Origin of the sequence: Mesorhizobium sp. M1329 (assembly GCF_040318035.1) — a bacterium.
Taxonomy (GTDB): Bacteria; Pseudomonadota; Alphaproteobacteria; order Rhizobiales; family Rhizobiaceae; genus Mesorhizobium.
In genome coordinates, this window is the sequence record NZ_JAMYLN010000042.1 from 1 (window position 1) to 49,091 (window position 49,091).

Consider the following 49,091-nt stretch of genomic DNA (forward strand, 5'->3'; position numbering starts at 1 on the left):
CTCACGGACGCCGCGCTGCATAACCTCTAGCTCCGCTCGTGCTGCGGCCAATTCGCGGCGTAAAGCCTCCTCATGCTCGCCGAGCGGCGTTTGCGCGCCCTCCTTGAGTGCCTGTGTTTCGCTGAGCACCAGCTCTCTAGATGTATGGGATCCGAGCGCGCTCGGTTGTGACTTGCCCGGTTCTTTGCCGACCTCGGTGTGTTCGGAAACCACGACCGACGAGCTGTCGTTAGCCGTGGCAACCGCTGGCGCTTCGGGCGCCAACTGACCATTTGCCGGAAATGCCAACAGCAGAACGAGGCATAACGGAATGAGGGACGGCATGGCGTTACACCCCCTGCCGCGTATCTCATGAAGTAAAATCAAGGGCCGTCGTTTAATAAAGGTGAAGTCACAGCGGAGGGATTTTGACCTGGTACTCTGCGCATGATTCATCACTGAACCTCACCGATCGCGGCCCTCACCGCTATTGTATTCTCCACTTACTGCACGCCGCGGCACCGTGGATGCCGCATCAAAGATCAATGCTAGTGAAGCACCCTCGGCAACGCCAAAGCACGGAATTGCGCGCAAAGGCTGTTTCCTATTTCCTTAGTTGTCATCATTCGAACAAACGGAACTTTCGGCTTTCGGGATGACCATCTTCCCTACCCAACGGCGCAAAGCAGCCATTCGGGTCTGCGAAGGTCGACTTCGGGTCAACACCAAACTTCCGCTGGATGGTACGGCGTACCTCACCCAGCCAGTACCGCCGCCTCCAACTCGCGGATGATCTTCGCCGGCTCGATACATTCATCGTGCCGGACCTTGGTGTGGAGCCGCATGGCGGCTTGCTCGCAGCCCGGAGCAAGGATTCAAGGATTAAAGCCGTTCCTTTCGAAGGGGCTTGCGGGTTGGCTTGGGGCTAAAACCGCATCCTTGACCCGCAGCTCACGCTGCCAGCACCGCCGCATCCAGCCCGCGGATGATCTTGGCCAGCTCGACGCATTCGTCGTGGCGCACCTTGTTGCGCCGCCAGGCGAGGCAGATCGTGCGTTGCGGCATCGGCTCCTGGAACGGCACGATCTTCAAGTCGGGGATAGTGCTGGCCGGCCCTGCCGCCATTTCCGGGATGAGCGTGACGCCGAGCCCGTGCGCCACCATCTGTAAGAGCGTCGTCAGGCTGGTCGCGCCGTAGCTTGCCATCGCCACCGGCCGCACGCTGCCGCAGACGGCGAGCGCCTGTTCGCGCAGGCAGTGGCCTTCCTCCAGCAGCATCAGCCGCTCCAGCGCCGGGCTTTCCGGCGGCACCGGCGGCGAGGCGAAGGCGGGATCGCCGGCCGGCACGGCCAGGAAGAACCGGTCGGAGAAAAGTTCCTCGGTGACAAGGCCCGGGTAGTCGAGCGGCAGTGCGGCGACGAAGGCGTCGAGCTTTCCCGAGCTGGTGTCGTCGACCAGCGACGCGGTCACCGCCTCGCGCAATTCGAGTTGCAAGGCCGGGAAATGTCGTTTCAGCTCCGGCAGCACATGCGGCAAGAGATAGGGCGCCACCGTCGGGATGATGCCGAGCCGGAAGCGGCCTTCCAGCGCCGGGCGGCCGCGCCGGGCGGTCGCCTCGACGTCGCGGACGTCAGCAAGAATGCGCTCGATGCGCGGCAGCAGCGCCTGCGCCTCGTCGGTCATGCGCACCGCCTTGCCGCCGCGCTCGAACAACCGGCAATTGAGCCGCAGCTCCATCTCGGCGATCTGCGCGGACAGCGCCGGCTGGCTGACGCCGGCGAGTTTTGCGGCGCGGCCGAAATGCAGCGTCTGCGCCAGCGCTTCAAAATAATGCATCTGCCGGACGGTCAAACCGATCATAAGGAAAACCTATCAGAATAAACAGCAAAGGCAATTTGTCTTTATCGGCCGGGCAGGCTAGTCTGGAACCATTCCAGAATGGCGCGGCCGCTGGCCCTGCCCGGAAAATCAACAAAATCCCGGAAAATCAACTAAATCGGAGGCAAAGATGGACGCCAAAACCGACGACAACAGCGCCGGCAAATGCCCGGTCCCACATGGATCGGCCAGGAGGGGCAACCGTGACTGGTGGCCGAACCAGCTCGATCTTGGCGTCCTCCACCAGCAGTCCAGCCTCTCGGACCCAATGGACGAGGACTTCGACTACGCCAAGGAATTCAAGAGCCTCGATCTCGATGCTGTGATCAGGGACTTGCACCAGGTGATGACCGATTCGCAGGATTGGTGGCCGGCCGATTTCGGCCATTACGGCCCGCTCTTCATCCGCATGGCCTGGCACAGCGCCGGCACCTATCGCATCGGCGACGGCCGTGGCGGCGCCGGCGCCGGCCAGCAGCGTTTCGCGCCGCTCAACAGCTGGCCGGACAACGCCAATCTCGACAAGGCGCGCCGGCTGCTGTGGCCGGTCAAGCAGAAATACGGCAGGAAAATCTCCTGGGCCGACCTGTTGATCCTCACCGGCAACGTCGCGCTGGAATCGATGGGCTTCAAGACCTTCGGCTTCGCCGGCGGCCGCGCCGATGTCTGGGAGCCCGAGCAGGACGTCGACTGGGGGTCGGAAACCAAGTGGCTCGCCGACGAGCGCTATTCCGGCGACCGCGAACTTCACGGCCATCTCGGCGCCGTGCAGATGGGGCTGATCTACGTCAACCCGGAAGGGCCGAACGGCAAGCCCGATCCACTGGCCGCGGCACGCGACATCCGCGAAACCTTCGCCCGCATGGCCATGAACGACGAGGAAACCGTGGCGCTGATCGCCGGCGGCCACACTTTCGGCAAGACCCACGGCGCCGGTGATGCATCGCTGGTCGGCGCGGAGCCGGAAGGCGCAGGCATCGAGGCGCAGGGCCTCGGCTGGTCGAGCAAACATGCCACCGGCATTGCCGGAGACGCCATCACCTCGGGCCTCGAGGTGACCTGGACCACGACGCCGACCAAATGGAGCAACAACTTCTTCGACAATCTGTTCAACTACGAATGGGAGCTGACCAAGAGCCCGGCCGGCGCCCATCAGTGGACGCCGAAGGGCGGCGCCGGTGCAGGCACCGTGCCCGACGCGCACGATGCCTCGAAGCGCCGCGCGCCGGCGATGCTAACGACCGACCTCGCGCTGCGCGTCGACCCGGCCTATGAGAAGATTTCGCGGCGTTTCCACCAGAATCCGGATCAGTTCGCCGATGCCTTCGCCCGCGCTTGGTTCAAGCTGACCCATCGCGACATGGGCCCGGCCGTCCGCTATCTCGGCCCACTCGTGCCGAAGGAAGAGCTGATCTGGCAGGATCCGATACCGGCAGTCGATCACGAGCTGGTCAACGACCAGGACACCGCCTCGCTGAAGGCGAAGATCCTGGCCTCCGGCCTGTCCGTTTCCGAACTGGTCTCGACCGCCTGGGCCTCGGCCTCGACGTTCCGCGGCTCCGACAAGCGCGGCGGCGCCAACGGCGCCCGCATCCGCCTGGCGCCGCAGAAGGACTGGGAGGTCAACCAGCCGGCGCAGCTGGCCAAGGTGCTCGAGACGCTCGAAGGCATCCAGAAGGGCTTTAACGCTTCGCAGTCCGGCGGCAAGAAGATCTCGCTTGCCGACCTGATCGTTCTCGGCGGCGTCGCCGCCGTCGGGAAGGCGGCCAAAGACGGCGGCCATGACGTCAAGGTGCCGTTCACGCCGGGCCGCATGGACGCCTCCCAGGAACAGACGGACGTCCAGTCCTTCGCCGCGCTCGAGCCGAAAGTCGATGGCTTCCGCAATTATGTCAGGGGCAAGCCGCCGATGTCGGTCGAAGCGATGCTGGTCGACCGGGCGCAGCTGCTGACCTTGACGGCGCCGGAGATGACGGTGCTCGTCGGCGGGTTGCGGGTGCTCGGCGCCAACACCGGCCAGTCGAAGCACGGCGTGTTCACCGACAGGCCGGGCACGTTGACCAATGATTTCTTCGTCAACCTGCTCTCTATGAACACGGTCTGGGATCCGGCCGGCGGTTCCGATGAAGTCTACGAAGCGCGCGACCGCAAGACCCGGGCGGTCAAGTGGACCGGCACCCGCGCAGACCTCATCTTCGGCTCGCACGCGCAATTGCGTGCGCTTGCCGAGGTCTACGGATCGGCGGACGCCGGGCAGAAATTCGCCCGGGATTTCGCCGCTGCCTGGACCAAGGTGATGAACGCCGACCGTTTTGACCTCGCGGCCTGATCCGGGCACGCGAAGTTCTCGACGCAACAAAAAAGGCGCGGGCCTCGACCCGCGCCTTTTTCGTTGGGCTTGCGAAAAGTCAGTCCTTCTCGAAGATGCCGGCCTTGGCGACGACGCCGGCAACGGCGCCGCCGATCAGCGGCGCGACGATGAACAGCCACAGCTGGCCGATCGCCGCAGTTCCCGAAAACAGCGCCGGTCCGATCGAACGGGCCGGGTTGAGCGATGTGCCGGTCACTGGAATGATGGCGAAGTGCAGGCCCGCCAGCGTCAGGCCGATTACGAGGCCGGCGAAGGCCGTGGTGTGCTTGGCGTTGGTGACGCCGAGGATCACCGTGACGAAGGTGAAGGTGCCGATCAGCTCCCACAGGAAGGCCGAGCTGACGCCCCATTTCGTCACGTCCCAGCCATTGGCGCCGAAGCCGCCGGTGTGGCCGCCGACCTGTCCGGAGACGATGATCCACAGTGCCAGCGACGCGATGATGGCGCCGATGACCTGCGCGATCCAATAGGGAATGACGTCCCTGGCCGGCATCCGCCCGGCGAGGAAAACGCCGAGCGTCACCGCCGGATTGAGATGCGCGCCCGAAATCGGGCCGATCGCATAGGCCGCCGCGATCAGGCCGATGCCGAACGCCAGACCGATACCTTCCTGGCCAAGCGGCAGCGCGCCGCCGAAGCCGCCCGTTACAACCGAAGCCGTGCCGATGAACACCAATAGAAACGTGCCTAGAACTTCCGCCAGATAAGTTTTCATTGCCCTCTCCTCGTATCGACCCGCGGCATCGCATTTTTCTGCGACGCGAATCACCGCGCAAAGAGTATTCGCAACCGCAAAAGTTGCAAAGCAGAGCGGTTGCACCTGCCGTCGTGCTTGTGCGTGTCAGTTGCGCGCTTTAGAGCGGCATGCGTTCACTTGAGCGCACAATGCACGCTCTAGCCACTTTGGAACCCACGTATCGTGCTTTCCGAAAATCGGTTTCCGATTGTCGGGCCGATGCGATAGAGCAGGGCCGCAATTAGTTTGCTGAGTAATGGAAGACGACAATGAGACTGGGCGGGCGGCTGGCGGCAGCCATCGAAGTGCTTGACGACATTGGCCGGCGCCACCGGCCGGTGGCCGATGCGCTGAAGGACTGGGGCCTGTCGCACCGCTTCGCCGGTGGCGGCGACCGCGCCGCGATCGGCAACATCGTCTATGACGCGCTGCGCCGCAAGCGCTCGGCCGGCTGGCTCTTGGGCGAAGACACGCCGCGCGCCATCGGCTTCGGCGCGCTGCTGCTCGAATGGGGCCAGACGGCGCAGTCGCTGAACGAGGCGCTCGAGGGCGACAAGTTCGCGCCGCCGCTGCTTACCGCCGACGAACTGACAACGCTTGCAGCTCGCCGGCTTGCCGACGCGGCGCCGGCTGTCAGGGCAGACATCCCCGACTGGTGCATACCGCTGTTCGAACGGGCGTTCGGCACGGCCTGGGTGGAAGAGGGTGCCGCGCTTGGCACTCGCCCGCCGCTCGACCTCAGGGTCAACACGCTGAAGGCCGATCGCGCAAAAGTGCTGACGGAATTGGCGGAGACCGGCGCCAAGCCTGCGCGGATCGCGCCGCACGGCATCCGCATCCCGCCGATCGAAGGCGACGGGAGGCACCCGAACGTACAGGCCGAGCCGGCCTTCCAGAAAGGCTGGTTCGAGGTTCAGGACGAGGGTTCCCAGATTGCGGCCGAACTGGCCGGCGCCGAGCCTGGCATGCAGCTGCTCGACTTTTGCGCCGGCGCCGGCGGCAAGACGCTGGCGCTGTCCGCGGCGATGGACAATCGCGGCCAGATCTTCGCCCACGACGCCGAGAAGGCCAGGCTGGCGCCGATCTTCGACCGCATACGCCGTTCGGAAAACCGCAATGTGCAGATCGTCACCAAGCCGGCCGAACTCGCGCCGCTCGGCAAGCATATGGATATCGTGCTGATCGATGCGCCTTGCACCGGTAGCGGCACCTGGCGGCGCCGGCCGGATGCCAAATGGCGGCTGACTCAGAGGCAGCTCGACGCCCGCAAGGGCGAGCAGGAGACGATCCTCGACGCCGCCAGGGACTTCGTCAAACCCGGCGGCCTGCTGGTCTACATCACCTGTTCGGTGTTCGACGAGGAAAATGGCGACCAGGTTTCGGCCTTCCGCGACCGCCATCCCGGTTTTGTCCCGGTCGATCACCGCCAGCTTTGGGACAGCCGTTTTGCGGGCCACGAAGCGGCAGTGCGGATTGGCGCTGCGGGCGGCATTTCGCTGTCGCCTTTGCTGAGCGGCACCGACGGCTTTTACTTCTGCGCGCTGCGCCGCGTCGGCTGAACGGTTGCCGGATGTCGCCGATCTCGCTTCTTATCAGCAGGTTTAGCCAATTGCTGCAGTGCAGCATTTGCGATTGCCTGCCGCCCACCCCTCTGCGATAAATGCCTTTGCAATAAGATTTGCCGAGAAACGAAGGGCGACGGCCATGGCAGCAAAGATCGTTCCTGCTCCCGATTACGAGGACCGCGTCAGGACGTCCTTCGCGCGCCAGAACGCGATGATGACGATTGGCGCCGAGCTGACGCTGGTGACGCCCGGCATTATCGAGATCGAAATGCCCTATTCGACGGCACTGACGCAGCAGCACGGCTTTCTCCATGCCGGCGTCATTTCGACGGCTCTCGACTCGGCCTGCGGCTATGCGGCATTCTCGCTGATGCCGGAAAATTCCGGCGTGCTGACCATCGAGTTCAAGGTCAATCTGCTGGCGCCCGGCCGGGGCGAGCGCTTCCTGTTCCGCGGCTCGGTAACCAAGCCCGGCCGCACCATCATCGTCGCCGACGGACAAGCCTATGCGTTCGCCACCGACGGCGAGGCCAAGCTGATCGCCACAATGACCGGAACGATGATGACAGTGCTCGGCCGCGACGGTATCGAGGGGTGAGGAGCGGTCCGCGCAGCGGACGAAAAGCCCCTAAATGGGCTTTTCGAGCGACGAACGCCCGGAGCCATAGCGAAGGGCCGGGGACCGGTGAGGGCACGTCGCCCTTCTTACCTTCCGGCTCCGGTGGTAGGGCCAGAAAAAGGAGTAGATCGTCGTGACCGGTAAAGTGTCTCGCCTGTCCGGCAAGTCCGTTCTCTTCGTCATGGCGGCCGAAGCCGAATACGGCCCACATCTGCAGCGGCTGTTCACACCGCTGATGACCGGCGTCGGGCCGGTCGAGGCCGGCGTCAGGCTCGGCGCGGAACTGTCCCGGCTGAGCGTCGAAAAGGCGCTGCCCGATCTCGTCGTGTCGCTCGGTTCGGCGGGCAGCCGGACGCTGGAGCAGACCGAAATCTACCAGGCCGTGTCAGTTGGCTACCGCGACATGGACGCCTCGCCATTGGGGTTCGAGAGGGGCGCCACGCCGTTCCTCGACCTGCCCGTCAGCGTGCCGCTGCCGTTCAGGATACCAGGCATCAGGCCGGCGACGCTGTCGACCGGCGCGGCAATCGTCACCGGCGCCGCTTACGACGCGGTCGCCGCCGACATGGTCGATATGGAGACCTTCGCCTGCCTGCGCGCCTGCCAGCTGTTCGACGTGCCGTTGATTGGCCTGCGCGGCATTTCCGACGGCGCGGCCGATCTGAGACACGTCGGCGACTGGACCGAATATCTGCACGTCATCGACGAGAAGCTGGCCGCGGCCGTGCAACTGCTGGAACGGGCGATCGCCTCCGGCGCGATCGACTTCAAGCTTGTTGGGGCGGCAGGTTCTTAGCGTTGCCGAACAGCACGCCGATCATCCTGAAGCGAACGGCGTTGTCGCGATTGACGTAAGTGACTGACCCGGGCTCGTGATCGAGGGTCCAGCGTCCGGTCGCGCCGGTGTCCCAGTCGGCGACATAACCGTTATCGAGCATCCACCAGCGCCCGCTTCGCGCCTCGCCATCGTCGAGCAGCATGTGCGCGTCACCCTCGCTTTCAAAATAGACGTAAGCCTCCTTGCCGTTTCGTTCCAAGACATGGGTCATGCCCGGAATGAGCATCGCAAGGGTTTCCTTCTGAAGTGCTGCCATGATTTCCTCCTGAATTGAAGTCGCCGATTGCCTTGACCGGCATCGCCACTTAGAGTGAACTAGTAGTCAAGATGCTTGACTATCTATCGGGCGAGAAGAATTTGGTCAAGAGCCTTGACGAAAAATCCGAAAAGCTGCCGGATCACATAGGTTGGCGGCTGTGGCAGGCGAGCCGCGCCTGGCAGACCGAATTCGCCGCGGCGATGCGCGCTGCCGGCCATCACTGGTTCACCGAAGCGCGTGCCGGCCTGCTTGGACACATCCCGCGCGGCGGCATGCGCCAGTCGGCGCTGATCGAGCGCTCGGCGATCTCAAAGCAGGCGGTTCAGCAATTGCTCGACGGCTTGGAGACGGAAGGTGTGTTGCAGCGTCTGCCCGATCCGCAAGACGGTCGCGGCAAGCTTGTTCGCTACACGCGCAAGGGCCTGGACGCCCTGCGCGATGGCGACCGCATCAAGCTGAAGATCGAACGGAGCTATGTTGCCCGGCTTGGCCATGAGCGCTTCGCGGCGCTGATGGGCGCCTTGCGGTCACTCGATAAAACGCAAACTGATGCATTGGACAAAGCCTCTGGCGTTCAGGACGACGCGCCGGAATCGAAGTGACCGCGCGACCTCACAACCCATTGCGCCGACTCGTTTCTTTCTCTAAACGCTCGCCATGAAAACAGCCAATCATCCCGACACCGTCCTGATTGTCGATTTCGGCAGCCAGTTCACCCAGCTGATCGCCCGGCGCATCCGCGAGGCTGGCGTCTTTTCCGAGATCGTGCCCTTCCAGTCGGCCGAGGCGGCGTTCAAGCGCATCAATCCGAAGGCGGTGATCCTGTCCGGCGGTCCGGCCTCGACCGGCGACATTGGCAGTCCGCGCGCGCCGCAGATCGTCTTCGATGCCGGCGTGCCGGTACTCGGCATCTGCTATGGCCAGATGGCGATGTGCGTGCAGATGGGCGGCGTCGCCGAAAGCTCCGATCATCGCGAATTCGGCCGCGCCTTCGTCGAGATCGCCAAGGACAGCCCGCTGTTCGAGGGCCTGTGGGCGCCTGGCCAGCGCCACCAGGTGTGGATGAGCCATGGCGACCGCGTCATCACCCTGCCGAAGGGATTCGAGGTGCTGGGAAAATCGGAGGGCTCGCCCTTCGCCATCTTCGGTAATGTCGAACGCAAGATGTACGGTCTCATGTTCCACCCCGAAGTGGTGCACACGCCGGACGGCGCCAGGCTGCTCCAAAACTTCGTCCACAACATCGCCGGCATCGAAGGCGACTGGACGATGCGCGCCTACCGCGAGCACGCGGTCGAGACGATCCGCAAACAGGTCGGCAAGGGCAAGGTGATCTGCGCGCTGTCGGGCGGCGTCGATTCCTCGGTCGCGGCCCTGCTGATCCACGAGGCGGTCGGCGACCAGCTCACCTGCATCCTTGTCGACCACGGGCTGATGCGCAAGGACGAGGCGGCCGGCGTGGTTGAGATGTTTCGCCAGCATTACAATCTGCCGCTGATCCTGGTCGACGCTTCGGACCGTTTCATCGGCGCGCTCGAGGGCGAGTCGGACCCCGAGAAGAAACGCAAGACCATAGGGCGGCTGTTCATCGAAGTGTTCGAGGAGGAGGCCGAGAAGCTCGGCGGCGCCGATTTCCTGGCACAAGGCACGCTCTATCCCGACGTCATCGAAAGCGTCTCCTTCAGCGGCGGTCCGTCGGTGACGATCAAGTCGCACCACAATGTCGGCGGCTTGCCCGAACGCATGAACATGCAGCTGGTCGAGCCGCTGCGCGAATTGTTCAAGGACGAGGTGAGGGCGCTCGGCAAGGAGCTCGGCCTGCCCGACAGCTTCATCGGCCGGCATCCGTTCCCCGGTCCCGGTCTCGCCATCCGCTGCCCGGGCGGCATCACCCGCGAAAAGCTGGAGATCCTGCGCGAGGCCGACGCCATCTATCTCGACGAGATCCGCAAGGCCGGCCTCTACGATGCCATCTGGCAAGCCTTCGCCGTGCTGCTGCCGGTGCAGACAGTCGGCGTGATGGGCGACGGCCGCACCTACGAATTCGTCTGCGCGCTGCGCGCCGTCACCTCGGTCGATGGCATGACCGCGGATTTCTACCACTACGACATGGCATTCCTGGGCGCCGCCGCCACCCGCATCATCAACGAGGTGCGCGGCATCAACCGCGTCGTCTACGACGTGACGAGCAAACCACCGGGCACCATCGAGTGGGAGTAGGGGGAGAACGGCGGCAATAGCGTAGTTTCGGCGGCGATTTGCGTTGCCGTTTTGATGCCTTTCACTCCGTCCCGACGCCCGTTGAGCCGCATTGGGTTCCATCTCGAATTTGCAGGTCCGATCTGAGTCCGATCCTCGGGCGATGTAAAGCAGCTTCAGAGAGTGAGAGGGCAGTAGCGTAGAATGGCGCACACATAGGCGGGTCTGCTTCTCGACCCTGAGAGAGCTACTACCCGCTCCGAGCAATCTTCCTCGCCAGCACCACACTGACCAAACAACCGATGCCAGCCAGCGCCATGACGCTGCCCATTGGAACTGGCGTTCCGTTGGCAAGAACCCCGACTAGCGCTGAGCCTACCATTCCGCTCCCGTACTGGATCGCGCCGACAACTGCAGACGCTGCTCCGGCGCGTCGCTGTACACTCGACAAAGCGCCGGCGACTGCGTTGGCCAGGATGAGTCCGTTCATCGCTGTGAACAAAAACTGCGTGACGATCAGGCTGACAACGCCGCCGATGCCAGTGGCGGTAACCAGCGCAAGAGCAGCACCAAACGCCGCAGCCCCCACGGCACCTGCCAAAAGCATGCGATCGCTGCCAAAGCGAACGACGAGGCGCGAATTGATGAAGTTTGTCGCCATCAAGCCCAGCACACCGGACGAGAATACAAGTCCGTAAAGCTCGGGGCTGAGGCCATGGTAGGCGATATAGGCAAAGGCGCCGCCGGCGATGTTGGCGAATACGCCCACGTAGTAGAAGCCCACCGCCGCTGCATAGCCAACCAGCACGCGGTTGCGCAGCACCTCGCCATAGCCGGCGACGGCCTGCACTATGGTGTCGGAGTGACGCTCCGCGCGCGGCAGCGTCTCGGGGACGGTGAGGATGGCAAGGGCCGTGGCGGTACCGATTGCCACGAGCGTCCAGAAGATGGCCTGCCAAGAGGACACCGCGAGAATCTGTGCACCGACGCTCGGTCCAAGAAGTGGCGCGACCACCATCACCGTCATGAGTGTCGAGAGCACCTTGGCGGCGCGATCCCGCTCATAGAGATCCCGAACCATCGCGCGAGCCAGGGCGACGCCGGCACTGGCGCCCAGCGCCTGGACGATACGCCAGCCGATGAGTTGCCAAGCGTCGGTCGACAGTGCGCAGCCTGCCGAGCCTATGACGAAAATGACGATACCCAGCGCTACCGGTCCGCGACGGCCAAAACGATCACTGACCGGGCCCCAAAATAGCTGCCCGAAACCAAAACCGAGCAGGTACCCGGAGATCGCGAACTGCAAGGTTCCCTCGCTTGTTCCGAGGGCCACCTGCATGGTGGGCAGCGCAGGAAGAAAGAGGTCAGTCGAGATCGAGGCGAAACCGAGTAGTACCGCCAGAATGAACAGCAGCCGGAACCCGCCAGGTTCGGCCGGCCCGGCAATCGACTGTGATCTCCCATCGGCTTGAGCGCCGCTCACAGCCCGGATCGCTTCAGCATTGCTTCCGGGTAGCGGTCGCCTTCGATCTTGATCGAGGCAGAGGCAGTTTCGATCTCGGCGAGGTCCTCAGCCGAGAGCCGCACCTCGAGCGCGCCGATGTTCTCTTCGAACCGCTCGAGCCTGCGTGTACCAAACAGCGGTACGATCCATGGCTTCCTGGCGAGAAGCCACGCCAGCGCTACCTGTGCCGGGGTGGCTCCAACGCGCTCGCCGACAGTGCGGATCAGGTCTACCAGCGCCTGGTTGGCCTGAAGTGCTTCCGGCGAGAAGCGCGGAATCTTGCTGCGGAAGTCCGCTTCGCTGAGCTGGGTGTTGACGTTGATCGTCCCGGTCAGAAAGCCTTTGCCGAGCGGGCTGAACGGGACGAGGCCGATGCCAAGCTCCTCTATCGTAGGAAGGATTTCCTTCTCCGGATCTCGCGTCCACAACGAGTACTCGCTCTGCAGTGCCGTCACCGGCTGAACGGCATGAGCTTTCCGGATCGACTGGGCGCCTGCCTCCGACAGGCCAAAATGCAGCACCTTGCCCTCGGCAATCAGGTCCTTCACGACGCCCGCAACGTCCTCCATCGCCACGTCGGGATCGACCCGGTGTTGGTAGTAGAGATCGATGTAGTCGGTCCGAAGCCGCTTGAGGCTGCCCTCGACCGCACGCCGGATCTGCGTCGGTTTGCTGTTGACGCCGCCATAATGCTCCCCGGTATCCTGATTGATGTCCCAACCGAACTTGGTCGCGATCTTCACCGTGTCGCGCATGCCGGCAAAGGCCTCGCCGACCATGATCTCATTGGTCCAGGGCCCGTAGGACTCGGCCGTATCGAAGAAATCCATGCCTCGGTCATAGGCGGCGCGAAGCAGCGCGATCATTTCCGGTCGATCGGGAATGTCACGCGACTTGCCGTAACCCATCGCGCCCAGTGAAAGGGCCGAGACCTCGAAATCTTGTCCGAGTTTACGCTTCTGCATTTTGATCCTCCGTCGTCTCTAGGCTAGAGCGAGTTCCAGTCAGGAAAGTGGGGCAATACGGACTGTCGCAGCTCGGGCGCGCGGTCCGATCATGTGTGCGAGGTAGCTGCTCCAGCCGTACTTGGCGCGGTAAGCATCGTCGATGCGGTCGTTGACCACACCGTCGACGGTTACGAAGGCGACATCCTTGATGAGGCCGGCAGAGGTGATGCGTCCGGCCTTCTGTTTGACCGCCGCTTTGTACCAACGCGAGGCCGTGCCGTTGTAGGCGCGCACGTAGAGTTCACCATCGACAACCACCGACCAGATCCAGGTCAGGGTGCCATACGTTTTTCCATCGTCGCGAAACGGTGCGATATGCAGGTCGTCTGCATCAGCGATGCGGTCCAGCTCTTGTTCATTCCACATGCTTGTCACACCTCCCGCTCACGTGCGCAGGAGCGTCTTGATGGCGCGGCGTTCATCCATGGCGCGGTAGCCTTGGGCCGCGTCCGCCAGTGGGAGTTCGAGATCGAACACCTTGCCGGGGTTGATCTTGCGGGTGAGGATCAGGTCCATCAGGTGCGGCAGGAAACGGCGCACCGGGGCAGGACCGCCGATCATGCCGGTCTGCGAGAAGAACAGCGACTGGCCGTCGAACTGCACGCCGTGCGGTACGCCGACATAGCCGATTATTGAACCAGGCCGCGCGCAGTTGATCGCCGTCTGCATCGATTCCTGGGTGCCGACGCATTCGAGCACAGCATCGGCGCCGATGCGCTTGGTCAATTCCTTGACGCGGACGACACCGGCATCGCCACGCTCGGCAATGATGTCGGTGGCACCGTATTCGAGCGCCAGGTCCTGACGCGTCTTGTGCCGGCTCATGGCGATGATCCGCCCGGCGCCAAGTTGCTTGGCGGCCAGAACGCCCATCAAGCCTACGGCGCCATCGCCGACGACGACCACGGTCGAGCCCGACTGCACGCGTGCTGCATCGGCCGCATACCAGCCCGTGCCGAGGACATCGGAAGCCGCAAGCAGGCTGGGGATCAGGTCGTCCGACGGCATTTCAGACGTTGCGATCAATGTGCCATCAGCGAGCGGGACCCGCGCCAGTTCGGCCTGGCCGCCGGTCATGAATTCGCGCTGCTCGCACGACGACTGGAAGCCATGGCGGCAATGCGGGCAGGTGTTGTCGGAAAGGACGAACGAGCCGACGACGAACTGGCCCGGCTTGACCGTCTTCACCTCGCTGCCCACCTCGACAACGACACCGCAATATTCATGGCCCATCGCCATTGGAGCCTTGACGTCGTTGAGGCCACGGAATGGCCACAGGTCCGAGCCGCAGATGCAAGTCGCCGACAGCCGGATGATGGCATCGGTTGGGTTCAGGATTTTCGGTTCGTCGCGCTCTTCCACGCGCACGTCACCGGGGGCATAGAGCATTGTTCCAAGCATGTTCAGTTCCTCAAGAGTTCGATGGTCACGTCCGCGCTGCCGGGCTTGAGCAACGCCTCGAAGCCCTCCTCAATCCGGCCCAGTCTCACCAGGCCCGCCGAGTAGCGGAAATCTTTCTGGAAGAGGGCCAGGTTGCCCCAGGGCGCGTAGTACGTGACATCGCCTGCCTTGGGCGTGATCCCTTCGGGCGCACCTTCGGTACTCAGCTTCTCGGGCAGACCTGCGATCTTTTCCGTAGACGCGTAATCCTCAAGCGTCAGCGTGAGCGGCAACTGGGCGACGAGGCCACGCGTTGCGGCGCTATCTTCAAGCGTCGCGCTGACAAGCGTTCCGTCGAGCGTGAACTTGATCTTCATGGGACCGCCTTCCTCTTGCGCGGAGGCCGAACCCGCCATTGTCAGCAACCCAGCGGTCAGCACGACGCCCAGAGGTGCTCGCATGCCGCGAATGGTTGGGTGGCCTTGTTTCATGTCGTCGTCCGCTACACGCCAGCTTCTTCGAACACGCGGCGGGCAATGCCCAGCGCGGTGCTCGCAGGCGGCCAGCCCGCGTAAAATGCGAGATGTGTTATGGTCTCGACGATCTCATCGCGCGTCACGCCGTTCTCGAGCGCGCGCTTCAGATGGAACGGCAACTCGTTCTGCCGGTAGTTCGAGATCAAACAGGTGATGGTGACGAGGCTGCGGTCGCGCGGCGAAAGCCCCTCACGCTTCCACACATCGCCGAAAAGGACTTCATCGGTGTATCGCCCCAGCGCGGGTGCGATGTCGCTAAAAGGGTTCTTTGCTGGTGCGGGTGTGTCGGCCATAACTACCTCCTTTCGTTTTTGGCTACTTGCTTGACGCGGCGTACTGCCCGTCGGTGACCTTCTCGAGCCAGTCGACGGCCTTACCGTCCAGGATTTCGTGGACCGCGAGATGGGTCATGGCGACGTCTGGGGCAGCACCGTGCCAGTGCTTCTCGCCCGGCGGAAACCAGACGACATCGCCAGGCCGGATTTCCTCGATGTCCCCGCCCCAGCGTTGCACGCGCCCGAGGCCGCCGGTGACGACCAGGGTTTGGCCGAGCGGATGGGTATGCCAGGCGGTCCGAGCGCCAGGCTCGAACGTTACGCTGGCGCCTTGGACACGTTCCGCGGCGTTGGGGTTGAACATGGGGTCGACACGGACTGTGCCGGTGAACCAGTCTGTCGGACCTTTTCCTGAAGGCCGCGAGCCTGCTCGCATGATGTCCATTTCGCTCTCCTTGGGAGAATTCCCACAATCGAGTTCGTCGAGGCCACGTTTCGCGCAGGGACAATCTAGGCGAACTGCTTACCGTGGATTAGTACGAGTAATCTGCATGTGGCTGTGAACAGGATTCAGCAATGGCGCGGAACAACATCAACGAAATGATCGGATTTCTTGCGGTCGCTCGGGAGCGGAGTTTCACCAAGGCAGCGGCGCAGATGGGGGTTACTCCGTCAGCCCTCAGCCACTCCATCCGTGGCCTAGAGGAGCGCCTCGACATCCGCCTACTGTCGAGAACGACCCGCGACGTCTCTCCGACCGAAGCAGGCGAGCGACTAATGCGGTCGATCGGACCGCACTTCGAGCAGATCGAGGCGGAGATCGAAGCCCTCAGCGAATTGCGTGACAAGCCGGCGGGCAACATCCGCATTGCCTGCAGCGACTATGTGATCGACACGATCTTCCGCCCGATGCTCAATCAGTTCCTGCGGACATATCCCGACATCAGCGTTGAACTTGCCATCGACAATGGCCTCACCAACATCGTGGAGCAGCGGTTTGATGCCGGGGTGCGTTTAGGGGAGGCACTCAGCAAGAACATGATCGCCGTCAGAATTGGGCCCGACTGGCGATTCACCGTGGTCGCGACGCCTGCCTACTTTGAACGACGCTCCAAACCCGAAGTCCCCCAAGACCTCACCAACCACCGCTGCATAAACATGCGCCTCACCACGGCCGGCGGAATCTATGCGTGGGAGTTCAAAAAGGACGGACGGGAACTAAACGTGCGAGTCGAGGGCCAGTTGGTGTTCAATAGCGTGGTGCCGGTGCTGAGGGCCGCGCTGGATGGTCACGGCCTCGCCTACGTGCCCGAGGATCTGACAAAACCCTACCTCGACAGCGGAGAGCTGGTTGAAGTGCTCGCCGACTGGTCGCCCAACTGGCAGGGGTACCACCTCTACTACCCGAGCCGCCGCCAGGCCTCTCCCGCTTTCACCGCCTTCGTAGACGCGCTCAGGTATCGCGGCTAAGCCTTAGCTGCCATCAAGCCCGGAGCCGACGATCTTGTCCGATCTCATCATTGACGCCCATCACCATCTCTGGCGCCTCGCTGATGGCGACTATCGGTGGCTGCAGGGCATGCCGGAACTCGTGCATGACTTCACCGTCGAGGACTATCTGCCGTTGCTCCGCGAGGCGGGCGTGAATCGCTCGATCATCGTTCAGGCGATCGAAGACGAAACAGAAACCGCCGGCATGGTGGCGTTGGCCCGGGGAGCATGAATGGATCGCGGGCGTCATTGGCTGGGTAGACCTCGTAAGACCTGACGCGACGGAGCGTTTGGGCTGGCTGACATCGCAGCCTGAAGTTGTCGGGATGCGAAACTGGGCAATGACGCGCTCTGATCCGCTTTGGTTGGCGAGCGCAGATTTAGATGATGGCTTTGCCGCATTGGCAGCCAGCCGCCTGACCTATGATGCATTGGTCAATTCGAGCAATCTACGAGCGTTGCGCGACCGGCTCGCGAGGACACCTGGACTGCGCGTCTGCATTGATCACTTCGCATACCCCCGCCCGGATTGGCCGCATGGTGGCCGCGAGGAGCAGGACTGGATCGGGCACCTGTCAGCGCTCGCTGCGGAAGGCTGTACCATCAAGCTCTCCGGTTTCGGCCACAAGGTAGACGGCCGGTGGCAACCCCACCTCTTCAGCCGCTATGTCGACATTGTGCTGGACGTGTTCGGCCCTGAGCAAACCATGTGGGCATCGAACTGGCCCACAGTGCTCACAGAGTGCAGTTTTCGCGATTGGTACGACGCCTCTCGCGACTGGACGGCAGGATTGAGTGTAGATGAACATGGGCAGCTCTTCGGCGGAACGGCGCGCAGTTTCTATGGCGTGTGACTAGACGCGCTGCCGTCGCCGAGCCCGCTTAGCTAGCGGAATCGGCCAGTAACTCCTCGAGCCCACCCACAAAGTGGACGTTTGCCGACATCGGCCTGCCCCAAACAAATCTTTGCGGTCCGTTCCGGATGGGCTCTCGGGTCTGAGGACGCTCTCACCACAGCTAGCGTTGGAAGCGCGTTAACACTGCGGTAGCCTCCAATTGCTCCGACTAGACGTCTGCCTCCTGCGCTTTCATCGGTCGCGTCTTCCGCTGACGGACATCCGGGCCAAGAGCAACCTTCGCGCGTCCGGCGAGAGAGGTCTGTCGGCGCTGTTCGAGCCACGCCTCCACCTCTTCCAGATCCCACACCACGCAACGGGGCGTAAGATTGAAGCGGCGTGGGAATTCGCCTCGTTTCTCCATCTCATAGATATTGCTGTCGGCGAGCGGGACTATCAATCTGAGTTCATGCCGCCTGATGGTTCGCGGCAGGCCGGTTAACACCGTTGCGGGACCGGCGTAGTCCACGGGACCGCTGTCCTCATCCTCTTGATATGGCATCATCAGGATGCGCACCCGCCTTGGTTTCTTCGAAGTCATGTCTATCCTCGTTCTGTAGTAGGAAGGAGGACAGGTACCGGGCTCGCGTTGGCGGGGTCGCAAAGAAGCTTTCACGGGGTAGGGCATCGTTCCAAGGGGCGGGCAGGGTGATACAAAGTCTCGAAGAATAGACTTCAGGATCCGAGCTTTCATTATCGTGCCCCGAACCCGCCTCGCAGCGGTCAGGGTCTGTGCCGTGGGCGACCCGGTGGCAGCCGTCCCGAGATCGTGATGAGCTTGGGTGACGGTACTTTCGGAGGCGGGTTATGCTGCCCGCAGGGCGACGTGAGGGGCATAAATCGTCCGACCGGTCCCGATAGTTGGTGAAAGGTCAGAAATATTTTTGTGGTGATTTTCCCTTTAATATCAATACCGTAGCTTTTTAGCGGCCCCTGTGTCGGTTTTTCAGGCCGAAAACAAGAAAAAACCCAGCTAGATCAATCGTCGTAGCCCGAATGCGGTTCTGGGTGCGGCCCTGACGGCCGAGGCGCTCGCGAAACGTTTCGGACTTGATCCGAAAATGATCGGACGTCCCTCGCCCCTGTTTTTACTCCGCCACACTGGCCTGCTTTTGCTCCGCCGTTGACGACAAATGTTTTGCTCATGGGAATTTTCTTGTCAGTTGGATAGTCAATCATGACATTCAACACGCTGCGATCGTTACTGATGGTCATTCACGGTGCCGCATGGTGGCGTTTGAACTTACGGTAGGTTGTCTCGACGAGACCGATCGTCCAGCAGATGGGGCAACCGCGAAAAGCCACCATCGATACGCCAGCCAGGGCCAGCGAATAAAATGGATGTGGCCCAGAGATCGATATCGCGTAACTCAGAGCGCTGATGCCGACAATACCGCGGACCAGATGTTCGACAAGACCATTGCTGGCGAACATTGTCTTGGGCGAGGCGGTAGATGACAGGTTCATGGGTTCACAGAAATTTATCTCTCCAATTCATAGTGGTTCAATCAATCCAAGAGGTATTCACGTAGCAGGGCCCGGCTACGGTGCAGTCGACCCTTGATGCTCTCGCGGGTGAGGTTCAGTGAAGCGGCGACCTCGTCGATCGTCATCTCTTCGATATCGCGCAGTATGATCACCTCGCGGTAGTGTTCGGGCAGGGATTGGATCGCGCGTGAAAGGTCAAGCCGGAGTTCGTCCTGCGACAAACGTGCCAGGCGGTCCTCGTTGGCCGGATTCAGCAACGCGTCGTCCAGATTGTCCGGCTTTCCCATCGCGCGCATTGCCATGCGCAAACATTCGCGGCGTACCACGGCCAGCAGCCAGCCCGATATCGAGCCCAGTGCGCGCAGCGTTCCGACGCGGCGGTACAGTAGCCACAATGTCTCCTGCACCACGTCGTCAACGTCGTCGGAAGCGCTGCAGCTGCGCCGCGCATAGCGCCGAATGTCTCGCTGTGCGAGGTCCAGCAAAGCCAAGATGGCTTGCTTGTCGCCATTGCGCGCGTCGTCAACCAGAGCCAGGTCATACTTCGGCGTGTGCATGCGGCTGTCCTACTTCGCAGTGTCGAGGCAGCGGTTCGCGGCATCCAAGCGGCGGCCCGCCATGGCACACATGGGACAAAAACCGATGAAGCCGGTGAGCAGTGTGCTGGCGCCGACGCCAGCAATCGCATAGCCGATCATAAGCTCACTTAAGCCCAGCAAGCCGCAGGCGATCATAGCCAAACCGGCAACGACACGAACCGCGCGTTCCCATCCAGGTACATTCTTGACATAAAGCACGGTAAACCCTCCAAAGTTGCAAGCGCAACGGCACGCTCGAAAGGTAAGAGGGCTGGGAATGCAGTTTCGGTTCGCGTCGTTCTAAAAACATTTCAACTTAGCTGGAGCCACTTGCAATCAAAACGGGCCGCGAATTGCCGAATGCCAGCTAGTCATTTGCCTGCCGAGCGACATAGTGCAAGAATCCGGCGAATTTACCGTCCACGCCTTGCTCGAAGGCTGGTACAGCCACGTTGCCCCCATGATCACGGAGCAAAATACGCTGCGAGGCAATGCGGCCTTCGAGTCCGTACGACACAGCTCACCGACTATGCTGCCTTCGACAGGTTCAGTCGCGCGGTCGTAGCCATGGTTCGCGCTGGCCCGGAGGCATTGCGCGGAAAAAATTTGCGCTGCTAGATCAATACGTTACCATGACCGGAAATCATAGAGTGGGAGTGAGCTCAAATTCGGTCCGACGAACGTTAGGGTGTCGGTTGTGATCAGGCGGGAACGTACGCCAACCTGATCGCGTCCTCGCCAACCCGGTCGCTGGCCACCAGACGCAGCGGTGGCCGGGGGCCGGCGAAGAATGGCTTACCGCGACCAAGCACGATGGGACGGAAGTAGAGCCGGTACTCATCGATAAGGCCAAGCTCGGTCAGACTACCCGCCAGCTCCGGTCCGGCGACATCGATCTCGCCCTCGTGTTCGGCTTTAAGCGCCCTAACGAACCCTTTGAGATCGTCGTCCACCAGCGTCGCGTTCGGCCCGACCGACTTCAGGGTGCGAGAGACGACCCATTTCGGCTGCGCCCGCCAGGCCGCCGCAAAATCGCGCCCGACCTGGTCCTGTCCCGGCTGATCCTCGTCCCAATAGCGCATTACCTCGTACATGCGCCGGCCGTAGAGGCTGCCGGCGATCCCGCGCACATGGGCGTTGAAGTGGCGATGGAGCGCCTCGCCCGGCATCGGCAGCCCGGGCCCGCCCTCGGCGCCAGCGACATAGCCGTCGAGCGACTGCATCATTCCGAACACGAGCTTCGCCATGCACAGCCTCCTATCGGTCGACGACGATCCGAAGGGATCGCATTCATTCATACGTTGCCCATTACTTCGTCGGTTCGTTGGTTGCACACATTCTCTGACGTGTTCACGTTGGCCGGTAAATCTGCGCCACCGCGCCCCCCGGGAAGGCTTTCGAGCTCACCAGCTTGAGAGACATCGGCGCGGCGAGGTCGGAGAACAGTGGCAGGCCTTTGCCCAGCGCCACGGGGGCCACCAACAGGGCGAGCTGGTCGACCAATCCCTGGGCGACGAGACTGCGGGCGAAGCTCACTCCGCCGTGCGCGATGATCGGCTTGCCCTCCTGGGCTTTCAGCTTCGCGACTTCCTCCGCCAGGTCACCGCTCGCCACATAGGCCTCCGCCCAACTTTCACCACCGGGCTGCAACTTCGCCGGCTGTCCGGTTCCCGCGTTGACGGCGCGCGCCTCATCCAGCGCCGCCGTCGTGTTCCCGTTCTTCAGGAACTCCGGTCCCTGTCGTGAGAAGACGGCTTTGGGGATCTGGTTCATCGGCGCCGCGAACTGGTCGGTGGAGGTTCGGCCACCAGGCGGCCATGTCACGGAAGCTGCGGCTGCCCATGATGTGCAGGCTCGAGTTCCATATGAATTCTACGCCCCAGGCCTTCGCCTCTTGATCGGCGCCGAACATCCATGTGTTTCGGCCATCCAGGTCACTCACGAAGCCGTCGATCGAGATGGACATCTTCAAGATCAGGTCTCTCATCGCTTCTTCCTTGCGCGGGTGAGACCCAAGGACGGGCCAGATCGGTCAGATCCGACAATTCGTTGCGGGATAGTCCTACAATGCTTGCGCGCCGCCGAAGAAGGGATACCGAGCTTGCCTCGCCGGCGAGGGTGTCGTTGATGCCGCGCCAAATTCTGGTTCAGCGCCGTTCGTCAAAGCAGCGCACATGAAGGTTGCGGCTGAGGTCTTTCTGTAACGGCACCAATCAGCTTACTGATTTTCTCGGCCGGGTTCTCCTTTCGTAGCGCCGAGGCGGTTAAGCAGATTGAGCGTGATCCTGCCGACGTCGTTCATGGCGCCTGTAGATGGCAGCGCGCCGCACCAGGCAACCGAGCTTGCCGAAAAGATCAAGCCGCCTGCTGCGAGCTTTCGCAGGGTCATTTCGGCGCAGCGGCGGGCGATGCGTTGGGTATCCCCACCCTCATACCAGCGCGTCGGATCCTGGAAGAAGCTGTCGGGAAATCCGGTCGCACGCGCGATCACGACGGTGTCAGCGGACGTGCCGAGAGCTGGATCCGTCGCATCCACTTCGTAGCCCGCGGCACCGCCCAGCACGATGCCGTCGGTGCCGAAGGTTGCATTTTCAACGCCTTCGAACAGCCATGCGCATCCTGCTTCATGGCTTTCCTCAGTGCGCGTGAAGGGGTGCGCGCCTTCGAAGCCCATCAGTGAGATCGCGCCGCCGATCAGCGAGAATTCGCCTCGGCCGCGGGAGCGGAGATAGCCGCCTGGTTCGTTGGTGATCGACAGCGCCTGTTCGGCGACCGGGCCATCCCAGGTACGGCCTGCCTCCAGCGGCGAGCGCCGCAGCTCCATCAGGTCATCCTTGAAAGCCACAGTGGCAGCGAAGCCGTTTCCGCCGAGATAGGCGAGGCTGCCGCCTTCGGCCACAAACTGCCGCAGTGCCTGCTCCATCTCGATCGACATATATTCGGGGTGACTGCCGGTGACGACGGCCTGATGTCGACGCAGACCGTCTATGCCGCATTCGTGCAAATCGTGATCTGTCATGACGTCAAACACGATTCCATTGTCGTGGCAGAATCGGAGGAAGTGCAGATCGACCGGCAAATTGTGTGGGCAGCCGCAGAGCGGATAATCGTAATCGTCCCTGAGCGTCACTTTCGGCTTTTTGTAGGAGCAGATGGAAACACCGCTGAGGTCGGAATGGTAGTCGTAAAGAGATTTCAGATTGTTGGCGATCGCGAAGCGATGTCCCCGGTCGTCGCCTTTCCATTCATAAAGATGGTCGGGGAGATATTCGTCCGCATAGGCGAGATAGGTGGCCGTCGGCACGAGATACAACAGCGGCGACGAAACCTGTGAAGAGGTGACGAAGAACACCACGCGTTCGTAGCCTCCCTCCCATTCGATCTGGAACGCGTAGACGCCTGGGTGTGCGTTTTCAGGGATCGTCACGCGGTGCGATGCCGGCCACTCAAGCGGGCCGATGTCGTCGTCGTGGCAATGGATAGCGTCGTAGTGCGACGGCACCAAGCGAGGCTCGAAGCTCGATCCGTCCCAGCGTGCCGAAGTCACGCAGAAGGCTGGCTGATTGATCACATCTAGGAGCAGCGGATCTGCTCCGCCCGACGACAGGATCGGCGGCGTTCGCAACAGCGTCGGGAAATCCCAGGCAACAGTCCCCTGTGGGGTGTCGAGCCGGATCGCGGCAAATTTCGCGTTGAGGGTAGGTTCGTGGTGGGTGGCACTTGCGCCGAAATGGATGCCGCGCGCCTGGAGGTTCCGTAGAGGGCCGCCAAAACCTTCATGGAGTTCGTAAGGCGCGAGAAGATCATGGGATTTGATGCGCAGACGCGATTGTTCCTGCCGCAGATCCAACTCGACAGTGAGCCACACACCAGTTGGCGCCTTCCTCTCGACAAAGGTTTCGCCGCCGATTTCCACGACAAGTGCGCCGTCGCGGAGGCGCAGCCCGAGGGCGCCTGCCTCCAAGATTGTGCGCGCACTTTCGTTGCGCGTGAGGAACAGGTCAAAACATATGCCGTGGAGGGCTTGTACTTTGGCCAGTTCGCCGGCTCGCACGAACAGGAACGACCCCTGGTCGAAATGCCGACGCTGTGCTTCACCTATCGTTTCGATGGGCCAGGCGAGAAATTCCGGAGCCGGCTTGTCGAGCCGGCAAATTCGTGCGGCCTTTATCGGCCGATCGCATGACAGGCTGAGGCTGATCCGCTGGCCTGCTTTGGCACTCCAGGGGCTTGTATAGCCAACCACGCTCATCGCGTCGTGGTCTACTGCGCGCTTCATCTATCCCTCCCGATGAACTCCAGATGGGCTGTGGCGAACCACATAGACCGGTCGATGTCGGCCAGTGCGCTGCCGTGCCGACAAGCAAAGTTCCGCATGGCGCACTACAGCCATGATGTACATGCTTGTATAGATAAGCTGCATTCGGATAGTCTCGACGCGATCGGTTCAGGCGCGACATTAGCAAGGAGGATGACATGCGCAACGCATCTCTCTTCGATCTGTCAGGCAGGAAGGCGCTTGTAACCGGCGCAAGCCGCGGCATCGGGCGCAGCATCGCCGAGGCGATCAGCGCGGCTGGCGCCGACGTCGCGGTCACGGCGCGCAGCGTCGCCTCGCTCGAGGAGACGATGGCCGCAATCCGCACTGCCGGCGGGGTCGCGCATGCCATCGCCCTGGACGTCACCGATGTCGGCCGCTGCCGGGCGGCGACAGCCGAGGCCGGCAGCCTGCTCGGAGGTCTCGATATTCTCGTCAACAATGCAGGTACGGAAGAGGTCCGGCCTTCGCTCGATGTCGACGAGGCCTTGTGGGACAGGATTGTCGATACGAATCTCAAAGGCGCCTTCTTCTGCGCCCAAGCCGCCGCGCGGCAGATGAGAGACGCCGGACGGCCCGGCGTCATTATCAATCTCTGCTCGCTGACCTCCGAGGTCGGGGTTCCCACAGCGGTGCCGTACGGCTCGTCGAAATCAGGCCTCCTCGGCATGACGCGGGCGCTTGCGGCGGAGTGGGCCGATCTTGGGATCCGGGTCAACGCCATTGCGCCTGGCTATTTCAGGACAGCGATGACAGACGTGTTCTACAGCAACGAGGCATGGCAGCAATCGATGCTCGCCAAGATTCCCCAGCGCCGCTTTGGTGATCTCTCGGACCTGCACGGAATCGCGGTGTTCCTCGCTTCGGATGCGGCAGCCTACATAACCGGCCAGTCCATTCCCGTGGATGGAGGCTTTCTCGCATCGATTTGAAAGCTTCAGGGGCTGGAGACGTGTCCCAGAAGTGATCGACAAGCGCTAATCGTAATTGCGTTCTAAGAAAAGGAGCCGCCATGTCTGACGTCAGCTTCCACCGCCTGTCATCCCTCGGTGTCGATCAGCGGGCCAGTTTACTGAAACGCGCCGAAGGAGACCTGTCTTCCTTCATCGAAAAGGTCCGTCCAATCATCCAGGCCGTCAAGGATGAAGGTGACGCGGCGCTGCTCCGGTTTGCACGCGAACTCGACAAAGCCGATGTTGCCGACGGTGGACTGAAAGTTTCGGAAGCGGAGTTCGACGCGGCATTCGACAAGGTCGACAAGGATGTCGTGGAGAGTATCCGGTTCGGCATCGAGAATATCCGGCATTTCCACGAGGAGCAGCGCCCGGAAACGATGTGGCTCAAGGAAGTTCGGCCAGGCGCCTATGCGGGCGACCGATACACACCGATCGCTTCGGTCGCGCTTTATGTTCCGCGCGGCAAAGGCGCGTTCCCTTCGGTGACGATGATGACGTCGGTTCCGGCGGTGATTGCCGGGGTTCCCCAGATCGCGATCGTGACGCCTGCGACTTCGGACGGTTCCGTCGACGCGGCAACGCTGGTTGCTGCCCGCCTCGCCGGCGTGGAGACCGTGTACAAGTGCGGCGGCGCCCATGCGGTCGCCGCTGTTGCTTATGGAACCGAGACCGTGAAGCCTGCCGTCAAGATCGTCGGGCCGGGGAGCCCGTGGGTGGTGGCGGCAAAGAGCGTGTTGTCCCCGATCATCAACACAGGTCTCCCCGCCGGTCCGTCCGAAGCGATCATTTTTGCCGATGACAGCGTCGACGGCGGCCTGGCTGCTCTTGACCTGTTGATCGAGGCCGAGCACGGGCCGGATTCCTCGGCCTATCTGGTGACGCACAGCCGCAAGGTCGCCGAAGCCGCGTTGATTGCGATACCGGAACACTGGTCCCGGATGAGCGAACAGCGTGTGGAGTTCTCACGCGCGGTGCTGACTGGAAAGCGCGGCGGCATCGTGCTGACCGAGTCGCTGGAGGACAGCTACCGCTTCATCAACGACTATGCGCCGGAGCACCTCGAGATTCTGTCAACCGAGCCATTTGCGCATCTCGGACGTATCACAGAGGCCGCCGAGATCCTCATGGGACCGCACACGCCGGTGACCCTCGCCAACTTCGTCCTCGGACCCAATGCGGTGCTGCCGACCAGTCGGTGGGCGCGAACCTTTGGGCCGCTTTCCGTGACGGATTTCGTCAAGAGATCGTCGGTCGGCTATGTGACCTCGGCGGCCTATCCGGAACTCGCCCTGCATGCCCGCAGGCTCGCCCGCTACGAAGGGTTCAGCTCGCATGAGAACGCGGTTTCGGAGATCCGCGATCGCTATCTCGCCGGCTGAGCGGAAACGATGACGATGAGGGCGGCGCGACTCCATGGACCCGGCGACCTGCGCGTCGAGGATATCGCCGCGCCGGGCGCTCCCGAGCCAGGCTGGGTGAAGCTGAGGGTCGATGCCGCAGGCATTTGCGGTTCCGATCTCCACAACTTCCGCACTGGCCAATGGATAAGCCGGTCGCCTTCGACGGCTGGCCATGAGCTGACAGGCACGCTGATCGCCATCGGCGAGGGCGTGGACACCGTCGCTCTTGGCGACCGAGTGGTCGCCGATTCCCGTTTCTGGTGTGGAGAGTGCGCGCAATGCCATGCAGGCAGGCGGCATCTCTGCACGTCGCTGGGCTTCGTCGGCGAGATATGCGACGGCGGATTTGCCGAACAGGCGGTCCTGCCCGCGCGCCTCTTGCATACCATCGATGCCGCGCTTGACGAACGGGTCGCGGCGATGGCCGAGCCGCTGGCTGTAGCGTTGCACGCAGTGCGGCGTCTGCCGAAAACGGCCGGCTCCGTTCTTGTCGTCGGCTGCGGGACTATCGGCGGGCTTGCCGCACTGCTGCTTTCCAGGACATTCGCAGGTACCGTGCTCGTCGCCGATCGCAACCCCGGCCGATGCGCCCGCGTGGCACGGGTGACCGGCGCCAGCATCGTCGACTTGAATCGGGACGCCATTGCCGCCGCCACCGCGGATGCCCCCTTGCTCGCTGCCGTCGAAGCGACCGGCAGCGTCGCAGCACTCAGCCAGTTGCTCGGCGTTCTCGATGCCGGCGGCAGCGTTGCGATGGTCGGCATATTCCATGGCCGCCTCGATATCGATCCCAACATCCTGGTTGAACGCGAAATAGCGTTGCTGGGATGCCACGCATTTGCCGATGAGCTTCCCGACGCCATTCGGATGCTCGGCGAATTGACCGAGCCCATGGTCGAACTGATCGACCGCGAGATCGGCCTGGATGATGTCCCCGCAGCCTATGAGCGGCTGTTGGCGGGGCAGGGCGATGGCTTGAAAACAATCATCCGGATGCGGTCTGCCGGGCGCGTGTGATTTCCGAACCTTGCCGGAAAGGATTTTTGAAATGATCACTTTGCCCGACACCGCCAGCCCTCTTTACGAGAAGGTCAAGGACTATATCCTGACGAACATCGGATCGGGGCGATGGAGCAAGGACCGCAAGCTGCCGTCCGAAAATGAATTCGTGGCGACACTCGGCGTGTCTCGGATGACGGTCCATCGTGCCTTGCGGGAGTTGACCTCTGCGGGTTTTCTGATCCGGCTCCAGGGCGTCGGCACATTCATCGCGCCACCTCGACCGCAATCCGCACTGATCGAGATCAACAACATCGCGGCGGAAATTGTCGCGCGGGGAAACAGGCATCGTTCCGAGGTTATCGTGCTCGAAAAGATCACGCCGACAAAGGAGCTCGCGCTTTCGTTCGAGTTCGCAAAGCGCGTGTCGGTCTATCATTCCATCGTCGTCAACTTCGAGAACGACCTGCCTGTGCAACTGGAAGAGCGCTTCGTCAACCCGGGCCTGATACCCGACTATGACAAGCAGGACTTTTCCAGGACAGCGACCTACGACTACCTCATGCAGAAAACCCCGGTGACGGAGGTCGAGCACATCATCTCGGCGACTCCTGCCGATGCCGAGACGGCACGGTATCTGGGCATCGATGTCGGCAGCTGCTGCCTGTTTCTGCATCGCCGGACATGGACGGGCGCCGTCGTTGCCACGATCAGCAAGCTGACTTACGTTGGCAGCCGCTACTCGCTTGGCAGTCGATATTCTCCATCCAAAAAAACCTGATCGCAGTGAAGCGAATCAGAGTCGCAAGGAGGGGTCTAACTTGTATATGCATGTATGTATTTAGCCTTGACATCCGCTGTTGCTGACGTTGAAGTGTCGTCGCACTTTCGTTGAACGGACAGCTAAGATGCCGAGGCACGGTGCCGCAAGAGCAGAAGCCCGCATTCTCACCAGGCCGGATGTTTGGTTCAAAAAAGCGGCCTGATCATCAAGGGGAACAAGATGATACGTAACCTAGCAGGACAATTTCGGGCACTCGTCATGGCTGCTGCCGTCGGGTTTGCCCCGGCCGCCTACGCGGCCGACGCGACAATTCCGGCGACGCCTGAGGCAGGAACATTCAAGATCGGCATCGAGCCATGGCTTGGCTACGGCCAGTGGCACGTCGCCGAAGCCAAGGGCCTGTTCAAGGCAAGCGGGCTGTCCGACGTACAGATCGTGAACTTCGCCGAGGACAAGGACATCAACGCCGCCCTGGCCAGCGGCCAGCTCGATGCCGCCAACATCGCGACCCACACGGCTATGGGCATGGTTGCGGCCGGCCTGCCGGTGAAGATCGTACTTCTGCTCGACGTCAGCATGACGGCAGACGCCATGATCGCCGGCAAGGACGTCGCCTCCGTCGCCGACCTCAAGGGCAAACAGGTCGCTTTCGAGGAAGGCACGACGAGCGACATCCTGCTCAAATACGCGCTCGCCAAGAACGGCATGTCCATCGCCGATGTCCAGCCGGTTCCAATGCCGGCGGCGGATGCCGGCAGTGCGTTGATCGCCGGCCAGGTCCCGGTCGCGGTGACCTATGAGCCCTATCTCACCGCGGCCAGGGCACAGAACAAGGACGTCAAGCTGCTCTTCACCGCAGGCGAAGATCCCGGCCTGATCAGCGACGTGTTCGTGGTGCGCGATGAGGTGATCAAGTCGCGTCCCGGCCAGGTGCTTGCCATGATCAAGACCTGGGATGCGGCCCTGAAGGCATACAATGCCGACACGCCCGACGGCCGGGCGATCATCTCCAAGGCGGTCGGTTCGAGCGTCGAAGACCTCAACACCGCCTTTGATGGCGTGCGTTACTATACTCTCGCCGAAAACAAGGATGCGCTGACGGGCGAGTTTTCCACCAAGACATTCGCCGATGTCGAGGCAGCCGCCAAGAACGCCGGGCTGCTTCAGGCGGACGTGACGCCGGAGCAGATGATCGACCCGTCATTCGTCAAGGCCGCGAAATGACGAGGGCCGGCTCGCGGTGGTGACGCAAATGTCCGAGCAGCGTGCGACCAAGCCACGCCCGTCCCACGCCGCGCGGGGGCGGGTGATCAAACCGCCTATCCGCGGTCCCCGACCCTCCGGGATCGGCGCGCCCATCGCACGCTCGCGCTTCCTGATGATAGCGGTGGCCGTCTTTGCCGGCCTCGGCCTCGCCTGGTGGGCGGCAACGGGGCTGGGGCTGGTAAAGCCGATTTTCCTGCCCTCGCCGGGAAGCGTGGTGACCCAGCTCGGCAAGCTCTCAGGTGACGGCACGCTGTGGCTGGATCTCAGGACCTCGATATACCGTATTTCTGTTGGCTTCCTCATCGCCTCGGCATTGGCGATTCCGATTGGCGTGCTGATCGGCAGCTTCAGGACCTGGGAAGCGGCGATCGAGCCGCTTGTGGATTTCATCCGCTACATGCCGGTGGTCGCTTTCGTGCCCCTCTCCATCCTGTGGTCGGGGACCGGCGATGCCCAGAAGTTCCTCATCATCTTCATCGGCACCTTCTTCCAGCAGGTGCTGATGATCATGGACAATGTAAAACGGGTTCCCGCTGATTTCATCGGCCTTGGCAGGACGCTCGGCCTGCCGGATCGCAAGATCCTGACGCGCATCGTGGTTCCCAGCGCCTTGCCAGGCATCTGGGACACGTTGCGCATCAGTCTCGGCTGGGCATGGACCTGGCTGGTGTTGGCGGAACTTGTCGCGGCGACATCAGGCCTCGGCTACCGCATCACCGTGTCCCAGCGTTATTTCCAGACAAACACCATCATCGGCTACATCCTGCTGCTGGGCGTGCTTGGCCTCATCACCGACCAGGTCATGAAGGCACTGGGAAAAGTGCTGTTCCGGCAGGAGGGCCACGTGGAATGAGGCCGGGCCGATGAGTTTGCCCAAACTGCGGATCGGGGGTCTCCACAAGAGCTTCGGCACGGGCGCGCGGCGCACGGAAGTGCTGCGCGATATCAATCTCGATCTTGCCGACAACGAGTTCGTCTCGCTGGTGGGCACGTCGGGCTGCGGCAAGAGCACGCTGCTGTCGATCGTTGCCGGACTGCAGGATTTCGACGCGGGAGATCTTGCCATCGATGGTGCGCCGATCCTGCAGCCGGGCCTCGACCGCGGCGTCGTCTTCCAGTCCTACACCCTGCTTCCCTGGCTGACGGCGCAGCAGAATATCGAGTTCGCGCTCAAGGCCGCGGGTCATGATCGCGCGACCTGCCGCAGGATAGCGCGCGAGCATCTCGATTTGGTCAAGCTCCCGCACAGCGCCAATCGCTATCCGTCTGAGCTTTCTGGCGGCATGAAGCAACGGGTGGCCATAGCGCGTGCTCTTTCCTATCGACCCAAAATGCTTCTGATGGACGAGCCCTTTGGCGCGCTCGATGCCTTGACCAGGCATCAGATGCAGGAACTCCTGACGCAGATCTGGGAGGAGCACAGGCTCACCGTGCTCTTCGTCACCCATGATGTGGAAGAAGCCGTCTACCTGTCGGACCGCATCGTCGTGATGGGGATCGGGCCGGGACGCATCATGCAGACCTTCAATGTCGACATTGAGCGCCCGCGCCGGGAAGAGGTCATGGAAACCCCAGCCTTCATGGATTTGCAGCGCAGCGTGCACAAGGCGATCCGCGAGGCCTCAAAACGTCCCGAAATGGTTTAGGCGGGCCACTCAACTACTTACAATCGGCGACCAGCGTTGCGCCCAATCCCGATATCGCGCCATCGCGATCCCCGACCAGAGGAGCGGCCGTCGGCGTCTTTCTCCTCAACTTCGAAAAAAATTTGCAGGACAATGTCGATTTCCTAAACTCCGTTCGTCGTTTCGATGCCGGCCGGTGAGGCCGGCTCAACAAGGAGACAGACAATGCGTGTGATGGTGCTCGTGAAGGCTACCGAGGACAGCGAAAAGGGCTTTGTCCCCACGCCCGAGGCGAAGAAGGCGATGGAGGCGATGGGCAGGTTTAACGACGAGCTGCGCAATGCCGGTATCTTGCTCGACGCTGACGGCCTCAAGCCCTCCTCGCAGGGCAAGCGCGTTGCGTTCGATGGTCCACGCCGGACGGTCATCGACGGACCTTTCGCCGAGACCCGCGAACTGGTCGCCGGCTTTTGGCTCTGGGAAGTCAAGGACATGGACGAGGCGGTCGCCTGGGTGAAGCGCTGCCCCAATCCCATGCCGGGACCGAGCGAGATTGAGATCCGGCCGTTGTACGAGATGGCTGATTGGCAATGGGAATCTGACGCCGGAGGTCACGGAAATCCATGACCGGACGCGCGAGAAGCTCAGCGCCAACTGAACCTGTCGGCCGCAACCTGTTTTGCCTTCGTTATGGCTTTGGCCGATAAGGCAGCATGACGGCAGGCGAGACGCAGCAGGCGATCGAGGCGATTTTTCGCATTGAACGGGCCCGGCTCATCGCAGGCCTGGCTCGCCTCGTGCGTAATGTCGATCTTGCAGAGGAACTGGTGCAGGACGCCCTCGTCATAGCCCTGTCCGAATGGTCCAGGACCGGCGTTCCGGCCAATCCCGGCGCTTGGCTGATGACAGTCGCCAAACACCGCGCCATCGACGCGATCCGTCGCGACAAGATGCGCGAGCGCAAGCATGAGGAGATCGCGCGGGAGCTGGACGGCGAGTGCGGCGGTACGGCCGAGGGAAACGAAATGGCCACGAACGACGATCTTGGCGACGAGCTGCTGGGCCTCATCTTCACAGCCTGCCACCCCATACTTTCCGCCGACGCCCGCGCGGCGCTCACGTTGCGCGTCATCGGCGGCCTGACGACGGACGAGATCGCCCGTGCTTTCCTGTCGAGCGAGGTGACGATCGCCCAGCGCATCGTCCGCGCGAAGAGGACGATCGGAAAGGCCGGGCTCAGCTTCGAGGTGCCGCGCGGCGCCGAGCGTGCGGCGCGTCTGTCCTCGGTGCTGGAGGTCATCTATCTCATCTTCAACGAAGGCTATGCTGCCACGGCAGGCGACGACCTTGTCCGGCCGGGCCTGTGCCTGGAGGCACAACGGCTGGGCCGCATGCTGGCGGGGCTGATGGCCGAGGATGCCGAGGTGTTCGGCCTGCTGGCTCTCATGGAAATCCAGGCATCGCGCCTGCCGGCACGCATCGGGCCGGACGGCGCCCTCTTGACCCTGACCGAGCAAAACCGCGCGCGCTGGGACCAGCTACTGATCCGCCGGGGCCTTGACGCGCTGGCACGTGCCGAAGCCCTCGGGGGCGATGGCCCCTATGTGTTGCAGGCCGCGCTTGCAGCCTGTCACGCGCGGGCGCGCAGTTCGGGCGATACCGATTGGCCCCGCATCGCAGCGCTCTATGACCGGCTGCGTGCAGTGATGCCCTCGCCGGTGGTCGATCTCAATCGGGCGATCGCCCACAGCATGGCTTTCGGGCCCGAAGCGGGCCTGCGGCTGGTAGACGAGATTGCCGACGCCGCCGCCTTGCGCAATTATGCGCCATTGCCGGCGGCGAGGGGCGATTTTCTGTTTCGGGCCGGCCGGCTGGCCGAGGCCCGCGCCGAATTCGAGGCTGCGGCCAAGCTCACCCGCAACGTACGCGAAGCGGCCTTTCTCCTCGCCCGCGCAGACGCTTGTGGTTGACAGCATCGCTCTCCGTGCTGGACGCGCCGCCCGGCAACATCGAAAGCCGCCAGTTCGCTCCCGGCCAGCCCCCTTCAATGAGCGTGATCAGCTCGCAACGCGAAAGGGATTAACGATGCGCAAGCCTTCGTCGAGCGCCATTCCGTGCTGCATGTCCTCCGACCAAAGTGTGTCGCAGCCAGCGTGAACCGCCGCGGAGGCGATCATCGCGTCATAGGTGGAAAGGCCGTACCGCTCGGCGAGCCTCAATCCTGTTTCGTGCGTCTCGAGCGTGAGCGGATGAACCGTCAACAGGCCGCGCAGCATGGTCAGCAGCGCATGTGTGTCGTCCCATGACATTTGCATCTTCCGACGCGCGACATTGGTGAGTTCGTTGAGAACCTGCACGCTGATCGCCCCGCCAGTAGCGATGACCGCCTCGGCCCGATCCGCCTTCGCCGTATCGTCTGACGCGATGTAAAGAAGGACATTGGTATCGAAAAAACTAACGGGCATTTGCCTCGTCTCGATCGAATTTGAAGTCAGCGGGAAGCCGACCGCGGAAGGCGCGGAGACGCTTCAGCAACTCTTCGCGCCCGGGCTTTCGCGCGACGCCAAGCTGGCGGGCGTCAGCGACATGGATTTCGATCTCATCGCCTTCCCTGAGTTCAAGCGCTTCGACCACAGCGGCGGGAAGGCGGACCGCAAGACTGTTTCCCCATTTGGCGACCTGCATGCCACTTCCTCCATTAGATATACTCTGCAAGAAATGTATATCCAGAAGTTGTCAACGTCAAGAATTGCAGCCAATCGGTTTATTCATTTTGAAGGAGGAGCCTTGATCATGCCAGCAACTGCGTCGGCACGCCGAGTATCGGTCCTGCCTCGGCGAGCCGCTGGTCGAGGGTCCACACCGTGGCGCCATGCTCCGATGCCGTCGCGAGGTGCAGGGCGTCGCCAGCACGAAGCGCGAGGATATGCTGATCGGCGAATTTCGCGGCGACCCGAAAATGCCCGCCCGTCACCGGCAGCATGGTGAAGCTCTCAGCGACCAGCTTATTGAACATCGCGAGCGCTGCTGCGCGCTGCTCCAGGTCGATCTGTCCGGTCCGAAGCTTGATCGCCATGGCGGATGACATCTCGGTGATGGTCCAATCGCTGATCACAAGTTGCGCTGGGTCCTGCTCCGCCAGCCAGCCCTGAACGCGCGCGGTCATGGCTTCGTTGGATAGCGCCGCGACGATCAGCGAAGTATCGAGATAGAACATCAATAGCGATCGCCATCTCGCATCGATCGCACCAGATCGGCGGCAGCCTGGGCCTGCAGAGGCATGGTTGCGGTCAGGGATTGGAGCAGGACGGCGTCGATCCGTTTGCGAGGGCGGGCCACGGCCGTGAGCCTGGCGACCGGCTTGCCACGCCGGGTTATGTCGATCGAGTCTCCAGCCTCGACCCGGTCGACGAGCTCACTCAGATGTGCCTTGGCGTCCGCCAGATTGACCGCGTCCATGTCACGCTCCTGACCATGTAGATGGTCATGTAGCGCATAACGCGTGACAATTCCAGTGCAGAGCACAGCGAATAAGCAACTGGCTGCGTGAGCGAAGCGGGTGACTAACGAGAATTATGCCGGTTCGCGCTTGACTCATACATATCCCGGTGGTTATACATCGATCAATAGCCGAAGGGTTATCGATCCCAATGCCAAACGCTCACGATGTACTGTTCAGAACGCTTGCCGATCCGACTCGGCGCGCTATTTTTGAGCGACTGTGTCGCGAAGGAGAGCAGACGGTCGGGGCTCTGACGGCTCAGGCCGGGATCTCGCAACCGGCCGTGTCGAAGCATCTCGGCGTTTTGAGGCAGGCGGGGCTGGTGCGCGACCGCCATGCAGGACGGCAGACCCATTATAGTGCGCAGCTTGCAGCGCTTGCCCCCTTGCTCGACTGGACGAGCCAGATGACCGGATTCTGGCAGAGCCGGTTCGACGACCTCGAAGACCTCCTCAAAAGGATGGACCAGTGAACCGAACGTCGACCGAAACACTCTCCGTCGTTGTCGAACGGGAAATCGCTTATCCGCCCGAGAAGATCTGGCGCGCGCTCACGCAACCACACTTGATCGAGGAGTGGCTCATGAAAAATGACTTCAAACCTGTCGCGAACCACCGCTTCAATCTTCACGCAGCCTGGGGCTCCGTCGAGTGTCAGGTGCAGACGGTCGAGCCGAACAGAACGCTGACTTACACATGGGATACCAAGGATCTCAAGAGTGTCGTCTCCTGGACCCTCACCCCCACGAGCACCGGAGCCCGCTTGCGCATGGAACAGTCGGGCTTCCGGCCGGATCAGCAGCCTTACTTCCGGGGTGCCAAAGTCGGCTGGCCGAGGTTCTTTGACGATCTGGAGCAGGTTCTGGCGCGGACGGACTGAGATCCGCGGGCGCTATTCAAGCAGGGGCTCTGTTACAGAGCGGCAGATGGCGGGGCGATAATGGAGGCAAGCCAATGAAGATCAAGTTGACCAAAGTATACGTGGATGACCAGGAAAAGGCTCTGGGTTTCTACACCGAAACGCTCGGCTTTACGAAAAAGGCCGATTTCAGCAATGGGCCGTTTCGCTGGCTGACCGTCGCATCACCCGACGAGCCGGACGGGACCGAGCTGCAACTCGCGCTCAATGACAACCCGGCCGCAAAGGCCTACCAGCAAGCCATTTACCAGCAGGGCCAGCCCGCGGTCATGTTCTTCACCGATAACGTCAAGAGCGATTACGAGCGCATCAAAGCGCGCGGCGCCGAGTTCACGATGCCGCCGACCGAAGTAACCGGCTCGACCATCGCCCAGCTGAACGACAACTGCGGCAATCTCGTTCAAATCACTCAGCTGGCGCGCTGGTAAAGCGTGCGTTCAGTGGTGTGGCTGCCCGGCGGGAGTCGTCAAACGGGCCGCCCGATCCGCTCGGTTCGTCTTCAGAGGAGGTCTCAATGGATTGGAACAAATGGGTTCGGCAGATCCACCGCTGGCTGTCGATTATCTTTGCGGTGGTCGTCGCCGCCATCTTCATCAGCCTGGGAGCAGGCAAGGAACCCGCCTACTGGGTATACCTCTTGCCGCTGTTTCCACTCGGCTTGCTCCTGCTTACCGGACTGTACATGTTCGTGCTGCCTTACTCGCCCAAGTGGCGCAGCGCCGGGGGCTCTGGCGCATTGGAGTGAACGCATGGCCAACAAGACGTCTATCAAGCCAGCGGCGGTCGTGAAGCAGCCCGCCGCCAAGCCTACAGCCGCCAAGCCTGCAGCCGCCAAGCCTGCAGCCGCCAAGCCGGTCCTCCTCGCAGGCGGCAACCCGCAGATCCCGAAGGGTGATGGTGACGCTCCTGTGCAGGCCTACATCGCGGCCATGCCGGGCTGGAAACGCGACGTCGGGCGCCGCCTCGACGCACTCATCGAGCGCAACGTTCCCAACCTCCGCAAGGCCGTCAAATGGAACTCGCCCTTCTATGGCGTAGAGGGTCAAGGCTGGTTCCTCAACTTCCATTGCTTCACAAAGTACATCAAGCTGGCTTTCTTCCGCGGCGCGTCGCTGCGTCCCGTCCCACCCGGCGAGTCCAAGCACAAGGACGTGCGCTACCTCGATATCTACGAGGACGACCAGCTCGACGAAGCTCAACTCGCCGACTGGGTAAAGCAAGCCAGCCAATTGCCTGGCGAGCGAATGTGAGCGGGAATGCCAGTCCGGTGCCGACTAGCGGTATTCATGCGACGGGCGAGCGGCAACAACCCTAGGGAAGCGACAATGATGATGAAGAGTGGCTCGATGGAAGGAAATGCAGAGAGCTCTCCCTCTCAGCTGATAGATGCGAGGATCAGTGAGCTGGGCGATTGGCGAGGCAAGACGCTTTCCCATGTCCGCGCTCTCGTCAAGCAGGCTGACCCGGAAGTGATCGAGGAGTGGAAGTGGCGAGGCGTTCCGGTGTGGTCGCACGCCGGAATAATCTGCACCGGCGAGACCTACAAGAACGTCGTGAAGGTAACCTTCGCAAAGGGCGCCTCGCTGCCGGACCCTTCAGGCCTGTTCAACTCCAGCCTCGAAGGCAACACCAGGCGCGCCATCGATATCCGTGAGGGCGAAGACATAGATGAGAATGCGTTCAAGGCGCTGATACGCGCTGCTGCCGCCCTGAACACGGCCCGATAGTCAGCTCCGGCCGATATGGTCGGCTAGCGGGCCGAGAGTGGCGAGCAAAGCTTCGCCGGTGGCTTGCGTCGCGTTCTCATGCGGCGCGCGCAGGTTCAGCCAGCGTCTGTCGCCAGACCGTATCGCCAGCACTGCCTTCATCGCGGAGATGAGGCCGGCGTCCTGGATGATTTTGCGGAACGCCTTGATGGCGGCATCCGCGTCAGTAATGTCCTCTCCCGCCAGCGTTGCGTCGTAGAGGGCCCGGATCGCTGCCGCATTCAGATTGACCGTCGCCGAGATGCACCCCGCAGCACCGTTGGCGAGGCCTTTCGTCAGCTGTGCTTCCGAGCTCGGAAACACCGCGACCCTTGGGGCTGCCGCAATCACCGCTGCGGTGTTGTTCCAATCGCCGGCGCTGTCCTTGTAAGCCACCACGACATCGGGAAACGCTTCGCTAAGCCGGGCGGTCAGCGCCGGGCTCACCGGTACGCCGGAATTCTGCGGGATGTGGTAGAGGATCATCCTCATCGCCGGGTTCGCCACCCGTTCGATCAGCTCGCCATAGTAGCGGGCCTGTCCGTTGTCGCCGGCGGCCGTATAGAAGAACGACGGCAGCACCATCACCCCGGCACAGCCGAGACCGACCGCATGCGCCGTCAGCTCGACGGTCTCGGGAATTGCCGTGACACCGGTGCCGGGCATCAGACTGCTTGGCGAAATGCCGGCCTCGACCAGCCACTCCAGCGCTTGCATGCGCTCGCGCAACGAGACGGACAATGCCTCGCCCGTGGTGCCGAACGGCGACAGGAAATGCGCTCCCTGATCCAGCACCCACTTGGCGTGTGATATCCAGAGGTCGCGGGCAATGCGGCCGTCGTTTTCGAACGGCGTCAGGATCGGTGCGATGGTTCCTTGTGGGCGGATCATGTGCGTCCTTCTACGGGTGAAAATCGGTGCTGTGCTCAAAGCCGGCATCAAAAATGTCGAGCAAGCTACATGAAGCGATGTTGCTGAGTACCGGCCGTTCGACCTCGAAAGCAAGCGCCTCGCGCATGGGCGCGCGATTGTGATCGGGCGGCGTTCTGACGCTCTCGAGGTAAATCCTTGTCACGGGAGAACCTCGTCCGGCCGAAAGGGGGGTGACAAACGAGTTCTGCTGTTTCATCAATGCCGCCTTTTGAGGAGAAGCCCATGCGGAGGATCGGTGTCGGCATTATCGGCTGCGGCAACATTTCGGATGCCTACCTGAAGGCATCGCCACAATTCCCGGTGCTCGATATTGTCGGCGTTGCCGACATCAACCCTACGGCGGCCGAGGCCAAGGCAGCGGCCCACGGCCTGGCTGCCATGCCGGTCGACGCGCTGTTGGCCGATCCGCGCGTCGAGATCGTGCTCAACCTGACGACGCCGCAGCATCATGTGCCGGTCGGCTTGCAAGCTGTCGGGCAAGGCAAGCACGTTTACTCCGAGAAACCGCTGGCAACGACGCTCAGTGACGCCGAGCGGTTGGTCGCGGCCGCGCGCCAACAGGGCGTGCGTATCGGCTGCGCCCCCGACACTTTTCTTGGCGGCTCCCACCAGACGGCGCGGCGGCTGGTCGATGAGGATACGGTTGGGACCATCGTCGCCGGCTCTGCCTTCATGCAGGTGCCCGGCCACGAGCTCTGGCATCCCAATCCGGATTTCTACTATCAGTCTGGCGGTGGGCCAATGCTCGACATGGGACCGTACTATCTGACCTGCCTGGTCAATCTCCTGGGTCCGGTAAAATCCGTGAGCGGGCAGGCGAAGTCATCCTACGCCACCCGCACCATCGGTTCTGGACCGCGCCAGGGCGAAACCATCCGGGTCGAGATGCCGACCCATATTTCCGGCCTGCTCGCATTCGAGAATGGCGCCGCGGTCTCGATCACCACCAGCTTCGACGTCTGGAAGCATGAACACAATCACATCGAACTTTACGGAACCACGGGCTCGATGATCGTCTCCGATCCCAACCAGTTCCAGGGCGACATCAGGACCAGCCAGCGCAAGGGCGACTGGACGGTGGCCGATCAGATCCATTCCTATGGCGACGGCAACTACCGGGGCCTCGGCCTTGCCGACATGGCGCAGGCGATCGTCTCGGGCAGGCAACACCGCGCCAGTCTCGATCTTTCCCTCCATGTCCTGGAAATCATGGAATCGATCATCTCTTCAGCAGAGACAGGGCAGCGTGTCGATCTCAGATATGGCTGCGCCCGGCCGGCGCCGATGCGCGCCGACCTGCCTTTCGGAATTCTGGAATAGGGAATAATGCGATGAGCAAGACTGCACTGATTTTCTGGGGCGGCTGGGAAGGTCACACCCCGGCCCGAAGCGCCGAAATCGTCAAGGAGATGCTGGCCGGCAACGGCTTCGACGTGCAGCTGGAGCAGGGGACTTCGGCGCTTGCCGATCCGCAGCTGAGTAAGCTCGATCTCATAGTCCCGGTGATCACCATGTCGACGATCGAAAAGCCGGAGCTGCAAAACCTGACCAGCGCCGTTGGGGCCGGCACCGGCCTTGCGGGCTTTCACGGTACGATGTGCGACAGTTTCCGCAACGAACCGGAATATCAGTTCATGACCGGCGGTCAGTGGGTAGCCCATCCCGGCAACATCATCGACTATCACGTCGACATCACCAGGCCAGACGATCCGGTCATGCAGGGCGTCGACGGCTTCGCCTACCGTTCAGAGCAGTATTACATGCATGTCGATCCGACCAACGAGGTGTTGGCGACGACTACTTTCACCGGCGAACATCTCGATTTCATCGCCGGCGTCGTCATGCCGGTTGTCTGGAAGCGCCGCTACGGCAAGGGCCGCGTCTTCTACAGCGCGCTCGGCCACACCGCCGACGAGTTCGCCGTGCCGCAAATGGGCACGATGTTCGAACGCGGCGCGATTTGGGCCAGCCGAAACGCGGACCTTGCGTAGCCGTTCAATCTGAACGCCACGTATCGTTGTACTCTTTTAAAGGGCGGCCACCCGGACGCCGACCCAGGCACTGGACTGCAAGCAATTGACTGCCATGGTAGCATCCAATACACCACGCTCATCGGAAAATTCCGCAGCTGGAGGTCGAATGGAGCAGACGTGGCGATGGTTTGGTCCGAGCGACTCGGCAACGCTTGCCCACGCGAGGCAGGCCGGCGCAACCGGCATCGTGACGGCACTGCACGACATCCCTTACGGCGAAGTCTGGCCGATCGACGCCATCAGGCAGCGCCAGGCGCTTATCGAGGCAGATCCGGCGATGGGCCTCAAATGGAGCGTCGTCGAGAGTGTGCCCGTGCACGAGGACATCAAGCTCGGCCGCGGCGATCTCGACCGGCTCTACGACAATTTCAGGCAGACCTTACGCAATCTCGGCGCCTGCGGTGTGCGTACGGTCTGCTACAATTTCATGCTGATCCTCGACTGGACCCGCACCGACCTGGCTGCGCCGTTGCCGGGCGGCGGACGGGCACTCCGCATGAACATGCACGAGCTTGCCGCGTTCGATTGCTACATGCTGCAGCGTAAGGGATCGGAGCGCGACTATGCGTCCGATGTTCTCCAACGGGCGAGCGAATGGTTCGAGACGACGCCGGATGCGTCAAAAGAGCGTTTGCTTGCCAACATCATGGCCGGTCTGCCAGGCGCCTTCAAGCGCTACGACATAGCGGAATTGCGCGAAGTGGTGGCCGAGCAGTCGAGCCTGTCGCACGACCGGCTGCGTGAGAACCTTGTCCGTTTTCTCGAAAACGTGCTGCCGGCGGCCGAAGAGGCGGGCGTCACGCTGGCGATACACCCGGACGATCCGCCGCGCGATCTCGTCGGCCTGTGCCGGATCGTCAAGAACGCGGACGACATCGCCTTTATCCTGGACGCAGTGCCATCGGCTAATAGCGGCCTTACCTTGTGCACGGGGTCGCTGGGCGCCAACCCGGCCAATGACGTGTCCGCCATCGCCAGGCGCTTTGCGCACAAGATAAATTTCGTGCATCTGCGCAACGTCAGCAAGGACCCGGACGGCTCGTTCATGGAATCCGAGCATCTGAGCGGCGATGTCGACATGGTGTCGGTGGTCACGATCTTGCTCGACGAGCAGCAACGCCGCCGCGACGCCGGGGAACCGGAGGCGCTGCTGCCGTTTCGCCCGGATCATGGCCACGAATTGATCGATGACGCTGCGCGGCACACCCATCCCGGCTACCCTGTGATCGGCCGCCTTCGCGGCCTTGCCGAATTGAGAGGCGTGATGACGGCGATTGCCCATCAGCGCGGCTACCGGCTGCAATGACGGCGCCCCGCCTGCTCTGCGTCGGCGCGCTCACCTACGACACGATCTTGCGCCTCGATGTCCTGCCCTCCGGCGCCGGCAAGTTCCTGCCAAGCGAGGCTGTGCAGATCGCGGCCGGCATGGCAGCGAGCGCCGCCGCGTCGGCCAGCCGCCAGGGCGGGCAGGTCTGGCTATGGGCAAGTGTCGGCGACGATGCCGTCGGCCGCGATGTCATCGGCCAGATGGAGACGGAGCGGGTCGACTGTTCGCTGGTGCGCAGGGTTGAAGGTGGCCGCTCGGCCATTGCCACGATCCTGGTCGATGCCGCCGGCGAGCGTATGATTGTCCCGTTCTACGATGCCGCCACGCAAGCCGATCCGGACCGTCTTCCGCCGGCGGATTTTTCCCGCTTCGACGCCGTGCTGGTCGACGTCCGCTGGCCCGGAGCCGCCGCCCTGGCGCTGGCGAAAGCTCGTGAATACGGCATTCCGGCGATCCTTGACGCCGATGTCGCATCGCGACCGGTGCTCGACCGGCTGCTGCCGCTCGCCTCGCATGTCGTTGCATCGCTGCCGGCGGCACGCATCCTTTGCGGTCCGGAGATATCCGCCGGCTCTGCCGTCGCCATTCTCGGCGAACGGACCGGCGCCTTTATGGCCGTCACCGATGGGGCGAACGGCACCGCGTTCCGCTACTCGGACAGCAATGATGTCCGTCATCTGCCGTCGCCGCGGGTCGAAGCCGTCGACACCCTGGCGGCGGGCGACGTGTTTCACGGCACCTTCGCTCTCGGTCTGGCCGAAGGGTGGGACGAAGAGCGGGCCATAGCAGTGGCCAGCGCCGCCGCCGCACTGAAATGCCTGCGCTTTGGCGGACGTCTTGGAGCACCGACGCGCGCGGAAACGCTGGCTTTCATGCAAGGATCGACATGACGCCGGACGCGCTTGGGCCGGCTCGGTGGAAAGAGCACGTCAAGCGGTGCCGGGCCACTACCATGGTAGTCACTGCGCAGCTGTTCTTGGGAGGATAAATGACTGAATTCAAAAAACGCGCACTGGTCACCGGGGCGGCCATGGGCATCGGACGTGCCGTCGCCGAAAAACTGGCCGAGCAAGGCGTCGACCTGATCTTGTTCGACCGGGCGGGCGATCAGCTGGATGAGGTCGCGGCGCAGCTTTCGGCGCGCGGCGTGACCGTGCTTACCGTGCTTGGCTCGACCGCCGACACTGAAGCGTGCGGCCGCGCCGTCGAGCTTGCCCGGTCCGCGTTCGGCGGGCTCGACATGCTCTCCCACAATGCCGGCATCCAGCGTTATGGAACGGTGGAGACTACGGACGAGGCGCTTTGGGACGAGGTGATGAACGTCAACCTCAAGGCTGCCTACCTGCTCTCCCGCGCGGCGATGCCGCTGCTGCGCCAAAGCCGCGGCGCCATCGTCCATATGAGTTCGGTGCAGGGTCTGGCCAGCCAGGAAGGGGTTCTGGCCTATACCACGGCCAAGCACGGCCTGATCGGCCTCGTCAAGTCGATGGCCGTCGACTATGCGCCGCTCGGCGTGCGCGTCAATGCCGTCGCTCCGGGCGCGGTTGACACACCGATGCTGCGGGATGCGGTCAAGCTCAACGATAAGCCCGACGAGATCCTGCGTATCCTCGACAACATGCATCCGCTCGGCCGTACCGCCCAGCCGCAAGAGATTGCCGCAGTCGTCGCCTTCCTGATGTCTGACGATGCCTCCTTCGTCACCGGCGAGGTCGTGCGCGTCGATGGCGGCCTGCTGGCGCGCATCGGCGGTTCTCCGCGCAAGGAATAACGCCGGCGCTGCTGCTTGCGCAGGCATTTCATGAACGGCTTGAAGCTGCAGAGCCTTTAAGGGGATTGCCGATGGCAGGGCTTTTGGGAATGCGGACCATCACCGAGGGGCGGCTCGGCGAAACCGCCCCCGGCGCTTCAGTTGCGGCCAGGACGTTCGAGGTTTTGCTCGACCAAATCCTGACCTTCCGCCTGAAGCCGCACGAGCTGATTTCTGAAAAGGCGATGTCGGAGGCCCTCGGCGTGAGCCGCACACCCGTCAGGGAGGCGCTCGCCCGGCTGGCCGGTCTTGGCTTGATCGACATCTATCCGCAGCGCGGCAGCATGGTGGCGCCGCTGCGGATCGCCGATCTCGAGAAATCGCAGTTCCTGCGCGAAGCGCTCGAAGTCGGCCTAATCAAGCGCGCGGTCGAGAGCCCGCGCCGTGCCGACCTGCTTGCCGTGCTCAAAGGCGAACTGGCGGTCCAGGAGACGTTCGCCTCCATCGCCGACGACAGGCGCTTCTTCAAGTCGGACGAGCTGTTCCACCAGCATATCGCCAGCCATGCCGGGTTTCGCGGAATCTGGGCCGACATCAGCGCGGCGAAGCTGCACATGGACCGCTTCCGTTTCCTGTCTTTTCCGCGCCTCGACAGCATGTCGGTGGTCCTCGGCCAGCATCGGCGGATTGTCGATGCGCTCGAGCAGGCCGACGCGCTTGCGGCGGAAGAAGCAATGCGAACGCATCTTCGCCGCATCTTCGAGGTGCTCGAAGTCGTCCAGGAGCGCTATCCCTATTATTTCGAGGCAAACGGCAGCGTGAGCCCGCCGTCAGCCGGCTCAATCCAAGCCTGAGCCTTTCTTGCGCGCTTCCGAAGGCGTCTTAGTCTTGCTGCCGGATTTGTCGGAAGCTGGCTCGGCTTTGCGATTTTGGCCCTCGCCGCCTTGCTCCTTGCGGAGCTGCTTTTCCACTATCGCTCGCGATCCTTCCGCCGGGTCTTGTTCAGGATGAGTATCGGTTCCCGTCATGTCGGCTCCTATCCATTTTGATCAATTGCGTGCGGCGTGGGCTGACCTGCGCCGCCGGTTCTGTCGCGCCCGATCATCAGCCAGGCGGCGAACAGCACGACCAGTACGACAACGATCCAGGCGACGAGACGAGGCATCGGGCCTCACTTCCCCCGCCGCTTGCTGCCGCGTGCCTCCGGATCGGAGCCGGCCTCGACCGTCGGATCGGGCACGACCGGGCCGCGTTCGGCCTCGGATCCCTCAGCTTCGATCTCCTGCACGGCCTGATCCCAGTGGTCGTGCTCGCGTCCTTGCGGACGCCCTTCGCGCTCCCAGATCTCATGGGCTCGCTGCCTGATACGCTCTTCCCTGTCCATGGCCTTCGCCTCCTCATCCCTAATCCGGCGATCGCTGGTTTGTTCCGCGGTGCCAGCGCCGTTCATCGCGGTTCAGTTGACGTCATCCCCCAGCGCTCTAGATCAAACTTCACGCCGAAGTCGCCTGGTGCGGGGAGAACAATCGTGTGGCAGCAACGCTACGAGCACGTATCGTAAATGCCGTTACGGCCGTTGGTCTTCGACCACACCGCCTGTGCTTGCTGCTGCTAATGTTTGTACTGACGGCATGCTCGCCTTCCGGCCAGGTCGAGCAGCAGTCGAAAATCGCGGCTTCCGCCACACAGACCGCATCGTTGGTTCTGGAGAACTGGGTCGCTGGGACAGCCCCTCCGAAATACACGTCGCGCACTCTGCAATCGGTTGGCAAGGCGCTCGCCGATGCCGGTGCGCAAATCCAGTCCGCCAAGTCGCCTGAGCCCAGCCGGCAAGCCGGCCTGACGACGGCGATTGGACAAGTTTCAGCAGCGGTAATGCGCGCGGCGACGGCCGTGCAGAACGGCAACCGCTCGGAAGTGGAACATGCGCAGCAGGATCTGCGGGCCGCCGCCGTTGATCTGAGCACGTCCTACGCGAAATATCTTGCACCGAAACCATGAAGAAGCTGCTCGAAATATCGCTCGGCGTCGTCACCAGCGTCGGCGGCTTTCTCGAGGTCGGATCGATGGCGACCGCAGCTCAGGCCGGCGCGGCGTTCAGGTTCCAGCTGATATGGGCCGTCGTCCTGGGCACGATCTGCATCATCTTCCTGGTCGAGATGGCCGGACGCTTCGCCGCGGTCAGCCATCACACCATCGCCGACGGGATCCGGGAACGGTTTGGCTTCAACGCCTTTCTGTGGCCGTTGCTTGCGACCTTGCTGGTCAACTTCCTGGTCATGGCAGCCGAAATCGGCGGTGTTGCCATTGCGCTCGAGCTCGCCACCGGCATCGGCTTTCAGTGGTGGGCCCTGCCGGTCGCTTTTGTGGCATGGCTGTTCCTCTGGAAAGGCACGTTCGGCTTCATCGAAAAGGGCGTCGCGTTCCTCGGCCTGGTCACGCTGTGCTTCGTGGTTGGCGCCGTCATGCTGAAGCCCGATTGGGGGCAGGTTGCGGCCGGTGCCGTGCCTACCCTGCCGGACCACGACGCGGCCAATTATTGGTTCATGGCAGTCAGCATTCTTGGTGCGTCGATCTCGCCCTATCTGTTCATGTTCTATTCGTCTGGAGCCATCGAGGACCAGTGGGACGAAAGCTATCTCGGAGCCAATCGGGCCATTGCCGGCTTGGGCATGAGTTTTGGCGGCACTATCTCGATCGGCGTGTTGATCGTGGCGGCGCTCGTGCTGGCAGCGCACGGCATTGAGCAGGTCGACGACTACCACCAATTGCCGCTGATGCTGATTCAAATCTTCGGTTTCTGGGGGTTCGTCCTGTTCGTTGCTTCACTCGGCATTGCCTGCTTCGGTGCCGCGCTCGAAATCGGCCTGCAGCAAGCCTATCTCGTGGCGCAGGGTTTCGGCTGGACCTGGGGCGAGAACCTGAAACCGCGCGACGACCCGGGCTTCAGCACTGTCTATACAATCTCGTTGTTTCTCGCCGCCATTCCGATCGCGCTGGGCCTCGATCCGCTGAAGCTCACTATCTTTTCCATGGCACTGACAGCCGCCAGCCTGCCGCTGACCGTGGTGCCGTTCCTCTTCCTGCTGAACGACGAGCGCTATGTCGGCGAGCACCGCAATGGCATGATTGCCAATGCCGCGGTCATCTTCATCATCGGGCTCGGTTTTGTGCTCGCGATCGTGACCATTCCTTTGCAGATATTCGGAGGCACATGATGGATTTGCTGCGCGACATCCTGGATAAGCAAGTGGTAGACCGCGAGCAGGTCAAGATCGGCAAGGTTGACGGGCTGGTGGCCGAGCTCAGGCAAGGCAAGCCGCCTAAGATTGTTGCGGTCGAGCTCGGCTCGATCACGCTGGCGCGCCGACTGGGCGAGCGGCCCGGGCATTGGATGGCACGGCTTGCGGCCAGGCTCGGCGGCAAGCGCCATGCCGAGCCACACCACATCGCCTGGAATAAGGTGCGCGACATCGGCGTCGACATCGAGTTCGATATCGACGTCCGCGAAACGGCGATTTTCGACTGGCAGGACTGGCTGCGCGATCATGTCATTGGGCGTATTCCGGGAGCTGGATGATGGCGACCGTCAATCTTGAGCAATTGGCTGGCAGGAATGTGCTTTCGCAGCGCGGCAAAAGCATCGGCCGTATCGAGGAGATACGCGCCAAACCGGATGGCGACGACCTGGTGATTACCGAGTACCATGTCGGCATCTACGCGGCCTTCGAGCGTCTGTCCGCTTCGGCCATCGGCGTTGCGGTCCTCGACGCCTTTCGACTGCGCAGTCGCGACAGCATGTACCGCATTCCCTGGGACAAGCTCGACATCTCCGATCCGGCGCAGCCGCGGTTGTTATGCGCGAAGGAAGAACTTTCCGGTATGAAGGGGGGCATCGCGGGCGATAGACCGGAATGAAGGATACTTTCCTGCCGTCGGAGATTGGGGTCCAGTGAAAGTCCTGGTTACCGGCGCCACCGGCCTGATCGGTGCCTCCGTCGTCGCACGCCTTCTTTCCGATGGGCATGAGGTGATCGGATTGGTCCGCAGCCCCGGCGCAAACCGGGCCGACAATTATCAGTTGCTGGTGCTGGACATGACGGTGGCGCTGCAGCCCGAAGACTGGCTGCCGCATCTCCGGGGTGTCGACGCCGTCGTGAATTGTGCGGGCGTCCTGCAGGACAGCCCTCGCGAAAAGACGCGCGAAGTACATCGCGATGCGGCGGCAGCACTCTTCCTCGCCTGTGCGCGGACAGGGGTTGCCCGGGTGATCCACTTCTCGGCCATAGGTGTCGATCGGGCGCAGCCTTCGACGTTCTCGGCGACGAAACTGGCCGGCGACCAGGCGCTTATGGCGCTTGATCTGGATTGGGTGATCCTGCGCCCATCCGTGGTGCTCGGCCGGCCGGTGTTTGGGGCCAGCGCATTGTTTCGGGGTCTCGCCTCGCTGCCGGTGCTGCCCTCCATGCCCGGCACCGGTCGGCTCCAGGTGGTACAACTCGATGACGTGGTCTCAACCGTCGTCTTCCTTCTCGATCCCGCCAGTCCGTCTCGCGTCGTGCTGGAACTTGTCGGTCCCGAACAGCTGAGCATGGACGAGGTCGTCGGCAGCTATCGCCGATGGCTCGGTTGGACTCCGGCAGCCAGACTTGTCTTGCCGGCGGCTGTTGCAAGGCTTCTCTACCGTCTCGGCGACCTTGCCGCGATGTTCGGCTGGCGTCCACCGATGCGCACCAACGCGGCCAGAGAGATCGCCCGAGGAGCGGTTGGAGATCCCTCGGACTGGACCGCCGCGACCGGCATACGCCCGCAAACCCTGGCGGGTTTTCTCGCGCTCAATCCGGCAACGGTGCAGGAAAAATGGTTTGCCCGGCTGTATTTCATCAAGCCGGCGGTCTTCGTCGTCCTGCCCGTCTTCTGGATCATGACGGGGATTGTGTCGCTGACCACCGGCTATAGCGGCGGCGTCGATCTGATGCAAAGCACGGGCGCCGGTATCTTGTCGGCGCCGACCGTGATCGCCGGTGCTCTTGCCGACATCATCGTCGGCGCGCTCATAGCCTGGCGGCCGGCGACGCGAAAAGGCCTCTATGGCGGCATCGCGCTCTCGCTCTTCTACCTGGTCGTCGGAAGCTTCCTGAGCCCCGATCTGTGGAACGACCCACTTGGGCCGTTCCTCAAGGTGTTGCCGATCCTGGTGCTGCACTTTGTTGCCCTGGCAGTGCTGGAGGAGCGTTGATGCTCTATTTCCTGCTGAAATTTCTGCATGTCATCGGCGCATCCGTGCTGCTTGGCACCGGCGCCGGTATTGCTTTCTTCATGCTGCTCGCCCACAGGACCGGCAATGCCGCGACGGTTGCGGCGGTGGCGCGCATTGTCGTCCTTGCCGACTTCCTTTTCACCGCGACGGCTGTGGTCGTGCAACCTTTGACCGGAGCCGCGCTCGCCTGGCAGGCAGGCTACTCGCTGTCGGAGGGCTGGATCGTACTTTCGATCGCGCTCTATATCTTCACCGGAATGTTCTGGCTCCCGGTCGTCTGGATGCAAATGGAGATGCGTAAGCTGGCATCGCAAGCCGCGGCTGCAGGCGCGCCGTTGCCGCCGCGTTATCATCGGCTCTTCTGGCTGTGGTTCGCCTTCGGCTTCCCCGCCTTCGCTGCCGTGCTCGGAATTTTCTGGCTGATGATCGCGCGGCCGGTGATCGAATGGTAGGTCGCAGGCAGGTCCCACTGCGATAATGCCCAGTCAAAGCACTGCGGAAAAATTCCGCCCCATGCAGCGCGAATATCTGCCGGAGCGGACCTGCACCTCGACCTGTAAGTCGCACCGGAGTCCGGTCTCGTATCATTTCCAACCGCGCGCTCACCGCCATCGGCACAGGACAAGATCCCGCCTTGAGGCTGGTTAGGCTTCGCTTACCAAAAAAGATGACGCTT

General features: G+C 62.5%; 64 protein-coding genes. 36 read left to right on the plus strand and 28 right to left on the minus strand.

What is annotated here, in order from left to right; all coding sequences use genetic code 11:
• Positions 1-324: hypothetical protein (locus NKH21_RS28970; RefSeq protein ID WP_352669692.1), on the minus strand; the 324-nt coding region annotated here is incomplete at its 3' end.
• Between the two features lie 606 nt (positions 325-930).
• Positions 931-1,839: a hydrogen peroxide-inducible genes activator gene (locus NKH21_RS28975; RefSeq protein ID WP_352669695.1), complete on the minus strand. Its 909-nt coding sequence runs from the start codon at positions 1,837-1,839 to the stop codon at positions 931-933.
• 148 nt (positions 1,840-1,987) lie between these two features.
• On the opposite strand from NKH21_RS28975, the gene katG reads away from it, so the two are divergent.
• Positions 1,988-4,186 carry a catalase/peroxidase HPI gene (katG, locus tag NKH21_RS28980; RefSeq protein ID WP_352669698.1) on the plus strand — a complete coding sequence of 733 codons (2,199 nt, stop codon included), beginning with the start codon at positions 1,988-1,990 and terminating at the stop codon, positions 4,184-4,186.
• Between the two features lie 79 nt (positions 4,187-4,265).
• Here katG and NKH21_RS28985 read toward each other — a convergent pair whose 3' ends face one another.
• Complete coding sequence (locus NKH21_RS28985) at positions 4,266-4,943, minus strand: MIP/aquaporin family protein (protein ID WP_352669701.1); 678 nt, start codon at positions 4,941-4,943, stop codon at positions 4,266-4,268.
• 290 nt (positions 4,944-5,233) lie between these two features.
• On the opposite strand from NKH21_RS28985, the gene NKH21_RS28990 reads away from it, so the two are divergent.
• The 3 genes from NKH21_RS28990 to NKH21_RS29000 all read left to right on the plus strand — a co-directional run bounded on the left by NKH21_RS28990 (position 5,234) and on the right by NKH21_RS29000 (position 7,944).
• On the plus strand, positions 5,234-6,523 hold the full coding sequence (locus NKH21_RS28990) for an RsmB/NOP family class I SAM-dependent RNA methyltransferase (protein ID WP_352669703.1): 1,290 nt from the start codon (positions 5,234-5,236) through the stop codon (positions 6,521-6,523).
• Positions 6,524-6,668: 145 nt separating this feature from the next.
• Positions 6,669-7,127: a PaaI family thioesterase gene (locus tag NKH21_RS28995; protein ID WP_352669706.1), complete on the plus strand. Its 459-nt coding sequence runs from the start codon at positions 6,669-6,671 to the stop codon at positions 7,125-7,127.
• Between the two features lie 154 nt (positions 7,128-7,281).
• On the plus strand, positions 7,282-7,944 hold the full coding sequence (locus NKH21_RS29000) for a 5'-methylthioadenosine/S-adenosylhomocysteine nucleosidase (protein ID WP_352669709.1): 663 nt from the start codon (positions 7,282-7,284) through the stop codon (positions 7,942-7,944).
• Here the strand turns inward: NKH21_RS29000 and NKH21_RS29005 are convergent.
• Complete coding sequence (locus tag NKH21_RS29005; protein WP_352869264.1) at positions 7,916-8,242, minus strand: hypothetical protein; 327 nt, start codon at positions 8,240-8,242, stop codon at positions 7,916-7,918. The two genes, NKH21_RS29000 and NKH21_RS29005, sit on opposite strands and share 29 nt — an antisense overlap.
• 71 nt (positions 8,243-8,313) lie before the next feature.
• On the opposite strand from NKH21_RS29005, the gene NKH21_RS29010 reads away from it, so the two are divergent.
• Positions 8,314-8,847, plus strand: a complete 534-nt coding sequence (locus NKH21_RS29010) for a MarR family winged helix-turn-helix transcriptional regulator (RefSeq protein ID WP_352669715.1) — start codon at positions 8,314-8,316, stop codon at positions 8,845-8,847.
• A gap of 55 nt (positions 8,848-8,902) precedes the next feature.
• A complete protein-coding gene (guaA, locus tag NKH21_RS29015; protein ID WP_352669718.1) occupies positions 8,903-10,465 on the plus strand; it encodes a glutamine-hydrolyzing GMP synthase in 1,563 nt (520 codons plus the stop codon).
• A gap of 229 nt (positions 10,466-10,694) precedes the next feature.
• On the opposite strand, the gene NKH21_RS29020 is transcribed toward guaA, so the two are convergent.
• Genes NKH21_RS29020 through NKH21_RS29050 form a run of 7 tightly spaced genes read right to left on the minus strand, consistent with a single transcriptional unit; the run spans position 10,695 to position 15,591 of the window.
• The gene (locus tag NKH21_RS29020) at positions 10,695-11,927 is read right to left on the minus strand and encodes a multidrug effflux MFS transporter (RefSeq protein ID WP_352669720.1); all 1,233 of its coding nucleotides are present in this window, start codon (positions 11,925-11,927) and stop codon (positions 10,695-10,697) included.
• Positions 11,924-12,913 (minus strand): aldo/keto reductase, encoded by a 990-nt coding sequence (locus NKH21_RS29025; protein ID WP_352669723.1) that lies wholly within the window; start codon positions 12,911-12,913, stop codon positions 11,924-11,926. Before NKH21_RS29025 ends, NKH21_RS29020 begins: the two co-directional genes overlap by 4 nt.
• Positions 12,914-12,952: 39 nt before the next feature.
• The gene (locus NKH21_RS29030) at positions 12,953-13,321 is read right to left on the minus strand and encodes a DUF2255 family protein (RefSeq protein WP_352669726.1); all 369 of its coding nucleotides are present in this window, start codon (positions 13,319-13,321) and stop codon (positions 12,953-12,955) included.
• 18 nt (positions 13,322-13,339) lie between these two features.
• Positions 13,340-14,356, minus strand: coding sequence for a zinc-dependent alcohol dehydrogenase family protein (locus NKH21_RS29035; protein ID WP_352669728.1), 1,017 nt, complete (start codon positions 14,354-14,356; stop codon positions 13,340-13,342).
• A gap of 2 nt (positions 14,357-14,358) precedes the next feature.
• Entirely contained in the window at positions 14,359-14,826 is a 468-nt protein-coding gene (locus NKH21_RS29040; protein WP_352669730.1) for a cyclophilin-like fold protein, read from the minus strand.
• An 11-nt stretch (positions 14,827-14,837) separates the two neighbouring features.
• Entirely contained in the window at positions 14,838-15,164 is a 327-nt protein-coding gene (locus NKH21_RS29045; protein WP_352669732.1) for a carboxymuconolactone decarboxylase family protein, read from the minus strand.
• 22 nt (positions 15,165-15,186) lie between these two features.
• A complete protein-coding gene (locus NKH21_RS29050) occupies positions 15,187-15,591 on the minus strand; it encodes a (R)-mandelonitrile lyase (RefSeq protein ID WP_352669735.1) in 405 nt (134 codons plus the stop codon).
• Between the two features lie 131 nt (positions 15,592-15,722).
• On the opposite strand from NKH21_RS29050, the gene NKH21_RS29055 reads away from it, so the two are divergent.
• From NKH21_RS29055 to NKH21_RS29065, 3 genes are read left to right on the plus strand one after another with little or no spacing between them, the layout of a single operon-like run.
• Positions 15,723-16,616 (plus strand): LysR family transcriptional regulator, encoded by an 894-nt coding sequence (locus NKH21_RS29055; RefSeq protein WP_352669738.1) that lies wholly within the window; start codon positions 15,723-15,725, stop codon positions 16,614-16,616.
• Between the two features lie 34 nt (positions 16,617-16,650).
• Positions 16,651-16,869, plus strand: coding sequence for an amidohydrolase family protein (locus tag NKH21_RS29060; protein WP_352669741.1), 219 nt, complete (start codon positions 16,651-16,653; stop codon positions 16,867-16,869).
• 16 nt (positions 16,870-16,885) lie between these two features.
• Positions 16,886-17,491, plus strand: coding sequence for an amidohydrolase family protein (locus NKH21_RS29065; RefSeq protein WP_352669844.1), 606 nt, complete (start codon positions 16,886-16,888; stop codon positions 17,489-17,491).
• A gap of 211 nt (positions 17,492-17,702) precedes the next feature.
• Here NKH21_RS29065 and NKH21_RS29070 read toward each other — a convergent pair whose 3' ends face one another.
• From NKH21_RS29070 to NKH21_RS29105, 8 genes are all read right to left on the minus strand, one after another.
• Positions 17,703-18,074, minus strand: coding sequence for a helix-turn-helix transcriptional regulator (locus NKH21_RS29070; protein WP_352669744.1), 372 nt, complete (start codon positions 18,072-18,074; stop codon positions 17,703-17,705).
• A gap of 674 nt (positions 18,075-18,748) precedes the next feature.
• On the minus strand, positions 18,749-19,000 hold the full coding sequence (locus tag NKH21_RS29075; protein ID WP_352669747.1) for a hypothetical protein: 252 nt from the start codon (positions 18,998-19,000) through the stop codon (positions 18,749-18,751).
• Positions 19,001-19,041: 41 nt separating this feature from the next.
• The gene (locus tag NKH21_RS29080) at positions 19,042-19,578 is read right to left on the minus strand and encodes an RNA polymerase sigma factor (RefSeq protein ID WP_352669750.1); all 537 of its coding nucleotides are present in this window, start codon (positions 19,576-19,578) and stop codon (positions 19,042-19,044) included.
• Between the two features lie 9 nt (positions 19,579-19,587).
• Complete coding sequence (locus NKH21_RS29085) at positions 19,588-19,818, minus strand: YgaP family membrane protein (protein ID WP_352869274.1); 231 nt, start codon at positions 19,816-19,818, stop codon at positions 19,588-19,590.
• Between the two features lie 482 nt (positions 19,819-20,300).
• Complete coding sequence (locus NKH21_RS29090) at positions 20,301-20,846, minus strand: dihydrofolate reductase family protein (protein ID WP_352669756.1); 546 nt, start codon at positions 20,844-20,846, stop codon at positions 20,301-20,303.
• Between the two features lie 103 nt (positions 20,847-20,949).
• A complete protein-coding gene (locus tag NKH21_RS29095) occupies positions 20,950-21,372 on the minus strand; it encodes a dihydrofolate reductase family protein (protein ID WP_352669759.1) in 423 nt (140 codons plus the stop codon).
• Positions 21,290-21,586, minus strand: a complete 297-nt coding sequence (locus NKH21_RS29100; protein ID WP_352669761.1) for a dihydrofolate reductase family protein — start codon at positions 21,584-21,586, stop codon at positions 21,290-21,292. Before NKH21_RS29100 ends, NKH21_RS29095 begins: the two co-directional genes overlap by 83 nt.
• 231 nt (positions 21,587-21,817) lie before the next feature.
• Positions 21,818-23,653 carry a N,N-dimethylformamidase beta subunit family domain-containing protein gene (locus NKH21_RS29105; RefSeq protein ID WP_352669764.1) on the minus strand — a complete coding sequence of 612 codons (1,836 nt, stop codon included), beginning with the start codon at positions 23,651-23,653 and terminating at the stop codon, positions 21,818-21,820.
• Positions 23,654-24,075: 422 nt separating this feature from the next.
• Between NKH21_RS29105 and NKH21_RS29110 the strand changes: the two genes are divergently transcribed.
• The 9 genes from NKH21_RS29110 to NKH21_RS29150 all read left to right on the plus strand — a co-directional run bounded on the left by NKH21_RS29110 (position 24,076) and on the right by NKH21_RS29150 (position 32,917).
• Positions 24,076-24,849 carry an SDR family NAD(P)-dependent oxidoreductase gene (locus NKH21_RS29110; protein ID WP_352669765.1) on the plus strand — a complete coding sequence of 258 codons (774 nt, stop codon included), beginning with the start codon at positions 24,076-24,078 and terminating at the stop codon, positions 24,847-24,849.
• Between the two features lie 80 nt (positions 24,850-24,929).
• Positions 24,930-26,252, plus strand: a complete 1,323-nt coding sequence (gene hisD, locus NKH21_RS29115; protein ID WP_352669768.1) for a histidinol dehydrogenase — start codon at positions 24,930-24,932, stop codon at positions 26,250-26,252.
• Positions 26,253-26,267: 15 nt separating this feature from the next.
• Positions 26,268-27,290, plus strand: a complete 1,023-nt coding sequence (locus tag NKH21_RS29120) for a zinc-dependent alcohol dehydrogenase (protein WP_352869280.1) — start codon at positions 26,268-26,270, stop codon at positions 27,288-27,290.
• 31 nt (positions 27,291-27,321) lie between these two features.
• On the plus strand, positions 27,322-28,053 hold the full coding sequence (gene hutC / locus NKH21_RS29125; RefSeq protein ID WP_352669772.1) for a histidine utilization transcriptional repressor HutC: 732 nt from the start codon (positions 27,322-27,324) through the stop codon (positions 28,051-28,053).
• A gap of 222 nt (positions 28,054-28,275) precedes the next feature.
• On the plus strand, positions 28,276-29,280 hold the full coding sequence (locus NKH21_RS29130; RefSeq protein ID WP_502903471.1) for an ABC transporter substrate-binding protein: 1,005 nt from the start codon (positions 28,276-28,278) through the stop codon (positions 29,278-29,280).
• 154 nt (positions 29,281-29,434) lie between these two features.
• On the plus strand, positions 29,435-30,175 hold the full coding sequence (locus NKH21_RS29135) for an ABC transporter permease (protein ID WP_352869303.1): 741 nt from the start codon (positions 29,435-29,437) through the stop codon (positions 30,173-30,175).
• 10 nt (positions 30,176-30,185) lie between these two features.
• The gene (locus NKH21_RS29140; protein WP_352669777.1) at positions 30,186-30,968 is read left to right on the plus strand and encodes an ABC transporter ATP-binding protein; all 783 of its coding nucleotides are present in this window, start codon (positions 30,186-30,188) and stop codon (positions 30,966-30,968) included.
• A gap of 204 nt (positions 30,969-31,172) precedes the next feature.
• A complete protein-coding gene (locus NKH21_RS29145) occupies positions 31,173-31,574 on the plus strand; it encodes a YciI family protein (protein ID WP_352669780.1) in 402 nt (133 codons plus the stop codon).
• A gap of 86 nt (positions 31,575-31,660) precedes the next feature.
• Positions 31,661-32,917, plus strand: coding sequence for an RNA polymerase sigma factor (locus NKH21_RS29150; RefSeq protein ID WP_352669783.1), 1,257 nt, complete (start codon positions 31,661-31,663; stop codon positions 32,915-32,917).
• Between the two features lie 87 nt (positions 32,918-33,004).
• On the opposite strand, the gene NKH21_RS29155 is transcribed toward NKH21_RS29150, so the two are convergent.
• From NKH21_RS29155 to NKH21_RS29170, 4 genes are all read right to left on the minus strand, one after another.
• Positions 33,005-33,412, minus strand: coding sequence for a PIN domain-containing protein (locus tag NKH21_RS29155; protein ID WP_352669785.1), 408 nt, complete (start codon positions 33,410-33,412; stop codon positions 33,005-33,007).
• A complete protein-coding gene (locus NKH21_RS29160) occupies positions 33,402-33,632 on the minus strand; it encodes an AbrB/MazE/SpoVT family DNA-binding domain-containing protein (protein WP_023676182.1) in 231 nt (76 codons plus the stop codon). Before NKH21_RS29160 ends, NKH21_RS29155 begins: the two co-directional genes overlap by 11 nt.
• A gap of 106 nt (positions 33,633-33,738) precedes the next feature.
• Complete coding sequence (locus NKH21_RS29165) at positions 33,739-34,164, minus strand: type II toxin-antitoxin system VapC family toxin (RefSeq protein WP_352669790.1); 426 nt, start codon at positions 34,162-34,164, stop codon at positions 33,739-33,741.
• The gene (locus NKH21_RS29170) at positions 34,164-34,406 is read right to left on the minus strand and encodes a type II toxin-antitoxin system Phd/YefM family antitoxin (RefSeq protein ID WP_352468031.1); all 243 of its coding nucleotides are present in this window, start codon (positions 34,404-34,406) and stop codon (positions 34,164-34,166) included. Before NKH21_RS29170 ends, NKH21_RS29165 begins: the two co-directional genes overlap by 1 nt.
• 191 nt (positions 34,407-34,597) lie before the next feature.
• On the opposite strand from NKH21_RS29170, the gene NKH21_RS29175 reads away from it, so the two are divergent.
• From NKH21_RS29175 to NKH21_RS29200, 6 genes are all read left to right on the plus strand, one after another.
• Positions 34,598-34,921, plus strand: a complete 324-nt coding sequence (locus NKH21_RS29175; protein ID WP_352488427.1) for an ArsR/SmtB family transcription factor — start codon at positions 34,598-34,600, stop codon at positions 34,919-34,921.
• The gene (locus NKH21_RS29180; RefSeq protein WP_352669793.1) at positions 34,918-35,328 is read left to right on the plus strand and encodes an SRPBCC family protein; all 411 of its coding nucleotides are present in this window, start codon (positions 34,918-34,920) and stop codon (positions 35,326-35,328) included. The genes NKH21_RS29175 and NKH21_RS29180 overlap by 4 nt, the downstream gene beginning before the upstream one ends.
• A gap of 74 nt (positions 35,329-35,402) precedes the next feature.
• Positions 35,403-35,795 carry a VOC family protein gene (locus tag NKH21_RS29185; RefSeq protein ID WP_352669796.1) on the plus strand — a complete coding sequence of 131 codons (393 nt, stop codon included), beginning with the start codon at positions 35,403-35,405 and terminating at the stop codon, positions 35,793-35,795.
• A gap of 86 nt (positions 35,796-35,881) precedes the next feature.
• Positions 35,882-36,112, plus strand: a complete 231-nt coding sequence (locus NKH21_RS29190) for a hypothetical protein (RefSeq protein WP_352669798.1) — start codon at positions 35,882-35,884, stop codon at positions 36,110-36,112.
• A 4-nt stretch (positions 36,113-36,116) separates the two neighbouring features.
• A complete protein-coding gene (locus NKH21_RS29195; protein WP_352669799.1) occupies positions 36,117-36,617 on the plus strand; it encodes a DUF1801 domain-containing protein in 501 nt (166 codons plus the stop codon).
• A 78-nt stretch (positions 36,618-36,695) separates the two neighbouring features.
• The gene (locus tag NKH21_RS29200; RefSeq protein ID WP_352669850.1) at positions 36,696-37,094 is read left to right on the plus strand and encodes a DUF1801 domain-containing protein; all 399 of its coding nucleotides are present in this window, start codon (positions 36,696-36,698) and stop codon (positions 37,092-37,094) included.
• Here NKH21_RS29200 and NKH21_RS29205 read toward each other — a convergent pair whose 3' ends face one another.
• Both NKH21_RS29205 and NKH21_RS29210 read right to left on the minus strand, forming a co-directional pair.
• Complete coding sequence (locus NKH21_RS29205) at positions 37,095-38,003, minus strand: dihydrodipicolinate synthase family protein (protein ID WP_352669801.1); 909 nt, start codon at positions 38,001-38,003, stop codon at positions 37,095-37,097. It abuts the gene before it with no gap.
• 10 nt (positions 38,004-38,013) lie between these two features.
• Positions 38,014-38,241 (minus strand): hypothetical protein, encoded by a 228-nt coding sequence (locus NKH21_RS29210; protein WP_352669804.1) that lies wholly within the window; start codon positions 38,239-38,241, stop codon positions 38,014-38,016.
• A 26-nt stretch (positions 38,242-38,267) separates the two neighbouring features.
• Between NKH21_RS29210 and NKH21_RS29215 the strand changes: the two genes are divergently transcribed.
• The 6 genes from NKH21_RS29215 (at position 38,268) to NKH21_RS29240 (ending at position 44,009) form a co-directional block, all read left to right on the plus strand.
• A complete protein-coding gene (locus tag NKH21_RS29215; protein ID WP_352869289.1) occupies positions 38,268-39,365 on the plus strand; it encodes a Gfo/Idh/MocA family protein in 1,098 nt (365 codons plus the stop codon).
• Positions 39,366-39,376: 11 nt separating this feature from the next.
• Positions 39,377-40,036 (plus strand): ThuA domain-containing protein, encoded by a 660-nt coding sequence (locus NKH21_RS29220; RefSeq protein WP_352669809.1) that lies wholly within the window; start codon positions 39,377-39,379, stop codon positions 40,034-40,036.
• Between the two features lie 148 nt (positions 40,037-40,184).
• On the plus strand, positions 40,185-41,384 hold the full coding sequence (uxuA, locus tag NKH21_RS29225; protein ID WP_352869292.1) for a mannonate dehydratase: 1,200 nt from the start codon (positions 40,185-40,187) through the stop codon (positions 41,382-41,384).
• Positions 41,381-42,295 carry a PfkB family carbohydrate kinase gene (locus tag NKH21_RS29230; protein ID WP_352669814.1) on the plus strand — a complete coding sequence of 305 codons (915 nt, stop codon included), beginning with the start codon at positions 41,381-41,383 and terminating at the stop codon, positions 42,293-42,295. The genes uxuA and NKH21_RS29230 overlap by 4 nt, the downstream gene beginning before the upstream one ends.
• A 98-nt stretch (positions 42,296-42,393) precedes the next feature.
• The gene (locus tag NKH21_RS29235) at positions 42,394-43,176 is read left to right on the plus strand and encodes an SDR family NAD(P)-dependent oxidoreductase (RefSeq protein WP_352669817.1); all 783 of its coding nucleotides are present in this window, start codon (positions 42,394-42,396) and stop codon (positions 43,174-43,176) included.
• A 71-nt stretch (positions 43,177-43,247) separates the two neighbouring features.
• Positions 43,248-44,009, plus strand: a complete 762-nt coding sequence (locus NKH21_RS29240) for a GntR family transcriptional regulator (protein WP_352869296.1) — start codon at positions 43,248-43,250, stop codon at positions 44,007-44,009.
• On the opposite strand, the gene NKH21_RS29245 is transcribed toward NKH21_RS29240, so the two are convergent.
• Genes NKH21_RS29245 through NKH21_RS29255 form a run of 3 tightly spaced genes read right to left on the minus strand, consistent with a single transcriptional unit; the run spans position 43,995 to position 44,539 of the window.
• Positions 43,995-44,183, minus strand: a complete 189-nt coding sequence (locus tag NKH21_RS29245) for a hypothetical protein (RefSeq protein ID WP_352669823.1) — start codon at positions 44,181-44,183, stop codon at positions 43,995-43,997. The two genes, NKH21_RS29240 and NKH21_RS29245, sit on opposite strands and share 15 nt — an antisense overlap.
• Before the next feature lie 8 nt (positions 44,184-44,191).
• Entirely contained in the window at positions 44,192-44,320 is a 129-nt protein-coding gene (locus NKH21_RS29250) for a hypothetical protein (protein ID WP_352669826.1), read from the minus strand.
• A 6-nt stretch (positions 44,321-44,326) separates the two neighbouring features.
• Complete coding sequence (locus tag NKH21_RS29255) at positions 44,327-44,539, minus strand: DUF2934 domain-containing protein (RefSeq protein ID WP_352669828.1); 213 nt, start codon at positions 44,537-44,539, stop codon at positions 44,327-44,329.
• Positions 44,540-44,769: 230 nt separating this feature from the next.
• Between NKH21_RS29255 and NKH21_RS29260 the strand changes: the two genes are divergently transcribed.
• From NKH21_RS29260 to NKH21_RS29285, 6 genes are read left to right on the plus strand one after another with little or no spacing between them, the layout of a single operon-like run.
• Positions 44,770-45,156: a hypothetical protein gene (locus NKH21_RS29260; RefSeq protein ID WP_352669830.1), complete on the plus strand. Its 387-nt coding sequence runs from the start codon at positions 44,770-44,772 to the stop codon at positions 45,154-45,156.
• Positions 45,153-46,373, plus strand: a complete 1,221-nt coding sequence (locus tag NKH21_RS29265; protein ID WP_352669831.1) for an NRAMP family divalent metal transporter — start codon at positions 45,153-45,155, stop codon at positions 46,371-46,373. The genes NKH21_RS29260 and NKH21_RS29265 overlap by 4 nt, the downstream gene beginning before the upstream one ends.
• Positions 46,373-46,735 carry a hypothetical protein gene (locus tag NKH21_RS29270; RefSeq protein WP_352669833.1) on the plus strand — a complete coding sequence of 121 codons (363 nt, stop codon included), beginning with the start codon at positions 46,373-46,375 and terminating at the stop codon, positions 46,733-46,735. Before NKH21_RS29265 ends, NKH21_RS29270 begins: the two co-directional genes overlap by 1 nt.
• On the plus strand, positions 46,735-47,073 hold the full coding sequence (locus NKH21_RS29275) for a hypothetical protein (RefSeq protein ID WP_352669836.1): 339 nt from the start codon (positions 46,735-46,737) through the stop codon (positions 47,071-47,073). The genes NKH21_RS29270 and NKH21_RS29275 overlap by 1 nt, the downstream gene beginning before the upstream one ends.
• Before the next feature lie 34 nt (positions 47,074-47,107).
• A complete protein-coding gene (locus tag NKH21_RS29280) occupies positions 47,108-48,394 on the plus strand; it encodes an SDR family oxidoreductase (protein WP_352669838.1) in 1,287 nt (428 codons plus the stop codon).
• Positions 48,394-48,867: a DUF2269 family protein gene (locus tag NKH21_RS29285; protein WP_352669841.1), complete on the plus strand. Its 474-nt coding sequence runs from the start codon at positions 48,394-48,396 to the stop codon at positions 48,865-48,867. Before NKH21_RS29280 ends, NKH21_RS29285 begins: the two co-directional genes overlap by 1 nt.
• Positions 48,868-49,091: the final 224 nt, after the last annotated feature.

Bases quoted from the DNA above. Each gene is read 5' to 3' on its own strand.
- NKH21_RS29240 (WP_352869296.1), top strand. From the start codon at position 43,248: ATGGCAGGGCTTTTGGGAATGCGGACCATCACCGAGGGGCGGCTCGGC.
- NKH21_RS29255 (WP_352669828.1), bottom strand. From the start codon at position 44,539: ATGGACAGGGAAGAGCGTATCAGGCAGCGAGCCCATGAGATCTGGGAG.
- NKH21_RS29160 (WP_023676182.1), bottom strand. From the start codon at position 33,632: ATGCAGGTCGCCAAATGGGGAAACAGTCTTGCGGTCCGCCTTCCCGCC.
- NKH21_RS29260 (WP_352669830.1), top strand. From the start codon at position 44,770: ATGTTTGTACTGACGGCATGCTCGCCTTCCGGCCAGGTCGAGCAGCAG.
- NKH21_RS29185 (WP_352669796.1), top strand. From the start codon at position 35,403: ATGAAGATCAAGTTGACCAAAGTATACGTGGATGACCAGGAAAAGGCT.
- NKH21_RS29040 (WP_352669730.1), bottom strand. From the start codon at position 14,826: ATGAAACAAGGCCACCCAACCATTCGCGGCATGCGAGCACCTCTGGGC.
- katG (WP_352669698.1), top strand. From the start codon at position 1,988: ATGGACGCCAAAACCGACGACAACAGCGCCGGCAAATGCCCGGTCCCA.
- NKH21_RS29275 (WP_352669836.1), top strand. From the start codon at position 46,735: ATGGCGACCGTCAATCTTGAGCAATTGGCTGGCAGGAATGTGCTTTCG.
- NKH21_RS29070 (WP_352669744.1), bottom strand. From the start codon at position 18,074: ATGACTTCGAAGAAACCAAGGCGGGTGCGCATCCTGATGATGCCATAT.
- NKH21_RS29195 (WP_352669799.1), top strand. From the start codon at position 36,117: ATGGCCAACAAGACGTCTATCAAGCCAGCGGCGGTCGTGAAGCAGCCC.
- NKH21_RS28975 (WP_352669695.1), bottom strand. From the start codon at position 1,839: ATGATCGGTTTGACCGTCCGGCAGATGCATTATTTTGAAGCGCTGGCG.
- NKH21_RS29210 (WP_352669804.1), bottom strand. From the start codon at position 38,241: ATGAAACAGCAGAACTCGTTTGTCACCCCCCTTTCGGCCGGACGAGGT.
- NKH21_RS29245 (WP_352669823.1), bottom strand. From the start codon at position 44,183: ATGACGGGAACCGATACTCATCCTGAACAAGACCCGGCGGAAGGATCG.
- NKH21_RS29170 (WP_352468031.1), bottom strand. From the start codon at position 34,406: ATGGACGCGGTCAATCTGGCGGACGCCAAGGCACATCTGAGTGAGCTC.
- NKH21_RS29200 (WP_352669850.1), top strand. From the start codon at position 36,696: ATGATGAAGAGTGGCTCGATGGAAGGAAATGCAGAGAGCTCTCCCTCT.
- guaA (WP_352669718.1), top strand. From the start codon at position 8,903: ATGAAAACAGCCAATCATCCCGACACCGTCCTGATTGTCGATTTCGGC.
- NKH21_RS28985 (WP_352669701.1), bottom strand. From the start codon at position 4,943: ATGAAAACTTATCTGGCGGAAGTTCTAGGCACGTTTCTATTGGTGTTC.
- NKH21_RS29010 (WP_352669715.1), top strand. From the start codon at position 8,314: ATGCTTGACTATCTATCGGGCGAGAAGAATTTGGTCAAGAGCCTTGAC.
- NKH21_RS29155 (WP_352669785.1), bottom strand. From the start codon at position 33,412: ATGCCCGTTAGTTTTTTCGATACCAATGTCCTTCTTTACATCGCGTCA.
- NKH21_RS29175 (WP_352488427.1), top strand. From the start codon at position 34,598: ATGCCAAACGCTCACGATGTACTGTTCAGAACGCTTGCCGATCCGACT.
- NKH21_RS29075 (WP_352669747.1), bottom strand. From the start codon at position 19,000: ATGAACCTGTCATCTACCGCCTCGCCCAAGACAATGTTCGCCAGCAAT.
- NKH21_RS29080 (WP_352669750.1), bottom strand. From the start codon at position 19,578: ATGCACACGCCGAAGTATGACCTGGCTCTGGTTGACGACGCGCGCAAT.
- NKH21_RS29090 (WP_352669756.1), bottom strand. From the start codon at position 20,846: ATGGCGAAGCTCGTGTTCGGAATGATGCAGTCGCTCGACGGCTATGTC.
- NKH21_RS29120 (WP_352869280.1), top strand. From the start codon at position 26,268: ATGAGGGCGGCGCGACTCCATGGACCCGGCGACCTGCGCGTCGAGGAT.
- NKH21_RS29265 (WP_352669831.1), top strand. From the start codon at position 45,153: ATGAAGAAGCTGCTCGAAATATCGCTCGGCGTCGTCACCAGCGTCGGC.
- NKH21_RS29095 (WP_352669759.1), bottom strand. From the start codon at position 21,372: ATGAACCAGATCCCCAAAGCCGTCTTCTCACGACAGGGACCGGAGTTC.
- NKH21_RS29190 (WP_352669798.1), top strand. From the start codon at position 35,882: ATGGATTGGAACAAATGGGTTCGGCAGATCCACCGCTGGCTGTCGATT.
- hutC (WP_352669772.1), top strand. From the start codon at position 27,322: ATGATCACTTTGCCCGACACCGCCAGCCCTCTTTACGAGAAGGTCAAG.
- NKH21_RS29145 (WP_352669780.1), top strand. From the start codon at position 31,173: ATGCGTGTGATGGTGCTCGTGAAGGCTACCGAGGACAGCGAAAAGGGC.
- NKH21_RS29135 (WP_352869303.1), top strand. From the start codon at position 29,435: ATGATAGCGGTGGCCGTCTTTGCCGGCCTCGGCCTCGCCTGGTGGGCG.
- NKH21_RS29150 (WP_352669783.1), top strand. From the start codon at position 31,661: ATGACGGCAGGCGAGACGCAGCAGGCGATCGAGGCGATTTTTCGCATT.
- NKH21_RS29230 (WP_352669814.1), top strand. From the start codon at position 41,381: ATGACGGCGCCCCGCCTGCTCTGCGTCGGCGCGCTCACCTACGACACG.
- NKH21_RS29205 (WP_352669801.1), bottom strand. From the start codon at position 38,003: ATGATCCGCCCACAAGGAACCATCGCACCGATCCTGACGCCGTTCGAA.
- NKH21_RS29140 (WP_352669777.1), top strand. From the start codon at position 30,186: ATGAGTTTGCCCAAACTGCGGATCGGGGGTCTCCACAAGAGCTTCGGC.
- NKH21_RS29030 (WP_352669726.1), bottom strand. From the start codon at position 13,321: ATGTGGAATGAACAAGAGCTGGACCGCATCGCTGATGCAGACGACCTG.
- NKH21_RS29100 (WP_352669761.1), bottom strand. From the start codon at position 21,586: ATGAGAGACCTGATCTTGAAGATGTCCATCTCGATCGACGGCTTCGTG.
- NKH21_RS29270 (WP_352669833.1), top strand. From the start codon at position 46,373: ATGGATTTGCTGCGCGACATCCTGGATAAGCAAGTGGTAGACCGCGAG.
- NKH21_RS29055 (WP_352669738.1), top strand. From the start codon at position 15,723: ATGGCGCGGAACAACATCAACGAAATGATCGGATTTCTTGCGGTCGCT.
- NKH21_RS29050 (WP_352669735.1), bottom strand. From the start codon at position 15,591: ATGGACATCATGCGAGCAGGCTCGCGGCCTTCAGGAAAAGGTCCGACA.
- NKH21_RS29220 (WP_352669809.1), top strand. From the start codon at position 39,377: ATGAGCAAGACTGCACTGATTTTCTGGGGCGGCTGGGAAGGTCACACC.
- NKH21_RS29165 (WP_352669790.1), bottom strand. From the start codon at position 34,164: ATGTTCTATCTCGATACTTCGCTGATCGTCGCGGCGCTATCCAACGAA.
- NKH21_RS29215 (WP_352869289.1), top strand. From the start codon at position 38,268: ATGCGGAGGATCGGTGTCGGCATTATCGGCTGCGGCAACATTTCGGAT.
- NKH21_RS29045 (WP_352669732.1), bottom strand. From the start codon at position 15,164: ATGGCCGACACACCCGCACCAGCAAAGAACCCTTTTAGCGACATCGCA.
- hisD (WP_352669768.1), top strand. From the start codon at position 24,930: ATGTCTGACGTCAGCTTCCACCGCCTGTCATCCCTCGGTGTCGATCAG.
- NKH21_RS29005 (WP_352869264.1), bottom strand. From the start codon at position 8,242: ATGGCAGCACTTCAGAAGGAAACCCTTGCGATGCTCATTCCGGGCATG.
- NKH21_RS28995 (WP_352669706.1), top strand. From the start codon at position 6,669: ATGGCAGCAAAGATCGTTCCTGCTCCCGATTACGAGGACCGCGTCAGG.
- NKH21_RS29025 (WP_352669723.1), bottom strand. From the start codon at position 12,913: ATGCAGAAGCGTAAACTCGGACAAGATTTCGAGGTCTCGGCCCTTTCA.
- NKH21_RS29235 (WP_352669817.1), top strand. From the start codon at position 42,394: ATGACTGAATTCAAAAAACGCGCACTGGTCACCGGGGCGGCCATGGGC.
- NKH21_RS29130 (WP_502903471.1), top strand. From the start codon at position 28,276: ATGATACGTAACCTAGCAGGACAATTTCGGGCACTCGTCATGGCTGCT.
- uxuA (WP_352869292.1), top strand. From the start codon at position 40,185: ATGGAGCAGACGTGGCGATGGTTTGGTCCGAGCGACTCGGCAACGCTT.
- NKH21_RS28990 (WP_352669703.1), top strand. From the start codon at position 5,234: ATGAGACTGGGCGGGCGGCTGGCGGCAGCCATCGAAGTGCTTGACGAC.
- NKH21_RS29285 (WP_352669841.1), top strand. From the start codon at position 48,394: ATGCTCTATTTCCTGCTGAAATTTCTGCATGTCATCGGCGCATCCGTG.
- NKH21_RS29035 (WP_352669728.1), bottom strand. From the start codon at position 14,356: ATGCTTGGAACAATGCTCTATGCCCCCGGTGACGTGCGCGTGGAAGAG.
- NKH21_RS29250 (WP_352669826.1), bottom strand. From the start codon at position 44,320: ATGCCTCGTCTCGTCGCCTGGATCGTTGTCGTACTGGTCGTGCTGTTC.
- NKH21_RS29110 (WP_352669765.1), top strand. From the start codon at position 24,076: ATGCGCAACGCATCTCTCTTCGATCTGTCAGGCAGGAAGGCGCTTGTA.